A 54,869-nucleotide genomic window follows, 5' to 3' on the forward strand; every position below is an offset into this window, starting at 1 on the left:
CAGGACCTATGATCGACAGTGTCGACCCCGTCGAGGTTGCATCGATCTCGATCCCGCTGGCGTCGGCCGTCCTGGGGCTGGTCATCGGCTACCAGGCCTACCGGGGATTTCGCCGCAACGATAGCACCTCGATGCGATACCTCTCGATCGGCCTGATCCTGCTGACAGCCGTGTCGTTCTCACTGGCTGCCTTCGGGGGGCTGTTTCTTCGCCTGGAGATCCTCCCGGAATCCGTCGCGACACCGATACGTCTCGTTGCCAGGGTCTCGCAGTTCACCGGGCTTGCCTTCATTACCTACTCGCTGTATCGGCGTCCCTGACTCGGCTGGGGCTCGTGGTGATCTCTTGGTCGGTATCACGTCATTCCAGTTTACAACGGTCGCTTGGATAGCCGTCGAGTGACGCCATACAAACTAGCCAGCGCGCTGCACGGGGGCCGCAATAGCGCAACAGACGGCGGGCACTTTCAGGGCGTTGCTCATGACGGCGGCACCGTCAGTCGATCTTCCAGCAGCGATCAGCTGTGGATGCCCATCGCTTCGATCTGCTCCTGATAGCGGTTCCGGATCGTGACTTCCGTCACCTGGGCGACGTCGGCAACCTCCCGTTGAGTCTTCTTCTCGTTGCAAAGCAGCGAGGCGGCGTAGATCGCGGCGGCCGCATAGCCGGTCGGGGACTTGCCCGACAGCAGCCCCTTCTCGGCGGTGGTCTCGATGATCTCGTTGGCCTTGCTCTGGACTTCCTCGCTCAGTTCGAGTTCCGAACAGAACCGGGGGACGTACTTCTTGGGGTCGACGGGCTCCATCTCGAGGCCGAGTTCCTGGGAGATGTACCGATAGGTACGGCCGATCTCCTTGCGTTCGACGCGGGAGACTTCGCTTATCTCCTCCAAGCTCCGGGGGATGCCTTCCTTCCGACAGGCAGCGTACAGCGCCGAGGTCGCGACCCCTTCGATCGATCGGCCACGGATGAGGTCGTCGTCCAGCGCCCGTCGATAGATGACCGAGGCGACCTCCCGTACGGACCGGGGAACGCCAAGCGCCGACGCCATCCGGTCGATCTCGCTCAGGGCGAACTGGAGGTTGCGCTCGCCCGCGTCCTTCGTCCGGATGCGTTCCTGCCACTTTCGCAGGCGGTGCATCTGGCTGCGCTTCTTACTGGAGATCGAACGCCCGTAGGCGTCCTTGTCCTTCCAGTCGATGGTCGTGGTCAGCCCCTTGTCGTGCATCGTCTGGGTCGTCGGCGCGCCCACGCGGGACTTCTCCTGCCGTTCCTGGTGGTTGAACGCCCGCCACTCGGGACCGGGGTCGATGTTCCCCTCCTCGACGACCAGTCCACAGTCCTCACAGATCAACTCGCCCCGGTCCGCGTCCTTCACCAGGCTATCGGATCCGCACTCCGGACACTCCTCCACCCCCTCTTGTTCGTCGGTTTCGGTCTCGGACTCGCGCTCGCGCTCCCGCTGGCGGGTAGACCGTGTCATCGCACTTATATAGTAGCAGTGTAATCCCACTTAAGGCTTTGGCATACTTTCAGTCACCTACCAGGTAGGGCAATCCGCCGTCGGTTGTTCGGCGTCGATCGCCCCGCTATCCCCTATCATTGATCATGTCGCTGTCCGATTGACTGGTCCTCACCTGGGGCGATCGGATCCTTCCAGCCCGGAGCGTGGCCCCGGGTCGACGCGGTCACTCCCCACGTACACCGCGATAGAGCACGTAGGCGACGAACGCCGTCACGTACGCGATCGCGAGCGCTTTGGCGACCCCGGAGAGGAAGCGTGTGCGTGTGGTTTCGAGGACTGCGATCAGGAGAATCACGACGGGGCCAGTCAGCAACAGTCCGTCGTAGATGCGATCGTCGGCCCCGGACTCGAGGACAGCCGAGACGAACGGCAGCGCCGAGAGCTTCATTGATACATCCCTCCGCGACTCAACAGCGTCCGGGCCGCGACCAGGACCGGGATGATCTCCAGGCGACCGATCCACATGTGGCCGAGGAAGGATATTTTGCCGAGGGTTGGGAGCGATTCGGGCCCGGTAATGCCCGAGGAGAGGCCGACGTTACCCTGGGCGCTGGCGACCTCGAAGAACGCGTTCGCCAGTGAGAACTCCTCTGCGGGTAAGATGACCAGCAGCAGAACCGTCCCGACGACGAGAAACGTCGTCCAGAGGACGGCGATGATCGCCGCCTCGACGAACTCCCGGTTTGCCTCCGCCTCGGTGAGTCGGCGGTCGTCGATGTCGAGCCGACGGACGGCGCTGTCGGGGTAGAAGACGTCGCCGATCTGATAGCGGATCCCCTTGATCAGGGTCAGCCCGCGGATGAGCTTGATTCCGCCGACGGTTGAGCCGGCTGCGCCGCCGACGAACATGCCGAAGGCGACGAGCAACTGGGCCTGGGCCGGCCACGCGCCGAGGGCGACGTTCGTCGCGTCGACGGCCGTCTGAAACCCGGTACAGGTCGCCGCCGAGACGAACTGAAAGCCCCCGTAGCGCAGTGCGGACAGGGGGGAGTCGTAGGGGCCGACGTAGAGGAACGCCCACAGCAGCGCCGACCCCAGACTCATGTAGATGAACACCCACCGGGTCTGGAGATCCTCGTAGATGTTCCGGAGGTCCCCCTGCAGGATGAGGTAGTGGACGGGAAAGGCGATCGATCCGAGCAGCATGATCGGGATCAACACGGCGTCGATGAGGGCACTGTCGTAGGTCGCGATCGAGTTGTCGGTGATCGAGAACCCGCCCGTGGCGAGGCCGGTCATCGCGTGGTTGATCGCCCCCCAGATCGGCATCCCGGCCGCGAACAGCGCGAGGATCGAAACGAACGTGAAGAGGATGAAGATCCACCAGATCGTCCGGACCGTCGAGACGATGCTCGGGTGGATCTTCTCCGAACGCGCCTCGCTCTCGTAGAGTGTGAGCGACCCCGATCCGGGGCGAGCCAGGATCGCCGTGGTGAGGACGATCACGCCCACGCCGCCGATCCACTCGCTGAACGTCCGCCACCACTGCAGCGTCCGCGGGAGCACTGCTTCGTCGTCGGTCATCGTCAGCCCGGTCCCGGTGAAGCCGCTCATGCTCTCGAAGACGGCGTTCAGGGGGTCCCGGAAGGCCGACAGCGTCGGCGTCCCCTCCAGTCCCGTCGGGAGGCCGAGGTGGACGCCCCAGGCGACCAGCAGGAACGGGACCGACCCGAAGACGCCCACGAACAGCCACCCCGTTGCGGCGACGACCATGCCGTGCAGCCGCGAGGGCGAGTCGGCCTCGGCAAAGCGGCGATGGAGCCCGTAGCCGACGGCCAGCGGGACGAGCGCCGAGACGCCGAAGGCGAGCGCGCCGAACCACTCGCCCCAGACGAGCGGGACGACGATCGAGACGATCATCAGGCCGCCGAGTGCTTCGAGGATCCGCCCCACGTCGCGTCCGATCGTCGCTGTTGTTCCGTTCATGGCTGTGTCCTCGCGGTGGTCGTGTCGATACCCGCCCACCGGACTGTGCTCGCCCAGTCACTCTCTCGTCCGGTACTCATGTGTGTTACTCGTCGTTGCGGTCCTCGTAATGGCCAAAGATGTCGGTGATCGCCGGTTCGGCACCGACGGCGGAGTAGACGGTCAGGAGATCGCCCGCGTGGATGGTCGTGTTCCCGCGCGGCGTGATCGGCTCGCTGGCCCCCTCGCGTTCGATCGCGACGACGAGGACGTCATCAGAGAGCAGGTCCTCGTCGGCGGTCTCCTGGAGAGTCTTCCCCGCGACAGGTGCGTTGTCAGTGACGGTGATCTCGAAGACTTCGGCGTCCTCGCCGATCCGCATGTAATCGACGATCGCCGGTCGTGCGACCGCACGGTAGAGGTACTCGGCGATGAGTTCCTGGGGGTTCTCCATCGTATTGACGCCGATCTGCTTGAAGAGGCTCATGTGCTCGGGGTTGTGGACCACCGAGAGGATCGCCGGAATGTCGTACTCCTTGGCGAGCAGACAGACCATGATGTTGGTCGCGTCTCGATCGGTCGTCGAGACGATCGCGTCGGCCTGTGCGGCTCCGGCGTCCTCGAGCGTGGCGTTCTTGGTCGCGTCGGCTTCCAGAACGAGACAGTCGAAGCGGTCGGCCGCTCGGTTGGCCCGTTCGGTGTTGTGCTCGATGACGACGACCTCGTTGCCCGATCGCGTCGCGATGTCGATCAGCGGCGTGCCGATGTCGCCCGCGCCGACAATGATGATGTACATGCGTTATCAGCCCTCCAATCGTTTGATGAGTGCGTCCCGTATGGACATTGGTGAACGCTCCGATCCGCGCGCCACCACGACCGTTCGATCGAGTTCCGCTCCGAGCTGCTCGGGCAGCGACCCGAACAGCGCCTGGGTGACGGCGCTTTCTCTGGTCGCGCCGACGCAGATCGTATCGTACGCGGTGGCCGCTTCGAGGATCGCTTCCTCGGTGTCTGCATCGACGACGACTCGCGTTTCGTAGGCCGTCTCGGTCACCGATGCGCGCTCGATGACGTTCTCGATGAGTGCCTCGCCGGTTTCGACGGGCTCGGCCGCGTCTCCCTCGTCTTCGGCCGGCGGTTGGACGTTCACCAACGTCAGAGATGCGTTCTCCGTGGCGGCGACGTACTCGGCGGCTCGACGTGTGGCGACCGGCGCGTGTGGTCCCTCTCCCACCAGGACCATGACGTCCTCGCACTCGTCGGGTTCGGGGCCGCGTTTGACGAGCGTGACGTCACACGACGCGTGGCCGACGATGGGGTCGATCGTCGATCCGAGCACGTGTTCGCGACGACTGCGCCGCCCCGTCCAGCCGAGCAGTACCTGGTCGGCGTTCTCCTCCTCGACGACGTTCAGCACCGCCGACGCGGCGTCGCGGCCGACGATCGCCCGCGTCCGCAGGCCGACGTCGAGGTCGGCCGCCACGTCGCGGGCGGCCGCCAGCAGTTCCCGCTGGCGGTCGACGCGTTCCTCCTCGAAGGTGAGGTCCTGGGCGAGGGAGGTCTGGTCGGGCACTTCGATGACGTTGACGGCGACGATCTCGGCCTCCCCGTCGTGAGCGTGAGCACTCGCCGCGGCCTTCCGGAGCAGATCGCGCTCAGTGTCGGGATTCGCCACCGAGACGACGACCCGGTAGACGTCGTCGCTGTCCGCGGCGGTCGCTGTCTCGGGCGCGATCGCCTCGCCGACGAGGCTCATCGCCGGTGCGCGCTCGCGAGCGTACAGATAGTACCAGGCGACGCCAAAGGCGATCAGGACAATCCCGATCGTCCCGACGACCGTCAACTGGAACGGGAACGTCAGGCTCAGACCGGCGGTCGCAAGCGTGTACGGGACCACATTCGTGGACATCTGGACCAGCACGCCGAGACAGGCCGCCGCCCCGAGGATGGGGACGACGGGGTACAGCACCGACGGGATCCGGAACGACGGGTCGTAGGCGTCGGGGTTCGCCCGCCGGAGGACGACGACGGCGACGTGGACAAGCGAGTAGGTCACCAGGTACATGAAACTCGCTACCTCGGCGAGCGTACCGATGCCGACGCCGACGGCGATGAGAACCAGGGTGATGATTCCGGTCACCGTTATCGCGCGATACGGCGTCCGGAAGCGGTCGTGGACCTCGTTGAGCCAGTCGACCAGGATCTTGTCCCGGCCCATCGCGAAGTTGACCCGGGCTGCCGAGAGGATCGACGCGTTCGCGCTGGATATCGTCGCCAGGACGGCTCCGAGGATCATGACGGTGCCGCCAGCCGCGGCGAGCAACGACGGCGACACCCCGGGGACAACGGACGCGAACCCGGGCAGGATATCCTCGGCGACGATCTTGACCGGGACCTCGGAGTCCGCCAGCACGTCGAGCGGGATCGTCCCGGTCGAGACGAACATGACGCCGACGTAGAGGATGGTCGGCGTGACGACGGCGGCGATCATCGCCAGCGGGAGGTTTCGGCTCGGGTTCTTGATCTCCTCGGCGCTCGTCGCGATCACCTCGAAGCCGATGAACGAGACGTAGACCGTCCCGACCGTGGCGGCCACCGCCGGCCAGCCCTCGGGGTTGAACTCGCCGATCGTCGGACCGCTGAGCAACCCCAGCGAGAGGAACCCGACGATCAACACAACCAGTGTGATGACGATGACGTTCTGGAGGTCGCCGGTCTCCTTGACGCCGTAGTAGTTGACGCCCGTCAGGAGGGCGGCCATCCCCAGCGCGGCGACGGTCTTGCCGATGCCGGTCATCTCGGCGAGGATGTCGACGTGTGGCGTCAACAGAGGCAGGAGGTACTGCCCGAACCCGAGCATGTAGAACGCGCTCGCGAAGGTCAACCCGGCCCACATCCCCCAGCCGACGATGCTGCCGAAGAAGGGGCCAAGCGCCCGGTTGACGTAGTAGTAGCTCCCGCCGGCCTTGGGCATCCCCGTGGCGAGTTCCGACAGCGAGAGGGCGGCGAGCAGCGAGACGACACCGCCCAGGGCAAAGGAGACCATCGCCGCCGGTCCCGCCGCCTCTGCGGCGATGCTCGGCAGCACGAAGATGCCCGCGCCGATCATCGTCCCGAGGCCGATGGTGTAGGCCTCCAGAAAGCCGAGGTCGCGGGCCAGTTCCTGTTCGCTCCCGCTCATCGGCTGGTCCCTCCTCGATACGGACTGGTCGCGTCTGCAGTTGTCTCGACGATCATTCGTCTGGTTGTTCCGGCAGTGCGATCACCGGTCGGTCCGACTCCGTGATCAGTCTGAGTGCGGTGTCCCCCGACAGGAACTGCGTGAGTCGCCCCCCGCCACGCGGGTGGAACGCGATGGCGGTCGCCTCGCGGTCGGTGGCGACCTCGAATACCCCCTCGACTACGTCGGTGTGATACGTGAGCTCCGTGTTTGCGTCCGGGATCACCTCCCGAAACGCCTCGAAAGCTTCCTCGGCTCGCTGCTCGGCCTGTTCGAGCGGGATCGTGTCCAGTGACCCGCCCCCCTTCTCGACGACGTGGACTGCAGTCACCTTCTCGACGGCGTAGGCCTGGAGTGCCGTCGCCGTGGCGTGGGCGTCCTCGGCGTCGTCGACCGGCACGACGAGGTGGCCCGTCAGTGACTCGGGCATGGATCAGTGCCCCCGGTTCGACGATCGGTCGACCCGTGCTGTCCGCGCTGTCACGGTAGATGGGGCGATCATACCCGGACCCACAGACTGGACCGGCTAATAAATGACGGAGTCCCAAATCACCGCCTCGATCGCTGGACGTTTCGCCAGTGCGTGCGGTGGGGACCGCGTCGGTCGAGTGTTTCATGCTGTCTGGTCTTCGTAATGGCCAAAGACGTCCGTGAGTTCCGGGTCGGCCCCGCGTGCCGAGTACACCGTCAACAGATCGTTCGGCCGGATCCGGACGTTCCCGCGGGGCGTCAGTGGCCTGTCCTCCCCTTCACGGTCGATGGCGACGATCAGCGTATCCTCGGGGAGGATGTCACCCTCTCCTGCTTCAGTGAGTGTCTTCCCGGCAATGGGTGCGTTCTCGGTGACGGCGATCTCGAACACCTCGGCGTCCTCGCCGATACGCATGTAATCGACGATCGCCGGCCGTGCGACCGACCGGTAGAGGTACTCGGCGATGAGTTGCTGGGGGTTCTCGATGGTGTTCACCCCGATCTGCTCGAAGAGGCTCATGTGCTCGGGGTTGTGCACGACCGAGAGGATCGACGGCACCTCGTACTCCGTGGCGAGCAGACAGACCATGACGTTGGTCGCGTCCCGGTCGGTCGTCGAGACCACGGCGTCGGCCTGCTCGACGCCGGCCTCTTCTAAGGTGTTGTTGGTCGTCGCGTCCGCCTCGAGGACGAGACAGTCGAAGCGATCGGCCGCCCGGTTGGCCCGTTCGGCGTTGCGCTCGATGACGACGACCTCGTTGCCTGATCGCGTTGCGATGTCGATCAGTGGCGTCCCGATGTCTCCCGCACCGACGATGATGACGTACATAGCTCCTATTCAGTATGTTCACTCAGCTAGATCGGCCGATACCGACGCTCTCAAACCGGCACGTTCGCTCACGCCTCGCTCACCTCTCGATCGGGAAGGACGACGACCGGCACGTCGCTCTCGTGGACGAGGTTGTGGGTCACGTCGCCCGAGAGGAGTTGCTTCCATCGACTACCGCCCCGCGGCGTGAACACGATTGCGCTCGCCGCGACGTCGTCCGCCGTCTCGACGAGCGTCCCCGCGACGTCGGTCCCGTAGCGGATCTCCGTTTCGAGGGTGGCGTCGACCCCGTCGAGTCCCTCGGTGACGATCCCGAACATTGCCTCGGCGTCCGTCTCGCGCTGTTCGATCGAGGCCTTGTCGAGTGCGCCGTCGGCCTTCTCGATGACGTGGACCGCGATTACTGTTCGATCCGGTGCGTCGATGTATGGCGCGAGTGCGGCCGCCGTCGCCGCCGCGTCGTCGCGACTCGCGACCGGAACCACCACGCGCCCGAGGAGCGACTCGTCCACGTCAGGTCTCCTCCTCGTCGAAGACGCGGCCGAGATAGTGCCACTTGTATTTGCCCTCGTCGTCGACGTGTGGTTCCCACTGGACCATGTATGCGAAGGGGCCACGTGCCGCGCCCGTTTCGTCCGGCCGCTCGACGACGACGGTCGTGTACGGTCCTTCGTCTTCCATTCGGACGAGTTCCTCGTTGTCCCGGGCTTCGATGACCGCCGTTAGCGGTGGGCGGTCCTCGAGGCACTGACGAGCGTACGTGACGACCCCCCGCAGCAACTCGTCGTCACTCGTGTCGAGTGCCTCCACGACCGCCTCGTCGAGTTCGACCTCCTCGCCGACGAACGTCTCGCCCGTCTCCAGGGGCACCTCCTCGTTCAGTGGTGGATGTGCTTCGAGACGTGCCTGGGCGTCGTGGACGATCTCTCGAAGCTGCCGGTCGCTACTGTCGTCGAGCGCCGCCTGGACGTCCTCGGGGACGTCCGGCGACTCGTCGTCTGGCTGGGTCATGGGTGGTGGCCGTGTCCGCCGATCACTGTCTACCTGCCGCTAGATTATCGAAAAGGTATATATCCACGGATTCTGTTTTCGATACGAAAATGAATGCCGTGTATGGACAAACTCCGAAAATAGTAGCGGATAGATTATATTTCGAGTGGACGGGTTCGTCAGCCACTGATATATCGGGAGGTAATTATGCGGGACGGTCGTAGCGCGCGCATGGACCATCGCCTCGACGAGATCGACAAGCGCATCCTCTACTATCTGGCGGCGGACGCCCGGAACACGGCGGCCCCGGAGATCGCCGAGGAGATGGAGGTGACGGCGGCGACGATCCGCAACCGGATCCGCCAGCTCGAGACGGAGGGGATCCTGCGGGGGTATCTCGCGGACATCGACTACAAAGCCATCGAGGGGCACGTCACCTACGAGTTCCGGTGTACGGCTCCGATCCCGGATCGCGATCACCTCGCACAGGCAGCCCTGGACATCTCGGGCGTCGTTGCCGCCAGGGAGTTGATGGCCGGGACGACGAATCTCACGATCACGGTCGTCGGGACCGATACGGACGACATCGGGCGGATCGCGGCCGAACTGTCGGATCTCGGACTGACGATCGAGGACGAGAGTGTCATCGAGGAGCAGTACTTCCGGCCCTACGATCCGTTCGGTCCCGAGGACGCCCCGAAGGGGCCGTCGCTGACGGACTTCATGGGGCTTGCCGGCGGCGCGGAGGTCGTCGAATTCACGGTCTCGGAGGGGGCCGAGATCGCCGACCGAACCATCGAGGACGCCGTCGAGTCGGACTTGCTGGCCGACGAAATGTTGGTGGTCGGCATCGAACGCGACGGGGACGTCCTCACGCCGAAAGGCGAGACGGTCATTCGGGCAGGCGACGTCGTCTCGCTGTTTTCGAAGACTGGGCTGGAGACGGACGCGCTGACGGTGTTCGGGGCCCAGTAAGCTCGATCGGCCTGACAGTGTTCGGGACGCAGTGAGCGACTGCGCAACGGCGACGGGCAACCCCGGTCCGTTTCCGTGTCGTGTTCATCGATCACGACCAAGAGTACGCTTCATAGCCGGCGTCGGAGTTCCGGAGGAAAACACACTTCCCGGACGGGGGGGTAGTTGGCGACAATGATGGAGGGGCCCGGATGCGCGTGATCGTTGTCGGTGCCGGCGAAGTCGGGTCGAGCATCGCCGCTAGCCTGGCCGACGAACACGAAGTCGTCGTGGTCGACGTCGACGGTGATCGCGTCGAGGCGCTGACCTACGATCTGGACGTGCTTGCGATCGAGGGCGACGGGGCGGCCATTGAGACGTTACAGGAGGGCGGTCTGGCGGCCGCCGAACTGTTGATCGCCGTCACGGACGACGACGAGACCAACATCGTCTCCTGTGGGACCGCAAAGACCCTCGACGACGTCACGACCATCGCCCGCGTTCGCAATACCAAGTACTTAGACACCTGGGAGAACGCCGAGGGGGCGCTCGGCGTCGACGTCATGGTCGGGACGAACCTGCTGACGGCCCGGAAGATCGCCAGTATCATCGGCCTCCCGGCCGCCAGGGACGTCGACAGTTTCGCTGACGGCACCATCCAGATGGCCGAGTTCGAACTCGCCGCGGGGAGTCCCGTCGCCGGACAGACCGTCGCCGAGGCCGACCGATTCGACGATCTCACCTTCGCGGCGATCATCTGTCCCGACGACGAGGCGGATTGTGAGGAGATCGTCATCCCGCGCGGTGACACTCGACTGTCGGCTGGCGACGAAGTCATCGTGATCGGGACCGACGAGGCGGTGACGGCGTTCAGCCACGCCGTCGCGCCGGACGACGACTACCACGACGTGTTGCTCGTCGGCGGGAGTTCGGTGGGTTACCAGACCGCACGGCTCCTCGAACAACGCGGTATTCGGGCCAAGCTGATCGAACGCGACCCCGAACGGGCGCAGTTCCTCGCCGAGTCGCTGCCGAAGACGACGGTCCTCGAAGCGGATGCTACCGATCGGGACTTCCTGGAGAGCGAGAACATCGATGCGGTCGACGTCGTCGTCACGACCCTAGAGTCCGACGAGGCGAACCTGCTTGCCGGGCTGTTCGCCAAGCGGTTGGGTGCCGACCGGGCGATCGCCGTCGTCGAGGAGGGGTCGTACGTCGACCTGTTCGAAACTGTCGGCATCGACGTGGCCGTCCAGCCCCGCGAGGTGGCTGCCGAGGAGATCACGCGGTTCACGCGCGAGGAACACGCCGAGAACGTGGCGATCATCGAGAGCGACCGCGCGGAAGTCATCGAGATCGAGATCGACGACGAGAGTGTCTTTTGCGACCGGACCATCCAGTCGGCCGCCGCAGACTTGCCCGGCGGCGTCGTCGTGGGTGCGATCGTCCGCGACGGCGAGTTCGTCCGGCCACGGGGAGACACGGTCGTCCACGCAGGCGATCACGTCGTCTTCTTCGTCGAAGCCACTGCCCTCGAAGAGACACTCGCCAAAATATGAACGGCCACCTTCGGGTCGACTGGCGGGCCAGCCTCTCGCTGACGGGCCGGGTGCTGTTGTACCTGGCGGTCCCACTCCTGTTGCCGCTGGTGACGGCCCTGCTCTATGGCGAAGGCTGGATGCCGTTTCTGGCGACCATCGTCGTGACGACGCTGCTCGGATACGGCCTCTCCCAACTCGACGACGACCGGGACATCGGTGCACGCGAGGGCTTTCTGATGGTCGCGTCGACGTGGCTCGCGGTCGCACTCGTCGGGACGCTCCCGTATCTGCTCGCGGAGCACGGCACGGCGTCGACGCTTAGCTGGCCCCACGTCCCGAACGCGCTGTTCGAGTCGATGAGCGGCTTCACGACGACCGGGGCGACGGTCATGAAGAACATCGGCGTCGAGCACCACTCCCACGCGCTCCTGATCTGGCGACAGCTCACCCAGTGGCTCGGCGGGATGGGGATCGTCGTGCTCGCGGTGGCGATCCTGCCCGAACTCTCGGTCGGTGGGGCACAGTTGATGGACGCCGAAGCGCCCGGCCCCGGCATCGAGAAGCTCACGCCGCGGATCGCCGAGACGGCCCGGGTACTGTGGATCGCCTACTTCGCCTTTACCGTCCTCGAAATGGCGCTTTTGTACGGCCTCCATCTCGCCGGCTTCGCCAAGGAGATGACGCTGTTCAACGCGATCTCGCATGGCCTGACGACGCTGCCGACCGGCGGGTTCTCGCCGGAGGCCTACTCGATCGAGGTGTTCTCGGCGGCCGTCCAGTGGGCGATCATCCCGTTCATGGTCGTCGCCGGAACGAACTTCGCGCTGTTCTGGGGGCTGGTCCGGGGCGACCCACGGTCGCTGCTGGCAGACGAGGAGTTCCGCTTTTACACCGGCGCGATGGCGTCTCTGACCGCCGTCGTCACGGTGGTGCTCTTCGTGGGGTCGAGCCTCCCCGGTACTGTCGGTCTTGCGGGCGTCGAGCAGTCACTTCGGCACGGCCTCTTCCAGGTGGTCTCGATCGTCACCACCACGGGGTACGCAAGTTTCGACTTCAACGGCTGGTCGATGACCGCCCAGTATCTGCTGCTCTTTGGGATGTTCCTCGGCGGCTCGGCAGGATCGACCGGCGGCGCGATCAAGATGGTCCGGTGGCTGGTGATCGCCAAGTCGATCAAGCGGGAACTGTTCACGACGGTCCATCCCGAGGCCGTCAAGCCCGTCCGACTCGGTGGCCGGGCGCTCGACGAGTCGGCGATCCGGGGGATCCACGCCTTCACGCTGCTGTACATTGCGCTGTTCTTCCTCAGCGTCGTCGTCCTCATGCTCGACGCCGGGCGGATCGGCATGGAACTGCAAGTCCTCGATGGCATGAGCGCGATCGCGGCGACCATCGGCAACGTCGGGCCGGGATTCGGCGCTGTCGGGCCGATGGAGAACTACCTCTCGTTCCCCTGGACCTCGAAATTCCTGATGGTCTTTCTGATGTGGATCGGCCGACTGGAGATCTTCCCCGTGCTCGTGCTGCTGACGCGGGCCTACTGGCGGTCCTAACGCCGGCCTCGTCTGTTTTTGGGATCGCGCTCCGTCGCGACCCGGTCGACCGACTGTCACCGACCGGAAAGCCCTAACCGCTCGCCCGGATAGCCCCCCCCAATGCCGGTCATCGAGTGCGACCCGGCGGCCGCCCGCGAACGGCTGGAAGCCGCGGGCATCGCCGTCGAGTCGGGCAACACCGATCACGAGCGCTGGCGGGCCGAGTCCGATGGAGCGACCGCCGTCGCCTACGACGGGAAAGTCGTCGTGCAGGGCAGCGATCCCGGGAAACTGACCGCGGTCCTGACCGACGAGGGCGGGCGCGCGCACGTCTACGTCGACGGGGCCTCGCGTGGCAACCCCGGCCCGGCGGCCATCGGCTGGGTGATTCTCACCGGCGACGGCGGCATCGTCACCGAGGGGGGCAAACGCATCGGCTCGACGACCAACAACCGCGCGGAGTACGAGGCGCTGATTCACGCGCTGGAAATCGCCGCCGACTACGGCTTCGATTCCGTCGAAGTCCGCAGTGACTCCGAACTGGCCGTCCGCCAGGTTCGCGGTGAGTGGGACACCAACGATCCCGACCTCCGCGAGCGCCGCGTCCGGGTGCGGGAACTGTTTCGCGAATTCGACGACTGGTCGATCGAACACGTCCCCCGGGAGATCAACGAGCGCGCCGATTCACTCGCCAACGAGGCGTTCGAGGATGGGTAAGGAGGCGTTCGAGGATGGCTGAGGGAGATTCGACAGACAGCGATACGACAGCCGGTGACCTCCCGGCCGACGTGATCGAGACAGTCGAGCGACTCACCCGCCACGCGCGTCGCGCCGACGAGGAACGCGCCACGGGGCTTCGGGACCGCCGTGACGAACTGCTGGCCGACCACGGCTTCGAGGCGCGCATCCGCTCGGAACGCGACGGCGACGTGCTGGTGTGTTATCCGACGGAATGGCTCGACGACGGGGAGGTCGTGCTCGATCGGATCGACGACCGTTCGCGCGCGGTCGAGCGCCCGCTCGACCCCGAAACCGACGCGGACTGGGAGACCGTCGACGCCGACAACCGCGCTGTCGTCGACGCGGTTGCGGAACGCCACGGCTCGGTCCGCGCCGCGAACGTGGCGGCGTTCGCCGACTTCATGAGCAACCATCACGCACTGCGGATCGCCGACGCGACCGCCGATCACGTCGCCGAGTTTCGTGCGGAATACTTCCCGCGCAACGCCTTCCCCGACGACGAGCAGCGTGCGGTCCTCACGGAGTCACTCGAACACGCGTTCGAAGTCGTCGACGGCGAGTGTCCGTCGATCGACCGCGAGGCCAACGGCTATGACGTGTGAAAAAAGTCAACGCGAACTGCGCTGACGGACCGCGAATACTGTTCGGGACCTCAGGCCGCGTCTTCGAGCAGCTCTCGGATGTCGTCGGCGCGCGATTCCTCGGTGACCATCTTGCCGAACTCCCAGGCCAGTTGTTCGAGGAGGACTTCGTAGCCCTTCTCGGTGACGCTGTATTCGTTAGTTCGCTTGTCGAGCTCGCTCTTCTCGACGAGTTCCATCTCGACGAGGTCGTCGAGGTTCGGGTACAGCCGGCCGTGGTTGACGTCGGAGTCGTAGTACGTTTCGAGCTCGCGCTTGACGGCGAGGCCGTAGCGCGCTTCCTCGGCCAGGATGACCAGGATGTTCTGCTGGAACGCACTGAGTTCTCGGGCAATGCTTGGAGGCGCGACTTCGGTTTGTGCCTCTGACATAACTAAAGGAATGTCATCCGGACATTTAACCTTTGTTACCTGTGGTCGGAGCGGCACGAATCTTTTCATCACTCTCTAAGAACGGTTCTGATTCGGTTAGCGCTCTTCTAACGACTGCTTTCTGTGAGTCCTCTTCTGAAAATACTGTTCCGAAGGGGTGGCACATGGCACCGAGGGACGATTTGCCGATCCGATAAATATCAAGATTGATATTCGGGTTGTCTTCGGGCTGGAACTCCCGACTCGAAAGGTCTTTTTGGTGGCCCCCGCCAGAGTCAGGTGATGGTAAACCTCTTCGAAGCCCTCGAAGCGGGGCCGAACCCGCCCGAGGAGATCTACGCGGTCGTAGAGTGCCTCAAAGGCGAGCGCAACAAGTACGAGTACGACAAGGGCCTGCCGGGCGTCGTGTTGGATCGCGTCCTCCACAGCAACGTCCACTACCCCAGCGACTACGGGTTCATCCCGCAGTCCCATTACGACGACGACGATCCGCTGGACGTCCTCGTGCTCGTCGAGGACCAGACGTTCCCGGGCTGTGTCATCGAGGCCCGCCCGGTCGCGCTGATGCAGATGGATGACGACGGCGAACAGGACGACAAGGTCATCGCCGTCCCCACCGAGGACCCCCGCTACGACCACATCGAGGATCTCGATGACATCCCCCAGCAGACCCTCGACGAGATCGACGAGTTCTTCGCGACCTACAAGAACTTGGAGGAAGGCAAGGAAGTCGAGACGCTGGGCTGGGAGGACGCGGCCGCCGCCAAAGACGCCATCGAGCACTCCCGCGAGCTCTACGAGGAGAAGATCGCCGAGTAACGCAGTCACAGCTACGATTCCCGCCGGTTATACCCCGCCACCGCGCCCATGCGGTATAATTATGGGTAATTATTTGCGTGTCCCGGCCCTGTTTTCGAGTGTGATGGCAACCGAACGCCAAGCGGTCGGGATCGCTCACTACACCGTCGTCCCGGAGAACTTCAAACCGGCCGATTCAGCCCCCATGCCGGCCGAGCGTTCGGCCGATCGGGGCGACTGACGGTGCAAGCCTTGCCGCCGTCGCGGTTAGCCGTCGGCCTCGGCCCCTAGAAGAACCTTCTTGTGTCAGACCACAGTATCGCGAGATATGGGTCTATTCGATCGGATACGCGGCGACGACGATCCGCGAGTCGCCTTTTTCGGCATCGATGGCGTCCCGTATAGCCTGATCGCCGAACACGACGAGGAGTTCGAGCACCTGCACGCACTCGCAACGGAGGGCGCGGGCGGGGCGATCGACAGTATCGTGCCGCCGGAATCGTCGGCCTGCTGGCCGTCGCTGACGACTGGCGTCAACCCCGGCGAAACCGGCGTCTACGGCTTCCAGGACCGGGAAGTCGGCTCTGCGGAGACGTACGTCCCGATGGGGCGTGACGTCCAGGCCACGCGGCTCTGGGATCGCGTCCAGTCGGCTGGCCGGGACGCAACGGTGCTGAACGTCCCCGTCACGTTCCCGCCACAGCGTGACGTCCAGCGGATGGTTTCGGGTTTTCTCTCCCCGGGCGTCGAGGAGGCCGCCTACCCGGATGAACTACGGGATACCCTGGAGGAGTTGGAGTACCGGATCGATGTCAACGCCAAACTCGGCCACGACGACGACAAGAGCGACTTCCTCGCGGACGCCCACGAGACCCTCGAAAAACGCTTCGAGGCGTTCAAACATTACATCGAGGCCGACGACTGGGACCTGTTTTTCGGCGTCTTCATGACGACCGACCGGGTCAACCACTTCCTGTTCAAACACTACGAGGAGGACGGCGAGTACAAGGAAGAATTCCTCGAGTTCTATCGGACGGTCGATCAGTACCTGGGTGAGCTCCGCGAGTTGCTGGATGACGACGTGACGATGATGGTCGCCAGCGATCACGGGTTTACCACACTCGATTACGAGGTTCACCTCAACGAGTGGCTGGAGCAGGAGGGATGGCTCACGTTCGACACTGACGACCACGAGGAGCTTGCTGACCTCGACGAATCGACGAAGGCGTACTCGCTGATTCCCGGTCGGTTCTACATCAACCTGGAGGAGCGAGAAGCCAACGGCGGCGTCCCCGAGGAGGATTACGAGGACGTCCGGGCCGACCTCAAAGCGAAGCTACAAGCCCTCGAGGGGCCGGACGGGAATCCGGTCGCCGACCGGGTCGTCACCAAGGAGGACGCGTTCCGGGGCGACCACGACGACATCGCGCCGGATCTGGTCGTGATCCCGAACCACGGCTTCGACCTGAAGGCCGGGTTCAAGGGGAGCGAGTCGGTCTTCGGCACCGGCCCGCGCAACGGGATGCACAGCTTCGACAACGCCAGTTTGCTGATCGAAGACGACGACGCGACCGTCTCGGGCGCTGACCTGTACGACGTCGCCCCGACGATCCTCTCGCTCATGGACGTCGAGTACGATCGTACCGACTTCGACGGGTCGAGCCTGGTCTGAAGCGCCGTCCCGCACCTTTTTGCGCCGACACCCCCTACCCCCGCATGGATGGATCTGGATCTGGACCCGGACCTGGGCGAGTCGCTGTCGGCCGAGGCCGAGCAGCGCGGTTTCGCGACGACCGAGGCGTACGTCCACTGGCTGCTCGAACACCGCCAGTCGGTTCTGCAGCCGCCTGGTGAACGCATCGAGGCGCGCCTCGAACAGCTAGAGGGCCGCATCGAGTCGTTGACGCTGGCGCTGGAAGACGCCGGCGTCGAGCAGTCACCGGTGGCTACCAGTTCCGAGCCCGCGGCCTGGTTCGATGCGTCCCGGGAGACCGACACGTGGGACGACACAAGCAGTGGCGCGGCTACCGACACGGCGACGGGGACGCCCGGGACTGAGCCGACGCCCCAGGAACCCGATGCCGATGCCCCCGACGACGCCGCGGACCAAACCGGCTTCGCGTTCGGCGACGAAGCGGACGCCGAGGCGGCGACCGACGAGTCCGTCTCGGAGTTCGCGTATTCGGACGACCTCGAACCGCCCGGTGAGTCGACTGCGGAAGCTCCGGAACCGGCCTCGGAGCCCGAGGACGGGGCCGACGACGACGAGATCGCCGACGCCATCGCGGACATCGACATCGACGAGGAGGAGGCGACGGACACCGAAAGTGCGGAGGCAGAGCGCGCGAACGAACCCGATAACGAGTAGCGGTCGGGACGACTGTTTTTAAAAGAGGTTTTCGAGATCGTCGTTCTGGAAGTCCGCTGTCGGCTCGGCCTGTTGGTCGGCGGCCTGTTCGTAGGCTTCGGCGGCCCGGTCGAGAAACGCCTGGAGCCGTTTCGAGCGCTCGACGCCCCCGAGCAACACCAGCGCGGCGAGCCGGTCGCTATCGAGCGGGAAGTCACCGCCGCGAACTTCGAGGCTGCCGGTCTCGTCTTCGAGCCAGCTTCGGGCGCGCTCGACGCCCTTCCGGGAAATGCGATCCGGTTCGCCCGCGATCACGAGCAGTGCTGTCTCGGCCTTGACGGCGTTCGGGAGGCTGGTTCCGGTCAGGAGGGCGTTGCGGGCCAGGCTCGTGATCGTGTTGATGTTTTCGGCGCTGTCCTCGCTGGCCGCGGCGCTCGCGTAGCCGAGTGCCGCGATGCCGCCCGGCCGGAGCGTATTGATGACTTCGCTGGAGTCGACGACGCTCTCGCCGACCCCGTCGATGACTTCACCGGAAGCGAGCAGCAAGCCGATGCGCTGGGCGATCTGGCGGTTGATCGTCTCGAAGCCTTCCTCGACGCTCTCGTCGGCGCTCTGCCAGGCGTCGTTGTCGACCAAAAGCGTCGCGTCGGCCTCGCGAGCGACGGTCTTCAGCGACCGACCGGCGTTGGCCTGGTAGATCGACCCCTCGCTGCGGCCGGGCAGCACGCCGAGGACGTAGACGGGGATGTCGTAGATCCGCTTGAGTTCCTTCGCCAGGACGGGTGCGCCGCCGCTCCCGGTACCCCCGCCCAGTCCGGCGACGACGAAGATACCCTCCGCCTGGGAGGTGATCCGGCCGTCGAGACCGTCGAGGACTTCCGTGGCCTCGCTCTGCATGATCTCCGCGCCGAGTTCGTTGTCGCCGCCGACCCCGTGGCCCTTGACCCGGTCCTGGCCGATCAACATCGTGTCGATCTCCAGGGGTTGGAGGTCCGCCCGGGCGGTGTTCACCGCGAGCGCGGCCCGGATCGCGTCAAATCCCATCTCGTAATCGTAAGTAGCCAGTGCCTGCGTGAGTTTTCCCCCGGCCTGGCCGAGACCAATCAGGACGACCTTCATACTCCAGGGTTGGCCTACCGACTATTCAAACCTTGTGACAGTTCGGCGATGGTCGTGTCATCAGTGCCCGCGCGCAAAACTACCGGTGGCGACGCCTCCTTGTAGGGCCCAACCCTACCGGGCCCTATGCTCGCAGCTGTGGACGTTGACGGCCACGATGCGCCGTCACTCCGTCGTGCGTACGAGGCGGTCGTCACGGACGCCGTCGAAACGGTCGGGGAACACGCCGTCGTCGAAGGGACTGCGCTCGACGGCGACACTGTCAGCGCACTCGCCGACGAGGACGCCGAATCGCCGACGCTCACTCTCGCGGAAGCGGCCGCTATCGTGGCTCTCTCCACGGACCGTGACGCCGACGCCATCGCCGCCGAGGCGCGCGATCGGCTGTTGCTCGAACTGTCGAGCGCCGTTCTCGATGTGGACGCGCTCGCCCAGGGGCTCGATGGCGACGCGACTCCCAAGGAACTCCAGGCAAAGATGGAGGGACGCCATCCGATGAACCTCGCGGAGTACGCCGAGATTCGGGTCTTCGTCGCGGGGGAACGGTGACCCGCGTCGCCATTCTGGGGTGTGGCTACGTCGGGTGTGAACTCGCCCGCCAACTCGGCGAGGCCGGCCATCACGTCGTCGGCGTTCGCCGGTCGGATGCGGGACTCGCGGCGGTCGAAGAAGCCGGGGCTGAACCTGTCCGGGCCGACGTCACGGACGCCGATTCCCTGGAATCGGTCCCGGACGCCGAGTGGGTGGTCTTCGCCGCGAGCGCCGGCGGCCGTGACGCCGACGCCGCCCGCGAGACCTACGTCGAGGGCCTTCGGACGGCGATCGATCACTTCGCCGGTCGGGACAACGCGCCCGATCGGTTCGTCTACACGTCGAGTACGGGCGTCTACGGCGACCACGACGGCGAGTGGGTCGACGAGGAGACCCCCCTCGACCCCGGCGACGAGCGGACCGAAATCCTGGCCGAGGCCGAACGGCTGGCCCGTGAGCGCCCGCCGGCGGGCATCGACGGGACGGTCGCCCGCTTTGGCGGGTTGTACGGCCCGGATCGCTACCGCTTACAGCGATACCTCGACGGCCCGGTCACGGCCGGCGTGCTCAACATGGTCCATCGCGACGACGCCGCCGGCGCGGTCCGGTTCCTGCTCTCTACCGACCGCGGCCGTGGCGAACTCGTCAACGTCGTCGACGACGAACCGGTAGAGAAGTGGGGATTCGCCGACTGGCTGGCCGAACAGTGTGACGTCGAGTTCCCGCCGAAACAGACGGTCGAACAACGACTCGCCGACGTCGACCGGGCGTCGACCCGCCGGCGAATCCGCTCGAGCAAACGCGTCAGCAACGACCGACTCCGGGCGGACGGCTACGAGTTTGCGTTCCCGACCTATCGCGAGGGCTATCGCGCGGCGATCGATCGCTATCGGGCCGAGGACGGGGGATCCTGAGCGCCCCTTCCCCTCGAACGACGCACTCGCCACAGACTGCCACCCAGCGGATCGCTGCCGGCTGTGCCGTCGGTTATGTCGGGTTTCTACCGTCCGCATTTGTTTTGACCCTTCTCTAAACGATCTCTCGTGTGTTTGCCGAACCTTCTTAACAGATCGGAGAGACAGTCTCCGGTATGTCGGTCCCGGGCCCCGCTGCTGGCGCGGTCGGACAGGTGGGTGTGGAAGAGTTCCTCGACCGCGTGACAGCCGATCCATTGCTCGCCGCGGCAGTGATCGTTGCCGTCCTCCTCGTGCTCATCGGTCTTGCCCTGATTGTCCGCAGAGTTCGGCGATCCCCCGGGCAACGCCTCCGTCGAATCCTGGCGGACCACGATCGGGTGAGCGTCCTGATGCATCCAAATCCCGATCCTGACGCGATGGCGGCCGCCCAGGGCGTCGCGGAACTCGCGTCGGCCGTCGATACCGAAGCCGTCCTCCAGCACGCGGGCCAGATTCGCCACCAGGAGAACCGCGCGTTCGAGACCGTCCTCGATCTCGACCTCGAACAGATCGAGACAGCCGGCGATATCGACGCCGATCCGATCGTCCTCGTCGACCACAACGAAGCGCGTGGGTTCCCCGGTGCGGACGGGATCGAACCCGTCGCCGTCATCGACCATCATCCCGGTGACGGCACCGGGACGGTGTTCACCGACATCCGGCCGGAGTACGGGGCCTGTGCGACGATCGTCGCCGAGTATTTCGAGGAACAGGGTATCGAGCCGGGTGATCCCGACGCGGAGGAGTCAAGCGACGGTTGTACGCTCCCGACGGCGGCGGCCACGGGACTGCTCTATGGCATCCAGGCGGACACGAACCATCTGACGAAAGGCTGTTCGCCCGCCGAGTTCGGTGCCGCATCGTACCTCTATGCGGGGATCGACGAGGAGGCACTCGACCGGATTGCCAACCCGGAAGTCGACACCGAGGTGCTCGAAGTCAAAGCCCGGGCGATCACCGCACGGGACGTTCGTGGTGCCTTTGCGTGTAGCGACGTCGGGACGATCTCGAACGTCGACGCAATTCCGCAGGCGGCCGACGAACTCCTGCGACTGGAAGGTGTGACGGCGATCGTCGTCTTTGGCGAAGTCGAGGACACGCTTCACCTCTCGGGGCGTTCGCGTGACGATCGCGTTCACATGGGCAAGGCCCTGCAGGCGGCTGTCGAGGACATTCCCATGGCCGAGGCCGGCGGGCACGCCCGAATGGGCGGGGGCCAGATCAGCGTCGAGCACATGAACGGCCTCGGGCCGGGCGAGGGCGTGACGCGGGCGGACGTCCAGGAGCGACTGTTCGAGGCGATGACAGGCGACCGGCAGTGACACGATCCGCTGGAACAGATCCGCTCAGTGGCTGTAAATCATCTCTCTGGGGGTATGACTGGCTTAGCCGACCTGCTTCCACTCGCGGCCACACCCCGGACAGACGCGAACCGAAACGACTTCGTCGGGGTCGTTTTCGGTCGCCAACTCCTCCTCGCATTCGACACATTGTAACCGCTCGTAGGTGTCTTTCTCCAGATCCCCGGATCGCAGCCCCTTCCTGACAGATTCCATACGAAGACGTATGCGACCATGTGACAAAAAGCCCGCGCTCGTCACCGGTGGCGGGTGAGCCGGCGAAACCGGCGGTTGTCAGTCCCTTTTTTGACCTGCCGGCCGGAGACCTACTGAATGGAGTACGTTCAAGAACGGATCGCCACCCTCCACGATTTCGATGGGGCGACCCCGCCAGCCCCGACTGACCGCGCCGTCGTGATCGTCCCGATGACCGCGCGCGATCACGCCAGTCTGGCCGCCGAACGCGTGCTCTCGACGCTCGAAACCGTCGATCCGGGGCAGGTGATCGTCGCCCTTCGGGCCGACACGGACCGGGTCGGCGAGATCGCGGGGTGGCTGTCGTCGTTCGATCTGTCGCTGGAAGTACTGTGGTGTAGTGCCCCCGCTGTCGAGACGGCGCTCGCGGACGCGGGCCTCGACGGGCGTCACGGGAAGGGCCGTGACGTCTGGCTCGCGCTCGGACTCGCCGCCGAGCGCGGTGAGTACGTCGTCGTCCACGATGCCGATACGGAGAACTATGCACCTACCCACGTCCCCCGGTTGCTCTTCCCGCTGTCGCGGGGCTTTGTGTTCTCGAAGGCGTACTACGCCCGCGTCGAGAACGACCGACTGTACGGTCGCCTCTTTCGGCTGTTTTACGTGCCGTTGCTCCGCGCGCTCGCCGATGCCCACGACGTGCCGGTCGTCGAATATCTCGGGGCCTTCCGGTACGCGCTCGCGGGGGAGTTCGCGGCGACGAGCGGGCTGGTCCGGCAACTCCGGCCACCACGCGGCTGGGGGCTCGAAGTCGGCACGCTCGGCGATGCCTTCGAGGTAGCCGGGTTCGCAAATACCGCACAGGTCGATCTCGGCATGCACGAACACGACCACCGGGCTGTCGGCGGGTCGGACGGGCTGGGCGATATGGCCCGTGAAGTCGCCGCGACGCTCTTTCGGACGCTGGAAGGAAACGGTGTTCATCCCGACTACGCGTCGCTGGGAGACCGCTACCGGACGGCGGCGCGGACGGCCGTCGACCAGTACGCCGCCGATGCCGCGTTCAACGGCCTCACCTACGAACGGGCGAACGAACGCACGCAGATCGAGGCGTACGCGTCGGCGATCGAGCCGCCCGTCGATGACGACCGACTGCCGGCCTGGGCGGACGCGGCACTCGAGCCGGACCGAATCGCGACACTCGCAAGCGAATCGCTTGCGGACCATCGCCGTTGATCCCGTCGACAGGCCTCCCGGGCCCGTACCCGTCGGGCTAAAGGGGGATGGGATCCCACAACCGGGTATGGACTTCTCAGCGGACGACCTGGCCGGGGTCGTCGACCTGTTCGGGGCGCTCCCGCCGGCGACGCTCCGGGACGCCCTCGCGGAACTCGCGTTCAAGCAGGGCGACCACCGGGACCCCTCCGAGTTCGACGCTGTCGTCGACGCTGCCATCGAGTCGTATCACCTGCTCGAACTCCCCGGCGACCAGCCGCTGGTCGTGGTCGGCCCCGTCGCGTTTCCAACGTTGCCCGAGGGAGCCCGTGATCTGCCACACATTCTGGATGTCCCCGACCGATCGATCGATCCCGAACGGCGCGGGACCGCCGCCGAACGCCGGTTTCGGAGCGATGCCGGCCAGGCCGTCGCGGCGGACGATCACGACCGCATCGAGACACTTCTGGACGTGAGTTACGAACTCGAAGCCTGGGGGCCGGTCGACCTCGAAGCGACCCGCGAACGGCTCGACGATGCCCTCGAAGGTACCGATTCGGGGTGAGCGACGAGCGAATTAAGAGTCGTGACCGCGTTCGTTCCCGTATGGATCTCGGCCCGGTTGCTGACCACGATCCCACCGGCGTGGCTGCTCCACGCGAAGCGGCGGTGCTGGTCGGGGTCGTCGAGACGCGCGCTGGACCGCAGTTGCTTTTCACCCAGCGAGCCGACCATCTCGACGACCATCCCGGCCAGATGAGCTTTCCGGGCGGGGGCTACGAGCCGGCGGACGCTGATCTCGCGGAGACGGCACGCAGAGAGGCAGACGAGGAAGTCGGGCTCGAACCGACCGAAGTGTCGCTCGTTGGCCGACTCGACGACATCCGAACTATCAGTGAGTATTCGATCCGGCCGTTCGTGGGCCGTATTCCGGATCGACCGTACGAGCCTACTGACGACGAAGTCGCCGAGATCGCGATCCTCCCGGTGGATGCGCTGACCGATCTCGACAACTACGAGACGGAATGTCGTGAGCATCCGGAACACGGCTCAATTCAGCTCCACTATTTCCACGTCAACGGCTACACCGTCTGGGGGGCGACCGCCCGCATCCTCCGACAGTTTCTCGAACTCACGACCGAGTGGCGAGTGCCACAGACGTTGGACTGTCGGCCCGAGGCGAACTCCTCGACGTGATCAGCGCGGGGGCCGCCGGCCGATTGCTGTTCGGGGCGTCGATCACAGCGGTACAGCGCGGAAGCCCACCCCTTTAGGGGTGGGAGGAAGCGCGTACGCTCAGTGGAACAACCCACGAGGACGACAGAGCCGACTCCCCAACGCTGGCACAGAATATATAAACAAATCGTCCGCACGTGAGAGTGCGATGGAGGTCAAACGCACCGTTCCCGTCAAACTCGACGTGCCCGCGGAGCGGCGCGAGGACCTCCATCAGACGATCCAGCAGTTCAACACTGCCGCCAACTACACCATCGACCACGGCAGAGACGACGGCGACCTGATTCTCAACAAGTCCACAATCCACGACGAAGTGTACTACGACTTGCGGGACGAGACCGACCTGCCCGCGAACCTCGTGGTACGCGCCTACTCGAAGGCCGTCGAAGCGATGAAAAGCACCGTCACGGAGTGGGAGAAGGGCAACAGCCGCCCACTCCCCTCGTTCGATGAACCCTCAGCCGTCTACGACAAACGCACGCTGACGATCAAGGACGAGTACGCCACGCTCTCGACGGTCGACGGCCGCGTCGAAGCCGACTTCGTACTCGGTGAGTACCAGCGGTCGTACCTCGAAGACGACGACTACGAGAAGCGGATGGGGACGCTCCACTACCGTCCCGACGAGGATACGTTCTACCTCCACATCGTCATTCAGAAGGAGGTAGACCAGCGTGACGGCGACCGCGTTCTCGGCGTGGATCTGAATCTGAAGAACGTCGCCGTGACCAGCACGGGACGGTTCTTCGACGGTGGTGAACTGCTGTGGGGGCAGAACCACTACTTCCGCGTGCGACGAAGCCTTCAGGACAAAGGCACCCGTTCCGCTCGGCAGGCCTTGCGGCGACTGTCGGGACGGGAAAACCGCTTCGTCCTGGATCGCCTGCACAACATCTCGCGTGGAATCGTGGAGGAAGCCCTGTGCCACGACTGTTCGTACGTCGCCGTCGAAGACCTGACCCACATCCGCGATCGAATGGACGCCCACAACGAGCGCCTGAAGCGGCAGATGCACAACTGGGCGTTCCGCGAACTTCAAGGGCAAATCGAATACAAGGCCGCCGAGTACGGCATTCGCGTCGAGTCTGTCAACCCTGCCTTTTCCTCCCAAACCTGCTCGAAGTGCGGCCACCAATCCAGCACGAACCGCGACAGCGAGACGGGCTGGTTCGCGTGCAACGAGTGTGGGTACGAGGTAGACGGTGACTACAACGCGGCGAAGAACGTCGGCCTCAGATTGGTAGCTTTACCATCGGGCAAACGTCCCGATGGGTTGGGCAACGGTCAGCTTGCCCTGAAGTCGGGGACGGTGACCGTGAGCGACGTGTCCAACGTCCACTCCAGCTTGGAGTTTGAACGGGAGTCCACCGACAAGCCCACCGCTTCAGCGGTGGGTAGCTGACTCGCTGTCGTCGCTCTCGGTGGTTCCGTCGCTTTCGTCAGTCACGTCGACCGTCGTGCCGTCGTCGCTCTTGGGAACTCGAACCTGAAGCGTGCCGTTTTCGGCGAGTGTCGCCGACGTGTCTTCGCCGTCGATCGCCGCGTCCGGCGGGAGTTGAACGTGTCCGTCGAGGGTCAATCCACGGCCCGGGAACAGCATTTCGAAGCCCTCACGTGGCTCGCGGAACCGGTCGAGTCGCACTTCGACAGTCCGGCCCGACAACTGGACCTGCACGTCGCTGCTTGTCGCGTCCGGGGCGTCGAAGACCGCAAGATAGGCATCGTCGCTCTCCAAGAGGTCGACGGGGAGGGGTGTTCGTTCCTGGGCCTTGCCGACCGCACGGCCGACGTTTTCGAGGACTGTCTCGCCGATCTCTTCGGTGAACTCGCGGAGCTGATTCATGTCCCCTATTTTGGTCGGCGTCTCCTTAGCCGTTGTGCCCGGGGTGAGACGACAGAAATCCGCCGGCAGCGATATCGGTCGTGGTGCCAGCGGTTCCCGTGCGTTCAACCGAGGGCTGATCGACTTTTGCAGCTACTGTGGTGTCGATCCGTCTTCCGGTCGCTCGGTGCCAAAGAGCGCGGAGATCGAAGCGATACCGACACCGTATGGCACACAGATCCAAAAGAGGACCGTGTACGTGTTGAACTCGCCGGTGACGGAGGCGATCGCCCCGGCGAGCAACGCGATACCCCCGAGGGCGAGAATACCGAACCGCTCCAACAGCGTCCCGTCCCCCTCATCGGTTGGCTGAGGGGGCGATCCTTCGTCACGTTCGTCGGTTGACTGCAACGCCGGTTCTTCCTCGGCTCCGCCCATCGGCATGCGAATGAATATGGCGCCCGCCAGGGCACCGAGCACGGCGATGGCTGCCGCCGGTGGCAGTTCGAGCACCGACAGGTCGAGTATCGCCGGTCTGATGTCCTCGCCCCAGAGACCGACTCCGAGTACTGCCGACGGCAACAACACGTAGCCGACCAGTTTTGGAACTAACCGTCGATCCAGGCGTGTTGTATCCATGTGTGACCTCTTCTCTCGCCGGACAAAAACAGTTTGTCCCACCATTCGCTGGCTACCGGGCCGCGATCTGATCATTCGGCGGGCTATCGCTCCCGGCTGGGGAAGCCGGTGACCGTGATGGGGCCAGGGGCCACGATGGCGGTAGAGACACGGTTTTACGCTTCCGGCGGGTATCCAATTCCGATGACTGACCCCGCGGCTCTCACTGTCACGATCGTCGATGGCTACGTCGACGAACCGGCACACTTCGGGGTGCCACCATACATCTCCACGTATCCTCGCTACGTCGCCGGCGCGCTGGTCGATGCAGGCGTTCCCCACGAGTCGATCACCTATCACACGATCGACGGTCTCCGCGAGGAAAATTGCCGCTGGCAGGCGGTCGAAGAAGCCGATCTGACGGTCTACGTCGGCGGGATGACCGTCCCCGGTAACTACGTCGGCGGGACGCCGGCCGAACCCGACGAAGTTCGGCGGATCGCCTGGACGGCCGACGGGACGACCATTTTGGGCGGCCCGGTCCGGTTCGGTGTCGGTGACGAAAACGAGGGGGCGAGCGAACCCGAACGCGACGATCTGGACTTCGACTTTCTGGCCGGTGCGGACATCGAGGCGGCCGTTTTCGATCTCGTCGAGAATGGCCTGGAAGGATTCGAGCCCCGCTATCGCACGATGGCCGAATCCTCACGCTGGGCGCGTGAGGGGGCGTTTATCGTCGAACAGCATCCCAACCACCCCGAGTATCTCATCTGCGAGATCGAGACCGGGCGCGGGTGTGCCTACCGGTGTTCGTTCTGTACCGAACCGCTCTATGGCGACGCTTCCTTCCGGGAACCGAACGCGATCATCAGCGAGGTCGACGCACTTTCCGACCACGGGGTCGTGAACTTTCGGCTTGGCCGGCAGGCCGACATCCTCGCGTACGGCGGCGACGGCGAAGCCCCGAACCCAGACGCCCTCCGGAAGTTGTACGGTGGCATCCGCGAGGTCGCGCCCGATCTGGAGACGCTGCATCTCGACAATATGAACCCGATCACGGTCGTGAAGTGGCCTGAAAAGGCCCGCGAGGGTATCCGGATCATCGCCGAGCACAACACGCCCGGCGACACCGCGGCCTTCGGCGTCGAGTCGGCCGATCCCGCCGTACAAAGTGACAACAACCTCAACGTCACCGCCGACGAGGCCTTCGAAGCGGTCCGGATCGTCAACGAGGAAGGGGGGTTTCGACCGGGAGCACGGAGCGAAGCGCCCGGAACCGGGCCGTCGACGGCTGCAGACGCCCGCGGCCTGCCGAAGCTCCTGCCCGGGATCAACTTCGTCCACGGGTTGAAAGGCGAGACAGCGGAGACGTTCGAACACAACAAGCGGTTCCTCGAGCGGATTCTCGACGAGGGACTCATGATCCGGCGGGTCAACATTCGCCAGGTCATGGCGTTCCCGGGGACCGAGATGGACGAGACGGGTGCCGAGATCGCGCAGGACCACAGTGAGTTATTCCAGCAGTACAAACGCGAGGTCCGCGAGGAGATCGACAACCCCATGCTCCAGCGGGTCGCACCCCCGGGGACGGTTCTCGAAGACGTGCATCTCGAATACCACCAGGACGGCAAGACCTTCGGCCGGCAGTTGGGAACCTACCCCCTGCTCGTTGGCATTCCGGGCGAACGCCCGCTCGGGAAGACGATCGACGTGGCGATCACCGACCACGGGTATCGCTCTGTGACGGGTGTGCCCCACCCACTCGACCTCAACGCGGCGTCGATGGACGAACTCCAGGCGTTGCCCGGGATCGGGTCACAGACTGCGGGGAACATCATCGTCGGACGGCCCTACGACGCACCGCCGGCCATCGAGGGTGTCGACTTCGAGGCGTTCACCACGATCGGACGTGAGTCGCCGCGTTAGCCTGCCTACTCCTCGAAGAACACGAGCGTGAGCACCACGATGACCGCCATCAGCCCGGCAAGCAGGAAGTAGCCTTCGTCGAAGTAACCCCGTTCGGCGATCACACCGAACAGGACGGGTCCCGCTGCGCCCAGCGTCGCCGCCGTGGTCCGAACGACGCCCAGTCCGGTCCCGCGGGCTGCATCCGAAAACGCCTCCGAGAGGAACGATTGCGTGATCGCCCCCGAGCCAAGCATCGTGCTCACGAGGGCCGTGATCACGACGATCGCCGCGAGGCTGTCGACGACCGGGAGCAATCCCAGTCCGATGATCGGCCCGATGAAGACGGCGACCAGCGATCGGCGCGGCCCGATCCGATCGTAGGCGGCACCCGCGGCCGGCTTTACGACGACGCCGAAGGCAAAAAACAGGCTAAAGAGGAGCCCGGCGGTCGTCTCCGAGAGTGGTTTCTGCTCGGCGAGATACGTCGGATAGAGCCCGGTGAACGACTGCCAGACGAGGATGTACAGAAAGAGGATAAAGGCGAAAAAGAGGATGTTGCCCTCCCGGAGGTCGGCGAGCAGTTCCCGCAGGGTTTCGCCGGCAGACGCCTCGCTGGGCTCCGTCGAGCCGGTCTGGCCCGGGAGGACGACCACGAGAACCAGCGAGGCAACGACCAGGCCCGGGACCATCATGCCGAGGCCCGCCTGCCAGGCGACCGCGGCGGCCACCGCGCCGGCGAGCGGGGGAAAGACTGTCTGTCCGAGGTCGCCCGTCGCCATCGTCACGCCGAGCGCGCTGCCGATCCGGTCCGGGTACATGTCGGTGAGGATCGTGATCCGCGCGATCGGATACAGCGACTGCCCGACGCCGACGAGGGCAGTGGCGGCGAAGAGGATACCGGCCGTCGGGGCGGCCACGACCAGCGAGACGCCCAGGGCGGCGACCAGCGTCCCGGCGGCCATCACGCTTCGCTCGCTGAAGCGATCCGCGAGCATGCCGCTGGGCAGTTGCCCGAGCGCGGAGCCCAGCCAGAGGACCGTCACCAGCAACCCGGCGACCGAAAGCGGGAGGCCGAAGTCGTCCCGGAGGGTCGGCAGGAGGACGGGATAGATCATCCGTGTCCCGAGCAGCAACCCCCACGTGCCCGCAATGGCTCCGAGTGGGGGGCCTCTGCCCTCGCTCCAGAGTATCTTTGCCTCCCGGCCGATCGACATGAGCGGGTTCATCGCGACGCCATCACCTGTCGCTCGTTCACGGCTTTTCCGTCGGGCGTCGTCGTACCTGTGTGTTCTGTTTCCGCGCCGGCGAGTCCGTGTGTCACGAACACACGGGCGGCCGGTCGTGATCGCCATGGACCACGCCCTGGACCGGTCGTGGGTAACAGAAGGTTCTTGGTAACTCGCGGCCGTGTATGTATCAATGAATCGGGCAGTCGAGGTCAGCGTCGTGCTCCCCGCGTACGACGAGGCCGAGACCATCGAGGGGACCGTCAGCGCGACGCTCGATCGGCTGGCGGCGTTTCTCCCCGCGGGCTCCTTCGAGGTGATCGTCGCCGAGGACGGGTGTTCCGATCGCACACCCGAGATCGCGGCGCGACTGGCGCGTGAGGACGACCGGATTCGGCACGTCCACAGCGACGAACGCCTCGGTCGCGGCGGTGCGCTGGAGTACGCCTTCCGACAGGCCGACGGTGACACACTCGTCTACTTCGATACCGATCTGGCGACGGACATGGCCCACCTCGAAAAACTGGTCGAGAGCGTCCGAACGGCGGGCTACGACGTAGCGACGGGCTCGCGGATGCTCCCGGACAGCGACGCCGACCGGCCGGCCAAACGCGGCGTGCCGAGCCGGGGATACAACGCCCTCGTTCGGTTGGTCCTCCGATCTGACCTGGCTGATCACCAGTGTGGCTTCAAAGCCTTCAGTCGGGAGGCGTTCGAGGAACTGGCCAACGCAGTCGAGGACGACCACTGGTTCTGGGACACGGAGATGCTCGTCCGCGCCCAGCGCCGCGGACTTGACGTGAATGAGTTTCCCGTCGACTGGACGCCGAAAGGCGACTCGAAGGTCGATCTCGTCCGGGACGTCCTGGGGATGGGGGGCCAGATCCTCCGGACGTTCTGGCAGCTTTCCGTAAGCCCACGGATCACCCGCACTCGGAGTATGGTCGCCGCGAGCGGCCTGATCATGCTCGCGCTCGCGCTTATGACGGTGTATCTCGATCCCTCCGCCGATGTTCTCGAAGAGATGCAACGTGGTGACCCCATGTTGATCGGGACCGCCGCGCTCGTGTATCTCAGTTCCTGGCCGCTTCGGGGCTATCGGTATCGGGACATTCTTGCCGAGTTGGGCTATGATTCCGATGTCGGGTTTCTGACGGGTGCGGTCTTCATCAGCCAGACCGGCAACCTCGTGTTTCCGGCGCGACTCGGTGACGGCGTCCGGGCGTACGTCATGAAGGCCCGCCGGTCGGTCCCCTATTCATCGGGGTTTGCCTCCCTCGCCGTCGAGCGTGTCTTTGATCTTCTGACGATTGCGGCCCTTGCCGGCGTCGTGCTCGTCGGATTTGCAGCGTTTGATCCCTCGGCACTTGCGGATCTCATTGCGGCGCTGACTAGCGGACGCGAGAGTGGACGGCGGGGCGTGGTGGTGGCGGCCGCTGTGGGCCTTCTCGCGATCGGCGTGACTGCGTTGACCGTCCTGACGGCCCGTTCGGATCGGAATCTCGTTCGGGGGACGCTCGATAGACTCAGCGACGACGCCTACGCCGGGTACGTCGCCGGTGTCATCGAGGACTTTACCGGTGACGTCCAGACTGTCGCCGCGAACCCGACCGCGTTCGGCCGTGTTGCCGCCTCAAGTGTCCTCATCTGGACGATCGATGTCGTGACCGCGATTGTCGTTTTCGCTGCCTTCGACGTCCCATCCTCTTTGGGGATGCTCGTTGTCGTGAGTTTCTTCGCAGTCAGTGTCGGCAATCTTGCGAAGGTTCTCCCGCTGTCGCCCGGCGGTATCGGGCTCTATGAGGGTGTTTTCTCGGTCTTCGTCCTCGCCTTTATCCCGACAGTCACCTGGGAACTCGCACTCGCGGTCGCAGTCGTGGATCACGCCGTCAAGAATATCGTTACGGTTGCCGGTGGATCTGTCTCAATGGCCTGGCTCAACGTCTCGCTGACGACGGCCGTCGAGGAGAGTGCCGACGCCGAGGACAGCATCGACGCGGTCGCGGCGCAAGACTGAATCCGGTGGCCCTGGCCGAGGCCGACGGGCCAGGGCCGGGAGTGATGACCCGGGGGGGACATGATCGCCACTGTCGACCGACTCGCCACCCCCGCCCACTCATTTATTCGTTCCGGTGACTCTTCCCTGAGAGCTACTATCATGTACTTTAATGGCTGTGTGAACCGTCACCAAATACCGGCTTCGACCGCTCGGGCGCCAGGAATCCGTCGACCACCGAAACACTTTAATAAGTTTCGGACTAACCCCTGTTCACCGAACGACTACCCGGGTTTTTCCGGCGACGTGCCCGGCTAGCTTCCGCCTTCAGACCCATGAGCGAGACAAACACCAGAACCCGACTCGATCAGTCGACGAACGTAGCTGAAGACGAAGAGGAGACCGAAGATGTCAACTGCCCCGAGTGTGGCGGGAACCTCATCTCCGACACCGAACGCGGCGAGACCGTCTGCCAGGGCTGTGGACTCGTCGTCGAAGAGGACGAGATCGATCCCGGTCCCGAATGGCGTGCTTTCGACGCCAAGGAGAAGGACCAGAAGTCCCGCGTCGGTGCGCCGACGACGAACATGATGCACGACAAGGGGCTGTCGACCAACATCGACTGGCGCGACAAGGACGCCTACGGAAACTCGCTGGGCTCCCGGCAGCGCGAGAAGATGCAGCGCCTCCGGAAGTGGAACGAGCGCTTCCGGACGCGTGACTCCAAGGAGCGCAACCTCAAGCAGGCACTCGGCGAGATCGACCGGATGGCCTCGGCGCTTGGGCTCCCGGAGAACGTCCGGGAGACCGCGTCGGTCATCTATCGGCGGGCGCTCGACGAGGATCTGCTTCCCGGTCGATCGATCGAGGGCGTTTCGACGGCCTCGGTGTACGCCGCCGCCCGCCAGGCCGGTGTCCCGCGGAGCCTCGACGAACTCACCGACGTCTCCCGGGTCGAGAAAGACGAGATCGCCCGCACGTATCGCTACGTCGTCCGGGAACTCGGCCTCGAAGTCCGCCCCGCCGATCCCGAGAGCTACGTGCCCCGATTCACCTCGGATCTCGAACTCTCAGAGGAGGCCGAACGGCGTGCGCGGGAACTGCTCGCCAACGCCAAAGAGGAGGGCGTTCACTCCGGAAAGAGCCCCGTCGGGCTCGCCGCGGCCGCGATCTACGCCGCCTCGCTGTTGACCAACGAGAAGACCACCCAGGCTGCCGTCAGCGAGGTTGCGGACATCTCCGAAGTCACGATCCGGAACCGCTATCACGAACTGCTGGAAGCCGAGCAGTCGATCCCGGCCGCCTGATTTTTCGCCGTCGCCGATCAGCCGCTTCGCCCGACTGCCGACCGCGAGGGCTATCAGACCTGATAACCGAAGAGTCACGTTTAATCCGCCGGCCACACCGAACTACAGTATATGGCTTCAGAATCAGAGGGTCAACTGGACTCGGCTGCCGAGGCCGGTGGCTCGGCCTCGACAGCGGAGATCGGCGACGCGATCGACGAACTGCTGCGGACATCCGAGAACGTCTCCCGGAGTTCCCAGCAGATCAGCGAACTCGCACACGAACAGTCCGAGAACATGCAGGAGGTCGCCGGCGAGGTCTCGAACCTCTCGGCGACGGTCGAGGAAGTCGCCTCCAGCGCCAACGAAGTCAAGGCCGTCAGCCAGCAGGCCAGCCAACTCGCCGATCAGGGGCGGGACGTGGCCGACGACGCCATCGACGCCATGGAAGGTGTCGACGAGGCCAACGAGGAGGTCTCGACCGATGTCGAACAGTTGCGCGATCGCATCGACGAGATCGACGAGATCGTCGAGGTCATCAACGACATCGCCGACCAGACCAACATGCTCGCACTGAACGCGTCGATCGAGGCCGCGCGTGCCGGTGAAGCAGGCGAAGGGTTCGCCGTCGTCGCCGACGAGGTCAAGAGTCTCGCCGAGGAGTCCCAGCAGAACGCCACCGAAATCGAAGAGATGGTCGCCGACATCAAGGCCGAGACCGACTCGACCGTCGAGAGCATCGGTGAGGCCAACGACCAGGTCGAGGAAGGGATCGAACAGGTCGACGAGACGGTCGATATCCTCAAGAAGATCGACCAGGCCGTCACCGAGGCCGCCGAAGGGGCCCAGGAGGTCGCCGAGGCGACCGACGACCAGGCTGCAAGCACCGAGGAGGTCGCCTCGATGGTCGATCGGACCGCCGAGACCGCCGAGGAAGTCGCCGACGAGATCGAGGATATCGCCGCCGCCAACGAACAGCAGGCGGCGAAGGTCAACGAACTCGAATCGCTGCTCGACCACAGCTGAAGCCGTTTCGCACCGTTGGTGGACTCTTTCCGTGCACCTCCCGGTTGTTTCCCTGCCCCCCGGATCACAACCCACGTTAGGCTCCGGGTCGAGGCACGAGTATGAAAACCGACCACGCCGTGGTGACGGACGACGCCCGTACACTGGCGTTGCCCGCGGATTCGGTCGACCTCGTGGTCACCTCGCCGCCCTACCCCATGATCGAGATGTGGGACGACATCTTTGCCGCGCTCGACCCCGCAATCGGCGACGCGCTCGACGCAGACGACGGCCAGCGCGCCTTCGAGGCGATGCACGACGTGCTCGATACTGTCTGGGCACAACTCGATCGCGTCCTCGTCGACGGTGGGATCGCCGCGATCAACGTCGGCGACGCCACGCGAACGCTCGACCGATTCCGGCAGTACCCAAACGCCGGCGAGATCACTCGCCGGATGGTCGATTACGGGTTCGATCCGCTCCCCGATATCGTCTGGCGCAAGCCAGCCAATAGCGGCGCGAAGTTCATGGGCTCGGGGATGGTGCCGCCTAACGCCTACCCCACGCTCGAACACGAGTCGATCCTGCTCTTTCGAAACGGCCCACGCCGGTCGTTTCCGCCGGGTGACCAAACCCGTTACGAGAGCGCTTATTTCTGGGAGGAGCGCAACCGATGGTTCTCGGATCTCTGGGAGATAACCGGCACGGCCCAGGGTCTCGACGCCGGACTCCGCGAACGTTCGGGGGCGTTCCCTGTCGAGGTTCCCCTTCGTTTGATCCGGATGTTCTCAGTTTACGGCGACACCGTCCTCGATCCCTTCTGGGGGACCGGCACGACGACGCTCGCGGCGATGCTCGCCGGCCGGGAGTCCGTGGGCTACGAACGCGACGCCGACCTCCGGGCGGCCTTCGACGACCGCATCGAGGGCCTGCCCGACCGGTCCCGCCAGCGGGCGACCCGACGGCTCGAGCGACACCGCGAGTGGGTCAACGAGCGCCAGGACTCGGGCGAGGACCTGGGCTACGAGAACGACCACTACGACACGCCGGTCCGGACGAAACAGGAGCGCCAGCTCCGGCTGTACGCCGTCGAGTCGGTCGCGGAGACGGCGGAGGGGTATTCGGTGAGGCACACGCCGATCGAGAACCTGGAGTAAGCGCAACGACCAGACCGCTTCTCAACCGTCGGGTGCGGGCATGTACTGATGGAGCGATTCGATGGCTTCCCGGACGAGCGACTGTGACAGCAACCCCTGCTGGTCGTCCAGGTCACGCTCTTTGATCGTGGTCACGTACCAGGGTGAGATGTACGCTCGCGTTTTCGATCCACCCTGGATCCACGCGTCGTCAGGGACGGGGATCCCTTCCGGATGTTGCTGGGTCGTCATGCCGACGACGATAGATTCGACGCTTCCGAACGGATGAGACGAGTCACTGACGATCAGCCACGGACGGTACGCCGGATCGGATTTGTGTGGTGCTGGCCCCCACCAGACTTCCCCCTGCACGTAGCTCATTGTCCACTCACTCGTCGTCCGAATCGACGCCGGGGCCCCACTCGTCGGGATCCTCTGCACCGAGCCGATCCGAGGCTGCTCGCGCGGTCGACATCGCACTCAGCGTCTTCTCGACATCGGCCTCCTCGGTGATCGCCCAGTAATCGCCCCGGTGTCGGACGAGCCCACGCTCCTCGAGACGGGAGAGGACGACCCCGACGCTCCCCCGCTTGACGTCGGTCGCCTCGTGGATCTCCTTCGGCGTGTACGCCTGCTCCGGGGACGACGCCAGAAACGAAAGGATCGCCTCCGCGTTTGTCGGTCCGCCGGCCCGGAGTTCTCCGGGTGGACTCTCCTCGAACCGTTTGATGTTGATCGGCATACCGTAACGTACGTAATCGATTGTAATAGCTGTAATGGTGGCGACGGTGGCGTGTCTCCCGTGGTCCGGTCGGTCCTGCTAACTTGTTGCCGGCGACGTTCGCTGATTTGGATCAGCGGACCATCTCAGCGCTGTCCGAGGCGGGGTGCTTTTGCCCCGCGGCCACCGACGCCCGGTATGCACTTCGACTCGTTCCGCCTGGCGGCCGCGACGGCTGACCTCGGCGAGGAACCGGCCGCCCGCGAGCACGCCGATCTGGTCGAGTTCCGGATGGACATGGCCGGAGAGCCGCTCACACAACTCTCGAACTACGACGGCGAGCTGCCGCTGCTCGTGACCAATCGCCCCGAGTGGGAGGGTGGCGAGGCCGCGGACGCCGGTCGCCTCGCCGCGCTCGAAGCGGCCGTCACCGACGACGCCGTCGCGGCCGTCGACGTCGAACTCGCGACCGCGCGTGAGGGTGACGCCGACGCATTGATCGAGACCGCCCGTGAGCACGAGGTTCGCGTGATCGTCTCCACGCACGACTTCGAGGCGACGCCGCCGATGGGCGACCTTCAGGAGATGTTGCGTGAAGCTGCGCAATTCGGCGACGTGGGCAAACTCGCCGTCACCGCCGAGACGCCCGACGACGTGCTGGACCTGCTGGTGGCGACGCGGGCGGCCACCGTCGAAGGCCACACCGTGGCGACGATGGCGATGGGCGAGGCCGGCCGCCACTCCCGGGCGGTCGCCCCGCTGTATGGCTCCCGGATCGGCTACGCGCCGGTCGACCCCGACGCGGCGACCGCCCCTGGGCAGTACGATCTCGCGACGCTCGCCGATCTCGTCGCCGAACTCGATAGCCAGTGAGTGCCACGAGAGGGCTTAGTCAGGTTTACGTCCGGTCGACCATACAGTCAAGGCAGTGACTGAGACTGCGTCGGCAAGGCGCCCGTGGCTGGCGATCGCGCTGTCGGTGGTATTCCCGGGATTGGGCCACGTCTACCTGCGGGAGTGGATCCGGACGGGGCTGTGGCTCGTCCTCCTGTTCGCCACCGCCTGGCTGGTGATCCCGCCGGAGATCATCCCTCAGGAGACCTCCTACGACGCGATCATGCAGGCCAGCCGGAACATCCCCCGAAACGCGTCCCTGCTGATCGTCGGCCTTCGCGTTCTCAACGTGATCGACGCGTACGTCCTCGCGCGCCAGAGTACCCGTGAGGAGGCCATCGAGTCCGGCCGGCAGTGTCCCGAATGTGGCCACGATCTGGCCGACGAAGACGACGACCTCACGTTCTGCCCGTGGTGTGCGACGGAACTCCAAGACACGGACGAGGCGGAATCGGATTCGAACGCGGCGGAGCGCTCGGATGCGGATATCGAGAGATAGGTCCGGTCCCGCCGGAGAGACGACCAACGCCAAGAGACGGAGAATCGCTATTTCTCGATGATGCTCTCCTCGACGGCCTCGCCGAAGTGCCGGGCCGTGTCCTCGTGGTAGACCAGCACCTCGTCGCCGACTTCCAGGTCCGTCACGGCGATCCGGCCGTCCGGCGTGGCGACCTTGATCGTCTCGGCGTTCTGCAGTAGCGTCTCGATCCGGTCGCCCCCCGCTGTTTCGGCCTGAATCCGGAACATCGGGCGCTTCTCGATCTTCGCCCGACCGACGATCGCCTCGCGGGTATTGCCATCCCGATCGACGACCTGTACCTCGTCGCCGCTCGCGAGTTCCGAGAGGTACGTCGTTTCGCCACCCGGCGTCCGGGCGTAGGCATGGACCGCGCCGGCGTTGACCCGGAAGGGCCGGGAGGCGACGTACGGCGACTCGGCGGTCTCGGCGTGGACGAAAAAGAGGCCACGGGCCATCGAGCCCACCAGCATCCCCTCGTCGTGATCCATGATCGATCCCGTATCCACACAGACCCGGTCGGCCGAGCCGGTCTGTTCGATCGCCGTGATCTCGGCGTACTCCAGGTCGAGGGTCTCCCGACCGACGGCGTCCCGCACCTCGACGGTTTCCCGAATTTCGTCGGGGTTGTCGGTGTCCAGCAGGACGGCGTCGGCACCGATCTCCAGGGTCTCGTACGCCGTCCGGGCGTCCTCGGCGGTCTGAACACCGGCGATCAGTTCCGTCTCCTCGCCGACCCGGGCGATGAGATTCTCTAAGGGAATGATCTGCCAGTCGTCGGCGACGACCATCGTGTAGTCGGCGGCCTCGGCGACTGCCTCGGCGAAGGCCTCGTAGTCCTCGTCGAAGATGCGGACGTATCCCCCGTTTGCCCCGCCGCTGCGGAGCGCCGAGAGATCGGCCGATCCCGAGAAATCAGAGGGGAGCCCGACCGTGCCGTCGCCCTCGCCGTCCTTGCCGACGATCACTGCGTCGGCGGTCGACTCGGCCGTCCCCTCGGCGTCCATGACGTGGACGTCGTCGCCGGCGAAGGCGGCGACGTTGATGTCTCCGAGCTCGCGGACGCGTTCGACGTCGTGTTCGTCGACGAGTACCCAGTCGACGCCGGCTTCGAGGCCGGCGGTGATGCGTCGCTTGCGCGCTTCCCAGTCGCCGACGGCGTCGTCGGCCTTGAGCCAGACGGAGCGTGTCATGTGTCCACGCTCGCTCCGGGCCGGCTTGAACGTGGCGGATTCGACGGTCCGGCTCGCTCGAACCTGTTTCAGGACAGTCTCCCGGCTGCAGACACGCTTTCAAGCGTCGACGCTGAGGCCGGCGGTTTCGACCGCTTCGTCGACCCTGGCATCGTCGTGAACGACCGCCGAGATGGCGCGAGTGATCGCCTCGGGATCTTCGTGCTGGAAGATCGACCGCCCCATCGAGATACCGGCCGCGCCCCCGTCAATCGCGCCGCGAACCATTTCCAGGGTCTCTTTGTCGGTTCCTTTCGAGCCACCCGCGATGACGACTGGCTTGGCCGATGCGGCGGCGACCCGTTCAAAGGAGTCCGCGTCGCCGCTGTAGGCCGTTTTGATCACGTCGGCACCGACTTCCTCGGCGAGCCGAACGGCGTGAGCCAGGGAATCGGGATCCGACTCGTCGATGCCGTCGCCGCGGGCGTAGGCCATCGCGAGCACGGGCATCCCGAGACGATCGGCCTCGCTCGTCACTTCGGCGAGCTGGGTGAGCTGGTCGGGCTCGTATTCGCTGCCGACGTTGATATGAAAGGAGACGGCGTCGGCCCCGGCCCGAACGGCGTCCTCGACGGTTCCAGTCTTGCGTTTGTCTTCCTCGTCGGGACCGATCGTCGTCGAGCCGTTGAGATGGACGATGTAGCCCGCGCCGTTCAGGTTGCCGTGGACGCGGTCGGCGACGCCTTTCTGGGTCAGGACGGCGTCGGCCCCACCGCGCGTGATCCCTTCGACGGTCGATTCGAGATCTTCGAGCCCTGTTACAGGCCCCATCGTCAGGCCATGGTCCATCGGAACGACGAGATATCGGCCCCCTGTACCAATGCGTGTCAGGCGTGCGTCTTTCCCGGCAGTCATTGTGTGATGCTGTGGCAAGTGACGGTAATGGGCGTTCCGGTCCCGGCGTCCGCGAACGGCTATCGCGATTTATCTTTCAATACAACAAGATTTATTAGATGGCGTCTGACCACAGTACAACGTATGCATCGCGCAGTCCCCGCTGCCCTCCTGGTTGCCCTGATCGCCCTCGCGGGGTGTGGCATGCTCGGCGACAGTCAGCCGCCGAGCGACGACCGCGCCCTCGAAGTCAGAAACGAGACGGTCGACGCCCTCGCCGACGTTGATACGTATCGCATGTCGATGGACGTTGGCGTCTCGGCGTCCGCCGAAGGGCGGTCGGTGTCGATCTCCGCTGGCGGCGACGGCGTCGTCAACCGGACGAGCCAGCTAATGCGGATGAAAACCACTGTCGAGGATCGGAGCACGACCAGCTATCTCGACAGTCGGACCGCCTACACGAAGTGTCCCAGCCCGCCGACCGGGTGGGGCGTCGAGAACCAGTCGACCGACGCCGAGTGGCTAACGTTGACGCCGCTGGGCCGACAGGTCGAGATATTCAACCGGACGAACGTTTACTGGGACGGGACGGCGACGATCGACGGACACGATACCGCGGTCATCGTCGCGTACCCAACCCAGAAGACACTCTCCTCGCTCCCCGGCGAGAGCCAGACCGACCTCACGAACACGGACGGAAACATCGAGAACATCACCGCCAAGCTGTGGGTCGATCAGGAGACGGCCCAGCCCGTCCGATCGCTGCTGCAACTCAAGATATCGGGGAATGGCGGGGAGGCCACGGCAAACGTAATGCTCGACTATGAGGAGTACGGCGAGGCGATCGACGTTCATATTCCCAAGATCGTTGGCGAGACGTGGTCTGGCGGCTGTCCCGGCGCGTGATCGGCTGTCTGTTCGATCCCACAGACACTGTCCGAACTCGTTCAGTCGCTCGATTCCGCCGTGGGCACTCCGCGGAGTGCCCCCTCTTTGAGTTCCCGGGCCTTCGCTTCGAGCCGATCAGCAACCGCTTCGGTCGACTCACCGCTTTCGGCCCCTTCGGCCACGATGTCGACCAGGGCGCTCCCGACGATGATCCCGTCAGCACCGGCCGAGACGATCCGTTCGGCGTGCTCGCCGGTTTTGATGCCGAAGCCGACGGCCTTCGGGACGTCCCATTCCCGGAGGCGTGCGAGACTCTCGTCGGTCTGATCGCTGACGTCCTCGCGCGCGCCGGTCGTCCCGAGTCGCGCCTGGACGTAGACGTACCCCGAGACCTGCTCCATGATGGTTTCGAGGCGGTCGCCGCGGGTCGTCGGCGCGACGATGAAGACCAGATCCAGCCCGTATTCGTCGCAGGCATCCCGCAACGGGTCGGCTTCCTCGGCCGGCAGGTCCGGGACGACCAGTCCCGCGATGCCCGCCTCGGCGGCCCGTTCGACGAACGGTCGGGGCCCTGACTCACTACCGTATTGATAAATCAGGTTGTAGTAGGTCATACAGACCAGCGGGATCTCGACGTCCAACTCCTCGACGAACGAAAAGAAACGATCGGGCGTCATCCCGCCTTCCAGCGACCGGACGATCGCGTTCTGGATCGTCGGCCCCTCGGCGATCGGTTCCGAGAACGGCAGGCCGAGTTCGATGATGTCGGCCCCGCCGCGTTCTAAGGCCTCGATATATTCCAGGGAAGCCTCGTACTCCGGATCGCCAGCCACCAGATACGGGATGAACGCCGGTTCGCCCGCCTCGAAGACGGCCCCGATCTCGCTGTTTGCGGTCATTCTCCGGCCTCCTGGAGGACGGTCGACGCGGTCTCGACATCGAGATCATGCGCTTTGGTCTCCTCGACGACGGTCTCTAAGTCCTTGTCACCGCGCCCGGAGACGTTGACGATGGTCACGTCGCCGACAGCGTCGGGATTCTCCTCAAGATACCCGAAAGCGTGAGCGGTTTCCAGGGCGGGAATGACGCCTTCGAGCCGGGAGACGCGGTGGAACGATTCGAGCGCGACCTCGTCGTCAACGTTGACTGCATCGACGCGCCCCTCGTCGACGAGATAGGCGAGCTCCGGGCCGACGCCCGAGTAGTCAAGCCCCGCCGAGACGCTATGGGACTCCATGATCTGGCCGTCCTCGTCCTGGAGAAGCTTCGTGCGTGCGCCGTGGAGGACACCCTCTTCACCGGTCGACAGGGTGGCGGAGTTGGGTGCGACGCCAGCTTCTTCGTCGACTTCAAGCGAGGACCCGCCGGCCTCGACGGCGATCAGGTCGACGTCCTCCTTGTCTCTGAATTCGTGGAACGCACCCATCGTGTTCGACCCGCCGCCCGCACACGCGACGATCGAATCGGGGGCGTCGCCGGTCTTCGCGAGGATCTGCTCGTGGGCCTCGTCGCCGATGACCGACTGGAAGTCCCGGACCATTTCGGGGAACGGGTCCGGGCCGACGATCGACCCGATGACGTAGTGGGTGTCCTCGACGTTTGTCGCCCAGTCGCGCATCGTCTCGCTGATGGCCTCCTTCAGGGTCCCGCGGCCGGTCGTGACGGGGGTGACTGTCGCGCCGTTGAGTTCCATCCGGAAGACGTTGGGGCGCTGGCGTTCGATGTCGGTTTCGCCCATGAAGATTTCACAGGGCATATCGAGGTGGGCGGCGGCCATCGCGGTCGCCGTGCCGTGCTGGCCCGCGCCGGTCTCGGCGATGATCCGCTCCTTGCCCATGTACTTCGCGAGCAGGACCTGCCCGAGGGCGTTGTTGAGTTTGTGTGCCCCGCCGTGGAGCAAGTCCTCGCGCTTGAGGTAGACCTCGGTGTCGTAGCGCTCGCTCAGCTGGTCGGCCCGCTGCAGCGGCGTGGGCCGGCCGCCGAAGTCCGCGAGATGGGCACGGAGTTCGTTCATGAACCCGTCCTCGTTTTCGAGCACGTAGCGTTCGTAGGCGTCCCGAAGCTCCTCGATGGCGGGCATTAGTGCCTCAGGGACGTACTGACCCCCGTAGCCGCCGAATTGTCCGTTCGTGTCGTCTGTGGTCATTGATCGTCAGCTCCGTCAGTTGTCATTGGTTGTGTGTCTCCGTCGGTGTGGTAAGTGCTTGCGTGTTCGTCGCCACGTCGCCGTCCATGATCGCCGAGCCGATCAACAGCCCATCGGCACCGGCCGCGCGCATCCGCTGGACGTCCGCCGGCGTCTCGATCCCACTCTCGGCGATCAGCGTCACGTCGTCGGGAACTGCGGGCGCGACCGACTCGAACGTTTCGAGGTCGACGACGAGTTTTGCCAGGTCGCGGTTGTTCACGCCGATGATCTCCGCGCCGGCGTCGACCGCGGCCGCGACTTCCGATCGGGCGTGTGCCTCGACGAGGACCTGGAACCCGCGGTCGCGCGCGGCGTCGAGCAGGTCTTCGAGGTCGTCCGTGCCGTCCTCCTCGAGAAACCGGACGATGAGAAGGACGAGATCGGCTTCGACCACGTCGAGTTGAGCCTCGTGGAGGATGAAGTCCTTCCGGAGGACGGGCACGTCGACGGCGTCCCGGACGCGCCGCAACGTTTCGGGCGACCCCCCGAAGTGCTCGGGTTCGGTCAGCACCGACAGTGCCGCCGCCCCGTTCTCGACCATGGCCGTTGCGAGCTCGACCGGATCGCCGTCGTGTCGGCCCTCTGTGGTCGGACTCGTTGGCTTGACCTCCGTGATCGTCGGCACCCGACCGTCGCGCTCGGCGCGATCGAACGCGTCAGCGAGGGACCGCGGCGTCACGTCCACCGTACCCGACGCGCCGCCACGATCTCTCGCTGCCGAGAGGATCGATCGCACGTCAGGCGCTATTTCATCACTGGCGTCCATTACCGTACACTAACGTACAGACATGGACATAAGGCTTGCGACATTCCGGTCACTATCGCTTGTTGATTGGCGAGCGGGGACTGAGAGCCCCAGTCAGAAGGTGTAGCCGTCGTCGGGATCGTCGTCGTGGAGGGCGGGATCTTGCTGGTCCTCGACCGTCTGTGAGAAGAAGTCGTCTTCGGCGGCGACTTCCGGTTCGTCCTCGCCCGTGTCGTACGCGGAGACGCCCATCGTCAGCAACTCCTCGACGGCCTGATCGCGGTTGACGAACTCGCCTTGCTCGACGAGGCGGTTGATGTCGTTCTCGATTCGATCGGGCAGTGAGATCGAAACCTTCGGCATATCAGGGGCTCAGAATCGCGGCCGGATTAATCTATCCCTCGTCGGGACGCCTCCAGCCCTCCCGGCCGAACCGACCTTCGATGACCACCTCGACGGATTCACTAGCACACGACAGCCTCAGCGTGCCGGGTTCGGCGCGCCGCTCGCCACGTTCCAGTATGACGCCCGACGCTGCCGGATCGACCTCGAACGTCACTTCGGTGCGCTCGCCGGCCGCTAGCTCGACCCGCTGGAACCCGACCAGTTCCCGGACGGGCGTCACCCGGGAACTGAACTCGTCGGTTCCATAGAGGTGCAGCGTCGTCGATCCCCCTCGGTCGCTGACGTTTTCGACCGCGATGGTCGCCGTGAGACTTCCCTCCGGGCCGACCCGCTCCGTCGACACCGACAGCTCGCCAGTCTCGAAGGCCGCGTAACTCAGGCCGTGGCCGAATGGAAACAGCGGCTCGTATGTCTCGGGATGCTCCGGCGGGCGGGGGTTTTCCTCGCGCGGGCTCCCCTCGATGGGATGGGGGTGTGGGCGGTAGTCGAAATGGGTCGGCAGGTGCCCGGTCGACCGCGGGATTGAGACCGGCAGCGACCCGCCGGGGTCCGCGTCGCCGAAGAGCACGTCGGCGACTGCGTTCCCGCCCTCTGAGCCGGGCAGGTAGGCGAACAGGATCGCCGGCACGTGTTCGGCCGTCCACTCCATAGCGAGCGGGCGGCCGGCGACGAAGACGGCGACGGTCGGCGTCCCGGTTTCTCGGACCGCCCCGAGCAACTCCCGCTGTGCCTCGGGGAGTTCGAGTTGCGAGCGCGTCGGGAACTCGCCGCGGTCGGTCTCGCTACGGTGGAACTCGTGACGGTAGCCCGTTTCGCCGACGACGACCACGGCGGCCTCGCTCGCGTCTGCTGCTTCGCGCGCAGCGTCAAGGTCGACGGTCTCGGTCATCGACGCGCCCTGTTCGCACCGGACCGTCGTTTCGGCTGGAACGGCCCGTTCGATCCCCGCACGAATGGTCGTCCCCGGTGGCTCGGGCTCGGAGATGGTGCTCCAGCCACCGAACTGGTTGCGGAGGTTGTCGGCGTTCGGGCCGAGGACAGCGATCGAGTCGAGACTTGTATCGAGCGGGAGCACGTCGTCTTCGTTCCGGAGCAACGTCATCGACTCGCGGGCGGCCTCGCGAGCGACGGCGCGGTGGTCGTCGGTTCCGACCTGCTCGACCCGGTCCTCGTTGACGTACGGGTCCTCGAAGAGCCCCAGCCGGAACTTCGCTTCGAGGACGCGCCGGACGCTCTCGTCGATTCGCGCCGCTGAGAGATCTCCGGATTCGAGGAGATCGAGCACGCGCTCGGCGTGTTCGACCCCGCCGACGCTCGCGACGTCGACGCCGGCGGTCGTCGCCTGCCAGACGGCTTCGTCCATCGAGCGGGCGGTCCGGTGGTCGTGATGGAGCATGTTGATGCCGTTCCAGTCCGAGACGACGTACCCATCGAAATCCAGTTCTCCCCGGAGCCAGCCTTCCAGATACTCCGTCGAGCCGTGGACGGGATACCCGTTGAGTTCGTTGTACGCGGGCATGATCGAGCCCGCGCCGGCGTCGATCGCAGCCTCGAACGGCGGTCGGAACACCCGCCGGAGGGTGTATTCGGAGACGTCGACCGGCGAGCCGTCCTCGCCCCGGACCGGATCGCTGTAGGCCGGGAAGTGCTTTGGCGTCGCGATCACGTTCCCTTCGTCGCCGATGGCGTCGCCTTGATACCCCCTGACGGCTGCCGCGCTCATCGACGCGCAGAGGGAGGGACTCTCGCCGAAGGTCTCGTAGATGCGGCCCCAGCGGGCCTCACGCCCCACGTCGGCGACCGGATTGAGGTTCTGGTGTGCGCCGGTCGCGGCGACTTCGGTCGCGGTGACGCCCGCCGCGGCTTCGACGAGGGCGGGATCGCGGGTTGCGGCCATGCCGAGGTTATGTGGGAAGACGGTGGTGCCCTTCACGAACCCGTGGCCGTGGTCGGCGTCGACGTAGAACAGTACCGGGATACCGAGTCTGGTGTTCTCGATGGCTTCCCGCTGGAGCGCATTCGCGACCTCGACGCACTCCGCTGGGGTCTCCCAGGGGGAGCCGCCGTGACCGAACGGCGAGACCGCGCCGAGGTGGTGCTCGGTGACAGCCTCGGCGATGCCCGAGACGGTTTCACGACCTGGTCGGAGTGTCGGGGCCGTGCCGACGAGCTGGCCGACTTTCTCCGCGGGCGTCATGCGCGAAAGGAGATCCCCGACGCGGGCTTCGGTAGATCGATTCGGATCTTTGTAAGGCGGGCGTTCGCGCTTCGACGAATCTTCGTCCGGTGGTCGGTTCTCATCCATGGCCCGGCCTTCACTCGCCGGGCCGTTAACCCTTCGACCCGGGGGTGGTCAGGCGTCGGCCGGTCATCCACCGATCGTTCTCACTGTTTTAGGCTAGCCAAAACACATAAGACTGACCGGTCTCCTACGGGGAGACAATGCCACGATCAGACGCTGACGCCGATCGCGAGGCGTCGACGGCGGTTCAGTCCTTCCAATCGTCGCCCGACCGGACAGTTTTCACCGAAGAGGGCAATCCCGACGGCTGGATCGCGACCGATCTGACAGTCGATCCCACGCCGTAGCGGCCCCGAACGTTTTAGCGCCCGCCCGTCTTATGCGGCGGTCGTGAGTACTGTACCCGAGCGAAGCGAGATCGACGAGGAGTACAAGTGGGATCTGGCGTCGCTGTATGCCGATACCGACGAGTGGGAGACTGCTTTCAAGGAGGCCGAAGAACTGACCGAGACCGTCGCGAGTTACGAGGGGGGCGCGACCGAGGACGCCCAGACGCTACTATCGGTGCTTGAAGATTACGAAGCGCTGATGCGCACCGTTTCGAACGTTGTCTCCTACGCCCGGATGCGACAGGACGAGGATACCCGCGACGACGACGCGAAGGCTCTCTTTGCCCGCGCGCGATCGCTGTCGGCCGACGCCTCAAGCGCCGCGAGCTTTCTCGACCCCGAGATCCAGGATCTCGACCGCGCGGATGTCGAGGCGATGATCGAGGCCGAGCCCGACCTCGAGGAGTACGACCACTACTTCGACGACGTGTTGCGGATGAAACCGCACACCCGCTCGACGGAGGTCGAGTCTCTCCTGGCGGATCTGAGCGAAGTCACCGGCGCGGCCGGGGACGTCTACGACATGCTGACGAACGCTGATATGTCGTTCCCGACGGTGGAGGATTCCCAGGGAGAAGCCGTCGAGATCACGCTCAACAACTTCACGACGCTCCAGAAGCGCCAAGACCGGCAGTTCCGCCGCGAGGTCTACGAGGGGTTTTACGACGAGTGGGAAGACGTGCGCAACGCCGTCGGGTCGGCCTACAAGAACGCGGTCAAGACTGACTCGAAGATCGCCCAGGCGCGCAATTACGAGACGGCACGCGAGGCTGCCCTCGACGGGCCGAACGTCCCGACCGACGTCTACGACACGCTCGTGGAGACAGTCCGTGAGAACCTCGATCCGCTCCACCGCCACGCCGAACTCAAGCGCGAGCACACCGACGGCGACGAGCTGGCGATGTGGGATCTGTACGTCCCGCTGACCGAGACCGAGAGTCCCGAGATCGAGTACGAACAGGCCAGCGAGTACGTCGTCGACGCGGTCGCGCCCCTGGGGGAGGACTACCAGAACCGGGTCGCCGAGGGACTCGACTCCCGGTGGGTCGACGTCTACGAGACCCGCGGCAAGCAATCGGGGGCCTACTCCGGGGGAACCTACGATTCCCAGCCGTTCATCCTGATGAACTATCAGGACGATGTCGAGTCGATGTACACCCTGGCCCACGAACTCGGCCACTCGTTGCATTCGGAGTACACCAGCGAGGCCCAGCCCTACGTCTATTCGGGCTATGAGATCTTCGTCGCCGAGGTCGCCTCCACCGTCAACGAGGCTTTGCTGACCCGGCACCTGCTTGACACTGTCGAGGATGATCGACTCCGTCGGCACGTGCTAGATACGTATCTCGAACGCTTCCGGTCGACGCTGTATCGCCAGACCATGTTCGCGGAGTTCGAACACCGCGCCCACGAGATGAGTGAGGCCGGCGAGCCACTAACGCCCGATCGCCTGGATGACCTCTATGGCGAACTCAAGAGTGACTACTACGCGCCGGGTGAGATCGACGACCGGATCGTCCGCGAGTGGATGCGCATCCCCCATTTCTATCGTGCCTTTTACGTCTATCAGTATGCGACGGGGATTTCCGCGGCTGTCGCGATCGCCCAGTCCATCGCCGAGGAGGGACAACCGGCGGCCGAGCGCTATCGGACGTTCCTCGAAAGCGGATCGAGCGAATACCCACTCGAACTCCTCCAGACGGCCGGCGTCGACATGACGACGGCCGACCCGATCGAGGATGCCATCGCCGAGTACGACGACGCGCTCGATCGGATGGCCGACCTGCTGTAAGCGGGACGTGATAGCATCCGGCACGCAAACCCCGCGACCCAAAGGCACTTTTTCTCGGACGGAGTAAGTATAGGTGTCAGATGTCCCGCAGTCCCTCGCTGCCGGATCGCCCGACGCTCGATCTCGATCCCGAGATGTCGCCGTCCGAACGACTCGCAGCGCTCGAGGAACACTACGCGAAGGTCGTTGCCGTCAACGACCAGCTCCAGGCAAAGCTTGAGGGGGCCTACGAGAAACAACGCTCGCTCGCCGACGACGTAGACTCTCTCGAACGAGAGAACCAGGCGTTGAAGACTGCCTCGCTCTACATCGCGACGGCCGAAGAGATCACCGACGACGGCGTGATCGTCAGACAGCACGGCAACAATCAGGAAGTCCTGACGGAGCTACCGTCGGGACTCGCCGGGGACGTCGAACCCGGCGACCGCGTCGCGATCAACGACTCGTTCAACGTCAAAGCGACCCTGGAGGCCGAGACCGACGCCCGAGCGCAGGCGATGCAGATCGATGGGAGTCCGGACGTCTCCTACGACGACATCGGCGGGCTCGACGAACAGCTACGGGAAGTCCGGGAAGCCGTCGAAGAACCGCTCCTCAACGCCGAACAGTTCCGCGAGGTCGGGATCGACCCGCCGAGCGGCGTCCTGCTGCACGGTCCGCCGGGGACGGGCAAGACGATGCTCGCCAAAGCCGTCGCCAACCAGACCGACGCCACCTTCATCAAGATGGCCGGCTCCGAACTCGTCCGGAAGTTCATCGGCGAGGGCGCGAAACTCGTGCGTGACCTGTTCGAACTCGCCGAGGAACGCGAACCGGCGATCATCTTCATCGACGAGATCGACGCACTCGCGGCCAAACGGACCGACAGCAAGACCTCCGGTGACGCCGAGGTCCAGCGGACGATGATGCAACTCTTGAGCGAGATGGATGGCTTCGACGATCGCGGCGAGATCCGGATCATCGCCGCGACCAACCGCTTCGACATGCTCGATCGGGCTATCCTTCGACCTGGTCGCTTCGACCGCCTCATCGAAGTGCCCGAACCCGACATCGAGGGCCGTGAACGCATTCTGGAGATCCACACTCGCGACATGAACCTCGCCGATTCGGTCGATCTCGGCGACATCGCCGGCGAGACCGAAGGCATGACCGGCGCGGAACTCGAAAGTCTCACCACCGAGGCCGGGATGTTCGCGATCCGGGACAGCCGGACCGAAGTTACTGAAGCTGACTTCACCGACGCCATCGAGAAGATCGAGGAAGCCGAGGAGGACAGCGTCGGGACGCCTGTGATGTTCTACTGAGCAGAGGGCTGGTACTGTCTTGCTCGTCGGTACAAGCGGATCGGTCCGACCGAACGCACGTGTCGTTGTCGTCGATGAGTCCCGACGTTATTTTTCGGCGATCCACTCGCGAGCTTCGTCCATGTCGTCGGTCATCGCACTCTCGTCGTCCACGTCCTCCATCCCCTCGTAGAACTCTTCCATGTCCATCTCGGAGATGACGCTATCCCGGTGGACCGTCACGGAGTGCTCGATACCCGCCTCGAAGATCTTCGGCATCCATTCCTCCTGGAGCCACTCCGTTTCCTCCTCGTTGTGGGCTTTGATTCCGCGCGTGTTCACGATCAGTTTCCGGGCGTCGTGCTCTTTGATGTATTCGAGTAGATCCATGGCACCGCTCTTGAACCGCTCTCCTGTCGAATACTCGTCCCAGTAGAACACGACTGCGTCGATATCGTCGTCGTAGACTACCGTGTACAGGTCCGTCTCTCTGCGATCGCGCTCTGACATGTGAACCGGTTACGTTCTATCCCTTATGAATTCGGCCACCCAAATATCGATCGTGAGAAATAGACGGTGTTCGGGCGGTGGCAATGTGCCGTGACGACGGCCGGCGTGGGCTCACGGGCTCGCTGGGTCCTGGCGAGTGGCTGTCCGACGGGAAGAACGCCCTTTTACCCGCCGACCATCTATCCTGGGCTAATGAGCCATCCCTTCGAGACCCTCCCGACGACTCCCACGTCGGAGGAACTCATCGACCAGGCGTTCTCGCGGGCCGCCCGGGCCGGCCGGGCCAAGTCCGGCCACGACGCCCAGCAGTCGATGCTCCAGACCGCGGCGAACGTCCTCTCGGACAACCTCGAGAACGTCGTCACCCAATGGCCCGACTTCGACGACCTCGACCCGTTCTATCGTGGGCTTGCCGACGCCGAACACGGGGTCGACGAGTTGCGCCAGCATCTCTCGGAAGTGACGTGGGCGAGTCGCAAGACCAGCGACATCCGTGACGAGTATCAGTCCCGGCTTCGGGGCGTCGACGTCGACGGCGCGCGCAAACTCCGCAAGCAAGCGTTCGCCCGCCTGGCCGACATCACCCGTCAGGTGGACGAGAACCTTGCGGCGCTGGCCGACGCCAGGCAGGCCCTCCGAAAACTACCGGACATCAAACCCGACGAACCCGTCATCGTCATCGCGGGCTACCCCAACGTCGGGAAGTCCTCGTTCGTCAACAGCGTGACGCGGGCCGACAACGAGATCGCTGCCTATCCGTTCACGACGACCCAGATTCACGTCGGCCATATCGAGCGCGATCACATCCGGTATCAACTGGTGGATACGCCCGGACTCCTCGATCGCCCGCCGGCGGAGCGCAACGCGATCGAAGCCCAGGCCGTGAGCGCGCTCGAACACCTCGCGGATGCCGTCATCGTGATGGTCGACGCCAGCGGCGAGTGTGGCTTCCCGATCGACGTCCAACTCGAACTCAGAGACGACATCGCTTCCCGGTTCGGCGACGCGCCCGTATTGACGGTCTGTAACAAGGCCGACCGCTCGCGGGACGTCGAGGCCGACCACTACATGAGCGTCACCGAGGACGACAACGTCGAGGGTGTCCTCGACGCGGTGATCGACGCTGTCGGGTACGAACCCGAGCTTCCCTTCGAAGAATAGACTCGTTCTTTCCGATCGCCTCAGGCGCTGGTCGCGTTGTAGACGACCTGGACGGAGGCCGAAACGTCGACGGGGCCGCGCTCGATCGTGGTCGAGGCTGCACCGCCTACAGCGTCGGCGGCCGTCATGGTTTCCTCGACGCGGTAGGGGCTGACGCTGACGTCACTGGCACTGATCGAGGACGCACCGACGACCTGGAGATCACCACTGGTTGCGAGAGTGTCGGCGTCCGTGCGAGCACGATCCATCGCCTTTTGGAGGGCGTCCTGACGGAGCTCGTGGCGTCGCTCCTCTGAGAGCGTAAAGGAGACGCCGTCGACGCGGTTGGCACCGCTGTCGATGGCAGTGTCGATCACGTCGCCGACACGCTCGGTATCATCGAGCGTGACTTCGAGCGTGTGGACGGCACGGTATTCAGTCGTCCCTTCGGTCTCGGGGCGTTCGCGTACTTCGCCAATATCGTAGTATCCCGTCTCGATCTGGTCCTCGGAGACGTTCAGCTCTGTCAGCGCCGAGCGCACGGCGGTGACGTTCTCGGCAACCTGCGTACGGGCAGTCTGGGCGTCCTCGGCGGTCGCGACGACGCCGAGCCGGAGGACGGCCTGATCCGGTTGGGCCGAAACCTCCGCTGATCCGGCGACGTCGATCTGCTTGGCCGGCTGGTCGGTCTGTGCTGCGGGCGTGATTGCTGTCGCAGCGCCCACCGCAGCGAGCAGTAGTACCGCCACGGCGGCCACCAGGAGGGTCGATCTGTTGAGTTTCATTACAGGTGATCCCACACCCGGAGATCATATAGTCCAATCGAACGTTCAAACGCTCGTTTGAGCGGTCCGGCCCCCTCCGATCGGCCTCAGCCGGCGGCGACTTCGGTGGCCACGTATCGCAACTCGGTAGTCACGTCCCGGTCGAGACTCGCGTCGAGACGGCTGTCGAGCCGTTCGCCGAGCGCCGGCGGTGACTCGCCGGGCGGCACGCCGACCGTGACGATCACCCGCTCGGGCTGCTGGAAGAACAGCCCACCGGTCCGTTCGGTCGAGATCGAGTGGACCGTCGACCCCGGCGTCTCTTCGACCACTTCCCGGACTGCCTCGTCGATCTGGCCGTCGACAGTGGCTCGCGTGTACGTGTCGTAGGTCACCCCGCCCAGAAAGACCGACAGGACAGCGATCGCAGCCACGAGTGCGAGGACGCGCTTGAGCGTGCTTGAGCGGGCGTCGTCCTCACGAAACCAGTGGGTCGGCCGGTAGCCCAGGTACCAAAGCACCGCCAGCGCGGCCAGGTTGATCGAAAGGACGTTCACCAGCGTCAGGATGCCCGATCCGAGGCTGACGGCGGGCAGCCCCCACGCGATGCCGATGCCGACCGTCGCGGCGGGCGGGATCAACGCGACGGCGATCATGACGCCGACCAGGGCCGTCGAGACGCCCGTCGAGAGGCTGACGACGCCCGCCACACCGGCACCCAGCGCGACGACCAGCGAGAGGAAATCCGGGAGGAGTCGCTCGCGGACGGCCGGAATCTCGGTCACGTCGAGTCCGGGTGGGACGAGAAACAGGTTCTTGACTACGAACGCGAACGCGGCCGCGCTCAGCACGGCCAGCCCCAGCCCCGCGATCTGCAGGCCGATGCCCCGCCGGAACAGCCCCTGGTCGTCGACGACGGTCCCGACGCTTGCGGCCATCGCGGGCCCGATCAGCGGCGCGATCACCATCGAGCCGACGATGACCGCCGGCGAGTCCAGCAGGAGGCCGGCGGTCGCGATCACGGCGGAGACGACCGTCAGGATGGCGTAACTCCAGGTCGCCGGCGCGAGGTCCGCGGCCTTGGACGTGAGTTCTTCCCGGGCGATGCGTTCCTCGCTTTTCTCCTCGGCGTAGCGATCCGTGAGTTCCTCGAACCGCCTCGAGATGACGGTGTTGGCTTCGACGACGACCGTGTAGGCCTGTTCGTCGATGCCCGCCTCCCGGAGTTTCTCCAGGACCGGTTCGACGGCGTTGGTCGGCAACGGGATGTACGCGACGGCGGTGTACTCCCGGCCGCTGGTCTCGTCGGTGAGGATGTACTCGACGTCGACATCTTCGAGCGCCGCCTCGATGGCCTCGAGCTTGCCAGCCGGAATTGTGACCTGGACGAGTCGCACGCCCGTAGGATCGTCGTCGGAGGCAATGAATGGTGGGGTCGCGCCGTGATCGGACTCGCTGTCTCGGCGGAAACGCAACCGGCAAGCCTCCCGGGCCGCGATGATCGTCTATGAGTGGAGCTACCGCGCCGCCGCTCGTGACGGACGTCGACGGGACACTGACCGACGACGAATTACGTCTCGATCCCCGGATGGGGACCGCCCTCCGGGAATGGGACGGCCCGGTCGTACTCGCGACGGGCAAGGTCCTCCCGTTTCCGATCGCACTCGCAAATTACCTCGGGCTTGAACGGACCGTCATCGCCGAGAACGGCGGCGTCACGTTCGTCGACGCGACCGACGAACTCGGCGTCCACGGCGACCGCGAGGCGGCCCAGGCTGTCGCCGACGCCTACGTCGAGGCCGGATACGACCTCGGATGGGGGCCGGCGGACCTGCCCAATCGGTGGCGCGAGACCGAAGTGATCGCCGCCCGTGACCAGCCGCTCGAACCGCTTCGGGACCTTGCGGCCGAGCACGGTCTGGAGGTCGTCGACACCCAGTACGCCTACCACGTCAAGTCCCCGACGATGACCAAGGGAAAGGGTCTGGAAACGGTCGCCGACGCGCTTGGGTACGAGCCGACCGAATTCGTCGCCGTGGGCGACTCGACCAACGACGTCTCGACCTTCGAGGCCGCCGGGACGGCCATCGCGGTCGCCAACGCCGACGACGCGGCCCTCGCGGCGGCCGACCACGTCACGGACGCGGAATTCGCCGATGGCTTTCTGGAGGCGCTGGATCGAGTCGACGCCGGCGAGTGGTGACTCCCTGCGATCATACGCTCCATTGTCATATATTCACAAACGCTCCTATCGGGGACGCTGCGCGGTGATTTCCGGGGAAGGTTTTTGGGGACACCACCGTTACCTGTTGGCATGACTCCCGACCGGGCCGTCCTCGAACGCGCGATCGAGCGCGGCGAGCGCGAGGGCGGCAGCGTCGAGTTCAAGGAACGCCTGACTCGCGATACGCACCTCGTCGACGGTCGCCTCGAAAGTCTGGCCGCCCAGCTTCGCCACCGCGTCCTCAGCGGCGACGGCGAGGCGACCTACGTTGTGGGGATCACCGACGACGGGAACCTGGCTGGTATCGACCCCGAGGCGTTCTCCGAATCGATGGACGTCCTCTCGCTGCTCGCCGACGAAGCCGGGGCGCACATCGAGGACGTCGAGACCTGGGGGGTCGACGGGGAGGGCAATGCCGTCCGTGGCCAGTCCGGCGAGCGCGGGATCGCCGGTGTGGCGACGATCCGGGAGGGCGCGGTCATGGACGACGACGAGCACATCGTTGTCGGGACCGCCGGCCACGTCGACCACGGCAAGAGCACCCTCGTCGGCTCGCTCGTAACGGGCCAGGCCGACGACGGCCAGGGCGGGACGCGCTCGTACATGGATATTCGCCCCCACGAGGTCGAGCGCGGCCTCTCCGC

The 54,869-nt window shown here is 65.1% G+C and carries 58 protein-coding genes (2 of these 58 only partly in view); 31 read left to right on the forward strand and 27 right to left on the reverse strand.

Features of this window, described 5'->3' with window-relative positions; all coding sequences use genetic code 11:
• Positions 1-12, forward strand: the 3' end of a protein-coding gene (locus HBNXHr_RS01905; protein WP_275738991.1) for a winged helix-turn-helix domain-containing protein. Its footprint begins 342 nt before the window's first position; 12 of the gene's 354 nt are visible here — the last part of the coding sequence; the start codon falls outside the window, past its left edge; the stop codon is at positions 10-12.
• Complete coding sequence (locus HBNXHr_RS01910; RefSeq protein ID WP_275738992.1) at positions 9-320, forward strand: hypothetical protein; 312 nt, start codon at positions 9-11, stop codon at positions 318-320. The genes HBNXHr_RS01905 and HBNXHr_RS01910 overlap by 4 nt, the downstream gene beginning before the upstream one ends.
• 197 nt (positions 321-517) lie before the next feature.
• On the opposite strand, the gene HBNXHr_RS01915 is transcribed toward HBNXHr_RS01910, so the two are convergent.
• From HBNXHr_RS01915 to HBNXHr_RS01955, 9 genes are all read right to left on the reverse strand, one after another.
• Entirely contained in the window at positions 518-1,483 is a 966-nt protein-coding gene (locus HBNXHr_RS01915; protein WP_008528372.1) for a transcription initiation factor IIB, read from the reverse strand.
• A gap of 205 nt (positions 1,484-1,688) precedes the next feature.
• Positions 1,689-1,913: a hypothetical protein gene (locus HBNXHr_RS01920; protein WP_275882941.1), complete on the reverse strand. Its 225-nt coding sequence runs from the start codon at positions 1,911-1,913 to the stop codon at positions 1,689-1,691.
• Positions 1,910-3,451 (reverse strand): TrkH family potassium uptake protein, encoded by a 1,542-nt coding sequence (locus HBNXHr_RS01925; protein ID WP_275882942.1) that lies wholly within the window; start codon positions 3,449-3,451, stop codon positions 1,910-1,912. The genes HBNXHr_RS01920 and HBNXHr_RS01925 overlap by 4 nt, the downstream gene beginning before the upstream one ends.
• An 85-nt stretch (positions 3,452-3,536) precedes the next feature.
• Positions 3,537-4,226 carry a TrkA family potassium uptake protein gene (locus HBNXHr_RS01930; RefSeq protein WP_275882943.1) on the reverse strand — a complete coding sequence of 230 codons (690 nt, stop codon included), beginning with the start codon at positions 4,224-4,226 and terminating at the stop codon, positions 3,537-3,539.
• Positions 4,227-4,232: 6 nt separating this feature from the next.
• Positions 4,233-6,611 carry an amino acid permease gene (locus HBNXHr_RS01935; protein WP_275882944.1) on the reverse strand — a complete coding sequence of 793 codons (2,379 nt, stop codon included), beginning with the start codon at positions 6,609-6,611 and terminating at the stop codon, positions 4,233-4,235.
• A 52-nt stretch (positions 6,612-6,663) separates the two neighbouring features.
• Positions 6,664-7,080 (reverse strand): universal stress protein, encoded by a 417-nt coding sequence (locus HBNXHr_RS01940; RefSeq protein ID WP_275882945.1) that lies wholly within the window; start codon positions 7,078-7,080, stop codon positions 6,664-6,666.
• Positions 7,081-7,263: 183 nt separating this feature from the next.
• Entirely contained in the window at positions 7,264-7,950 is a 687-nt protein-coding gene (locus tag HBNXHr_RS01945; RefSeq protein ID WP_275882946.1) for a TrkA family potassium uptake protein, read from the reverse strand.
• A gap of 68 nt (positions 7,951-8,018) precedes the next feature.
• Positions 8,019-8,462 carry a universal stress protein gene (locus HBNXHr_RS01950; protein ID WP_275882947.1) on the reverse strand — a complete coding sequence of 148 codons (444 nt, stop codon included), beginning with the start codon at positions 8,460-8,462 and terminating at the stop codon, positions 8,019-8,021.
• Between the two features lies 1 nt (position 8,463).
• Positions 8,464-8,961: a hypothetical protein gene (locus HBNXHr_RS01955; protein ID WP_275882948.1), complete on the reverse strand. Its 498-nt coding sequence runs from the start codon at positions 8,959-8,961 to the stop codon at positions 8,464-8,466.
• 210 nt (positions 8,962-9,171) lie between these two features.
• Here HBNXHr_RS01955 and HBNXHr_RS01960 point away from each other — a divergent pair, with 210 nt between their 5' ends.
• The 5 genes from HBNXHr_RS01960 (at position 9,172) to HBNXHr_RS01980 (ending at position 14,313) form a co-directional block, all read left to right on the forward strand.
• The gene (locus HBNXHr_RS01960) at positions 9,172-9,915 is read left to right on the forward strand and encodes a TrkA C-terminal domain-containing protein (RefSeq protein ID WP_275882949.1); all 744 of its coding nucleotides are present in this window, start codon (positions 9,172-9,174) and stop codon (positions 9,913-9,915) included.
• Positions 9,916-10,106: 191 nt separating this feature from the next.
• On the forward strand, positions 10,107-11,453 hold the full coding sequence (gene trkA / locus HBNXHr_RS01965; RefSeq protein WP_275882950.1) for a Trk system potassium transporter TrkA: 1,347 nt from the start codon (positions 10,107-10,109) through the stop codon (positions 11,451-11,453).
• Entirely contained in the window at positions 11,450-12,988 is a 1,539-nt protein-coding gene (locus HBNXHr_RS01970) for a TrkH family potassium uptake protein (RefSeq protein WP_275882951.1), read from the forward strand. Before trkA ends, HBNXHr_RS01970 begins: the two co-directional genes overlap by 4 nt.
• Before the next feature lie 102 nt (positions 12,989-13,090).
• Positions 13,091-13,687: a ribonuclease HI gene (rnhA, locus tag HBNXHr_RS01975; RefSeq protein ID WP_275882952.1), complete on the forward strand. Its 597-nt coding sequence runs from the start codon at positions 13,091-13,093 to the stop codon at positions 13,685-13,687.
• Between the two features lie 14 nt (positions 13,688-13,701).
• Positions 13,702-14,313, forward strand: coding sequence for a rnhA operon protein (locus tag HBNXHr_RS01980; RefSeq protein ID WP_275882953.1), 612 nt, complete (start codon positions 13,702-13,704; stop codon positions 14,311-14,313).
• A 50-nt stretch (positions 14,314-14,363) separates the two neighbouring features.
• Here the strand turns inward: HBNXHr_RS01980 and HBNXHr_RS01985 are convergent, their stop codons facing one another.
• Positions 14,364-14,723, reverse strand: a complete 360-nt coding sequence (locus HBNXHr_RS01985) for a helix-turn-helix transcriptional regulator (RefSeq protein ID WP_275882954.1) — start codon at positions 14,721-14,723, stop codon at positions 14,364-14,366.
• 282 nt (positions 14,724-15,005) lie between these two features.
• On the opposite strand from HBNXHr_RS01985, the gene HBNXHr_RS01990 reads away from it, so the two are divergent.
• The 3 genes from HBNXHr_RS01990 (at position 15,006) to HBNXHr_RS02000 (ending at position 17,889) form a co-directional block, all read left to right on the forward strand.
• The gene (locus tag HBNXHr_RS01990) at positions 15,006-15,542 is read left to right on the forward strand and encodes an inorganic diphosphatase (RefSeq protein ID WP_275882955.1); all 537 of its coding nucleotides are present in this window, start codon (positions 15,006-15,008) and stop codon (positions 15,540-15,542) included.
• Between the two features lie 307 nt (positions 15,543-15,849).
• Positions 15,850-17,193 (forward strand): alkaline phosphatase family protein, encoded by a 1,344-nt coding sequence (locus tag HBNXHr_RS01995; RefSeq protein ID WP_275882956.1) that lies wholly within the window; start codon positions 15,850-15,852, stop codon positions 17,191-17,193.
• 48 nt (positions 17,194-17,241) lie between these two features.
• Complete coding sequence (locus HBNXHr_RS02000; protein ID WP_275882957.1) at positions 17,242-17,889, forward strand: hypothetical protein; 648 nt, start codon at positions 17,242-17,244, stop codon at positions 17,887-17,889.
• Between the two features lie 18 nt (positions 17,890-17,907).
• Here HBNXHr_RS02000 and HBNXHr_RS02005 read toward each other — a convergent pair whose 3' ends face one another.
• Positions 17,908-18,987: a tubulin/FtsZ family protein gene (locus HBNXHr_RS02005; protein ID WP_275739008.1), complete on the reverse strand. Its 1,080-nt coding sequence runs from the start codon at positions 18,985-18,987 to the stop codon at positions 17,908-17,910.
• Positions 18,988-19,113: 126 nt separating this feature from the next.
• Between HBNXHr_RS02005 and HBNXHr_RS02010 the strand changes: the two genes are divergently transcribed.
• The 3 genes from HBNXHr_RS02010 to HBNXHr_RS02020 all read left to right on the forward strand — a co-directional run bounded on the left by HBNXHr_RS02010 (position 19,114) and on the right by HBNXHr_RS02020 (position 21,796).
• Positions 19,114-19,536, forward strand: a complete 423-nt coding sequence (locus HBNXHr_RS02010; protein WP_275882958.1) for a DUF5791 family protein — start codon at positions 19,114-19,116, stop codon at positions 19,534-19,536.
• Entirely contained in the window at positions 19,533-20,432 is a 900-nt protein-coding gene (locus HBNXHr_RS02015; protein ID WP_275882959.1) for an SDR family oxidoreductase, read from the forward strand. Before HBNXHr_RS02010 ends, HBNXHr_RS02015 begins: the two co-directional genes overlap by 4 nt.
• Positions 20,433-20,608: 176 nt before the next feature.
• Positions 20,609-21,796, forward strand: a complete 1,188-nt coding sequence (locus tag HBNXHr_RS02020) for a bifunctional oligoribonuclease/PAP phosphatase NrnA (RefSeq protein WP_275882960.1) — start codon at positions 20,609-20,611, stop codon at positions 21,794-21,796.
• 63 nt (positions 21,797-21,859) lie between these two features.
• Here the strand turns inward: HBNXHr_RS02020 and HBNXHr_RS02025 are convergent, their stop codons facing one another.
• Positions 21,860-22,030, reverse strand: a complete 171-nt coding sequence (locus HBNXHr_RS02025; RefSeq protein WP_275739012.1) for an HVO_0758 family zinc finger protein — start codon at positions 22,028-22,030, stop codon at positions 21,860-21,862.
• Between the two features lie 117 nt (positions 22,031-22,147).
• On the opposite strand from HBNXHr_RS02025, the gene HBNXHr_RS02030 reads away from it, so the two are divergent.
• The 4 genes from HBNXHr_RS02030 to HBNXHr_RS02045 all read left to right on the forward strand — a co-directional run bounded on the left by HBNXHr_RS02030 (position 22,148) and on the right by HBNXHr_RS02045 (position 25,862).
• Entirely contained in the window at positions 22,148-23,245 is a 1,098-nt protein-coding gene (locus HBNXHr_RS02030) for a glycosyl transferase family 2 (protein ID WP_275882961.1), read from the forward strand.
• A 67-nt stretch (positions 23,246-23,312) separates the two neighbouring features.
• Positions 23,313-23,789 (forward strand): hypothetical protein, encoded by a 477-nt coding sequence (locus HBNXHr_RS02035; RefSeq protein ID WP_275739014.1) that lies wholly within the window; start codon positions 23,313-23,315, stop codon positions 23,787-23,789.
• 41 nt (positions 23,790-23,830) lie between these two features.
• Complete coding sequence (locus tag HBNXHr_RS02040; protein ID WP_275739015.1) at positions 23,831-24,421, forward strand: CoA pyrophosphatase; 591 nt, start codon at positions 23,831-23,833, stop codon at positions 24,419-24,421.
• A 187-nt stretch (positions 24,422-24,608) separates the two neighbouring features.
• Positions 24,609-25,862, forward strand: coding sequence for a transposase (locus HBNXHr_RS02045; protein ID WP_275882962.1), 1,254 nt, complete (start codon positions 24,609-24,611; stop codon positions 25,860-25,862).
• Here HBNXHr_RS02045 and HBNXHr_RS02050 read toward each other — a convergent pair.
• Both HBNXHr_RS02050 and HBNXHr_RS02055 read right to left on the reverse strand, forming a co-directional pair.
• Positions 25,845-26,303 (reverse strand): Hsp20 family protein, encoded by a 459-nt coding sequence (locus HBNXHr_RS02050; protein ID WP_275882963.1) that lies wholly within the window; start codon positions 26,301-26,303, stop codon positions 25,845-25,847. The two genes, HBNXHr_RS02045 and HBNXHr_RS02050, sit on opposite strands and share 18 nt — an antisense overlap.
• 132 nt (positions 26,304-26,435) lie before the next feature.
• Positions 26,436-26,921: a hypothetical protein gene (locus tag HBNXHr_RS02055; protein ID WP_275882964.1), complete on the reverse strand. Its 486-nt coding sequence runs from the start codon at positions 26,919-26,921 to the stop codon at positions 26,436-26,438.
• Positions 26,922-27,104: 183 nt separating this feature from the next.
• Here HBNXHr_RS02055 and HBNXHr_RS02060 point away from each other — a divergent pair, with 183 nt between their 5' ends.
• Entirely contained in the window at positions 27,105-28,826 is a 1,722-nt protein-coding gene (locus HBNXHr_RS02060) for a radical SAM protein (RefSeq protein WP_275882965.1), read from the forward strand.
• A gap of 5 nt (positions 28,827-28,831) precedes the next feature.
• On the opposite strand, the gene HBNXHr_RS02065 is transcribed toward HBNXHr_RS02060, so the two are convergent.
• Positions 28,832-30,034, reverse strand: coding sequence for an MFS transporter (locus HBNXHr_RS02065; RefSeq protein WP_275882966.1), 1,203 nt, complete (start codon positions 30,032-30,034; stop codon positions 28,832-28,834).
• A 193-nt stretch (positions 30,035-30,227) separates the two neighbouring features.
• On the opposite strand from HBNXHr_RS02065, the gene HBNXHr_RS02070 reads away from it, so the two are divergent.
• From HBNXHr_RS02070 to HBNXHr_RS02085, 4 genes are all read left to right on the forward strand, one after another.
• Positions 30,228-32,051, forward strand: a complete 1,824-nt coding sequence (locus HBNXHr_RS02070; RefSeq protein WP_275882967.1) for a flippase-like domain-containing protein — start codon at positions 30,228-30,230, stop codon at positions 32,049-32,051.
• A gap of 314 nt (positions 32,052-32,365) precedes the next feature.
• Positions 32,366-33,337 carry a transcription initiation factor IIB gene (locus HBNXHr_RS02075; RefSeq protein ID WP_275739021.1) on the forward strand — a complete coding sequence of 324 codons (972 nt, stop codon included), beginning with the start codon at positions 32,366-32,368 and terminating at the stop codon, positions 33,335-33,337.
• Positions 33,338-33,448: 111 nt separating this feature from the next.
• Positions 33,449-34,342 (forward strand): methyl-accepting chemotaxis protein, encoded by an 894-nt coding sequence (locus HBNXHr_RS02080; RefSeq protein ID WP_275882968.1) that lies wholly within the window; start codon positions 33,449-33,451, stop codon positions 34,340-34,342.
• Positions 34,343-34,443: 101 nt separating this feature from the next.
• On the forward strand, positions 34,444-35,478 hold the full coding sequence (locus tag HBNXHr_RS02085) for a site-specific DNA-methyltransferase (RefSeq protein ID WP_275882969.1): 1,035 nt from the start codon (positions 34,444-34,446) through the stop codon (positions 35,476-35,478).
• Positions 35,479-35,499: 21 nt separating this feature from the next.
• On the opposite strand, the gene HBNXHr_RS02090 is transcribed toward HBNXHr_RS02085, so the two are convergent.
• A complete protein-coding gene (locus tag HBNXHr_RS02090) occupies positions 35,500-35,838 on the reverse strand; it encodes a hypothetical protein (protein ID WP_275882970.1) in 339 nt (112 codons plus the stop codon).
• A 7-nt stretch (positions 35,839-35,845) separates the two neighbouring features.
• On the reverse strand, positions 35,846-36,199 hold the full coding sequence (locus tag HBNXHr_RS02095) for a helix-turn-helix domain-containing protein (RefSeq protein WP_275739025.1): 354 nt from the start codon (positions 36,197-36,199) through the stop codon (positions 35,846-35,848).
• Positions 36,200-36,376: 177 nt separating this feature from the next.
• Between HBNXHr_RS02095 and HBNXHr_RS02100 the strand changes: the two genes are divergently transcribed.
• Both HBNXHr_RS02100 and HBNXHr_RS02105 read left to right on the forward strand, forming a co-directional pair.
• Positions 36,377-37,051 carry a type I 3-dehydroquinate dehydratase gene (locus HBNXHr_RS02100; RefSeq protein WP_275882971.1) on the forward strand — a complete coding sequence of 225 codons (675 nt, stop codon included), beginning with the start codon at positions 36,377-36,379 and terminating at the stop codon, positions 37,049-37,051.
• A 55-nt stretch (positions 37,052-37,106) separates the two neighbouring features.
• On the forward strand, positions 37,107-37,571 hold the full coding sequence (locus HBNXHr_RS02105) for a zinc ribbon domain-containing protein (RefSeq protein WP_275882972.1): 465 nt from the start codon (positions 37,107-37,109) through the stop codon (positions 37,569-37,571).
• Between the two features lie 47 nt (positions 37,572-37,618).
• Here the strand turns inward: HBNXHr_RS02105 and HBNXHr_RS02110 are convergent, their stop codons facing one another.
• Positions 37,619-38,782: a 3-dehydroquinate synthase II gene (locus HBNXHr_RS02110; protein ID WP_275882973.1), complete on the reverse strand. Its 1,164-nt coding sequence runs from the start codon at positions 38,780-38,782 to the stop codon at positions 37,619-37,621.
• Between the two features lie 99 nt (positions 38,783-38,881).
• Positions 38,882-39,676 (reverse strand): 2-amino-3,7-dideoxy-D-threo-hept-6-ulosonate synthase, encoded by a 795-nt coding sequence (locus tag HBNXHr_RS02115; RefSeq protein ID WP_275739029.1) that lies wholly within the window; start codon positions 39,674-39,676, stop codon positions 38,882-38,884.
• A gap of 123 nt (positions 39,677-39,799) precedes the next feature.
• On the opposite strand from HBNXHr_RS02115, the gene HBNXHr_RS02120 reads away from it, so the two are divergent.
• Positions 39,800-40,561 (forward strand): hypothetical protein, encoded by a 762-nt coding sequence (locus HBNXHr_RS02120; protein WP_275882974.1) that lies wholly within the window; start codon positions 39,800-39,802, stop codon positions 40,559-40,561.
• A 41-nt stretch (positions 40,562-40,602) separates the two neighbouring features.
• Here HBNXHr_RS02120 and trpA read toward each other — a convergent pair whose 3' ends face one another.
• From trpA to HBNXHr_RS02145, 5 genes are all read right to left on the reverse strand, one after another.
• Positions 40,603-41,442, reverse strand: coding sequence for a tryptophan synthase subunit alpha (trpA, locus tag HBNXHr_RS02125; RefSeq protein ID WP_275882975.1), 840 nt, complete (start codon positions 41,440-41,442; stop codon positions 40,603-40,605).
• Positions 41,439-42,689 (reverse strand): tryptophan synthase subunit beta, encoded by a 1,251-nt coding sequence (trpB, locus tag HBNXHr_RS02130; protein ID WP_275882976.1) that lies wholly within the window; start codon positions 42,687-42,689, stop codon positions 41,439-41,441. Before trpB ends, trpA begins: the two co-directional genes overlap by 4 nt.
• A gap of 22 nt (positions 42,690-42,711) precedes the next feature.
• The gene (gene trpC, locus HBNXHr_RS02135; RefSeq protein WP_275882977.1) at positions 42,712-43,497 is read right to left on the reverse strand and encodes an indole-3-glycerol phosphate synthase; all 786 of its coding nucleotides are present in this window, start codon (positions 43,495-43,497) and stop codon (positions 42,712-42,714) included.
• A gap of 93 nt (positions 43,498-43,590) precedes the next feature.
• Positions 43,591-43,839 (reverse strand): ribbon-helix-helix domain-containing protein, encoded by a 249-nt coding sequence (locus tag HBNXHr_RS02140; RefSeq protein ID WP_275739039.1) that lies wholly within the window; start codon positions 43,837-43,839, stop codon positions 43,591-43,593.
• 31 nt (positions 43,840-43,870) lie between these two features.
• Complete coding sequence (locus tag HBNXHr_RS02145) at positions 43,871-46,186, reverse strand: glycoside hydrolase family 3 N-terminal domain-containing protein (RefSeq protein WP_275882978.1); 2,316 nt, start codon at positions 46,184-46,186, stop codon at positions 43,871-43,873.
• 137 nt (positions 46,187-46,323) lie between these two features.
• Here HBNXHr_RS02145 and HBNXHr_RS02150 point away from each other — a divergent pair, with 137 nt between their 5' ends.
• The 3 genes from HBNXHr_RS02150 to HBNXHr_RS02160 all read left to right on the forward strand — a co-directional run bounded on the left by HBNXHr_RS02150 (position 46,324) and on the right by HBNXHr_RS02160 (position 49,608).
• On the forward strand, positions 46,324-46,470 hold the full coding sequence (locus tag HBNXHr_RS02150; protein WP_275739041.1) for a hypothetical protein: 147 nt from the start codon (positions 46,324-46,326) through the stop codon (positions 46,468-46,470).
• 43 nt (positions 46,471-46,513) lie between these two features.
• A complete protein-coding gene (pepF, locus tag HBNXHr_RS02155; RefSeq protein ID WP_275882979.1) occupies positions 46,514-48,304 on the forward strand; it encodes an oligoendopeptidase F in 1,791 nt (596 codons plus the stop codon).
• A gap of 80 nt (positions 48,305-48,384) precedes the next feature.
• Entirely contained in the window at positions 48,385-49,608 is a 1,224-nt protein-coding gene (locus tag HBNXHr_RS02160; RefSeq protein WP_275882980.1) for a proteasome-activating nucleotidase, read from the forward strand.
• Between the two features lie 87 nt (positions 49,609-49,695).
• Here the strand turns inward: HBNXHr_RS02160 and HBNXHr_RS02165 are convergent, their stop codons facing one another.
• Positions 49,696-50,097, reverse strand: a complete 402-nt coding sequence (locus tag HBNXHr_RS02165; protein ID WP_275882981.1) for a hypothetical protein — start codon at positions 50,095-50,097, stop codon at positions 49,696-49,698.
• A 192-nt stretch (positions 50,098-50,289) separates the two neighbouring features.
• Between HBNXHr_RS02165 and HBNXHr_RS02170 the strand changes: the two genes are divergently transcribed.
• Entirely contained in the window at positions 50,290-51,258 is a 969-nt protein-coding gene (locus HBNXHr_RS02170; RefSeq protein ID WP_275882982.1) for a GTPase, read from the forward strand.
• A 20-nt stretch (positions 51,259-51,278) separates the two neighbouring features.
• On the opposite strand, the gene HBNXHr_RS02175 is transcribed toward HBNXHr_RS02170, so the two are convergent.
• Complete coding sequence (locus tag HBNXHr_RS02175) at positions 51,279-52,022, reverse strand: SIMPL domain-containing protein (protein ID WP_275882983.1); 744 nt, start codon at positions 52,020-52,022, stop codon at positions 51,279-51,281.
• Positions 52,023-52,108: 86 nt separating this feature from the next.
• Positions 52,109-53,398, reverse strand: coding sequence for a TIGR00341 family protein (locus HBNXHr_RS02180; RefSeq protein WP_275882984.1), 1,290 nt, complete (start codon positions 53,396-53,398; stop codon positions 52,109-52,111).
• Positions 53,399-53,508: 110 nt separating this feature from the next.
• Here HBNXHr_RS02180 and HBNXHr_RS02185 point away from each other — a divergent pair, with 110 nt between their 5' ends.
• Both HBNXHr_RS02185 and HBNXHr_RS02190 read left to right on the forward strand, forming a co-directional pair.
• Entirely contained in the window at positions 53,509-54,204 is a 696-nt protein-coding gene (locus HBNXHr_RS02185) for a phosphoglycolate phosphatase (RefSeq protein ID WP_275882985.1), read from the forward strand.
• 111 nt (positions 54,205-54,315) lie between these two features.
• Positions 54,316-54,869: the beginning of a GTP-binding protein gene (locus HBNXHr_RS02190; protein WP_275882986.1), read on the forward strand. It continues 1,084 nt past the right edge of the window; the window shows 554 of its 1,638 coding nt (coding positions 1-554); the start codon lies at positions 54,316-54,318; the stop codon falls past the right edge of the window.

The organism is Halorhabdus sp. BNX81 (genome assembly GCF_029229925.1).
In the GTDB taxonomy this organism is placed as follows: domain Archaea; phylum Halobacteriota; class Halobacteria; order Halobacteriales; family Haloarculaceae; genus Halorhabdus.

What these genes read in the sequence shown, in the direction of transcription:
- HBNXHr_RS01915 (WP_008528372.1), bottom strand. Translation starts at nt 1,483, where the DNA reads ATGACACGGTCTACCCGCCAGCGGGAGCGCGAGCGCGAGTCCGAGACC.
- HBNXHr_RS02065 (WP_275882966.1), bottom strand. Translation starts at nt 30,034, where the DNA reads ATGAACCCGCTCATGTCGATCGGCCGGGAGGCAAAGATACTCTGGAGC.
- HBNXHr_RS01930 (WP_275882943.1), bottom strand. Translation starts at nt 4,226, where the DNA reads ATGTACATCATCATTGTCGGCGCGGGCGACATCGGCACGCCGCTGATC.
- HBNXHr_RS02070 (WP_275882967.1), top strand. Translation starts at nt 30,228, where the DNA reads ATGAATCGGGCAGTCGAGGTCAGCGTCGTGCTCCCCGCGTACGACGAG.
- HBNXHr_RS01970 (WP_275882951.1), top strand. Translation starts at nt 11,450, where the DNA reads ATGAACGGCCACCTTCGGGTCGACTGGCGGGCCAGCCTCTCGCTGACG.
- HBNXHr_RS02025 (WP_275739012.1), bottom strand. Translation starts at nt 22,030, where the DNA reads ATGGAATCTGTCAGGAAGGGGCTGCGATCCGGGGATCTGGAGAAAGAC.
- HBNXHr_RS01985 (WP_275882954.1), bottom strand. Translation starts at nt 14,723, where the DNA reads ATGTCAGAGGCACAAACCGAAGTCGCGCCTCCAAGCATTGCCCGAGAA.
- HBNXHr_RS02000 (WP_275882957.1), top strand. Translation starts at nt 17,242, where the DNA reads ATGGATCTGGATCTGGACCCGGACCTGGGCGAGTCGCTGTCGGCCGAG.
- HBNXHr_RS02045 (WP_275882962.1), top strand. Translation starts at nt 24,609, where the DNA reads ATGGAGGTCAAACGCACCGTTCCCGTCAAACTCGACGTGCCCGCGGAG.
- HBNXHr_RS01925 (WP_275882942.1), bottom strand. Translation starts at nt 3,451, where the DNA reads ATGAACGGAACAACAGCGACGATCGGACGCGACGTGGGGCGGATCCTC.
- HBNXHr_RS02175 (WP_275882983.1), bottom strand. Translation starts at nt 52,022, where the DNA reads ATGAAACTCAACAGATCGACCCTCCTGGTGGCCGCCGTGGCGGTACTA.
- HBNXHr_RS02185 (WP_275882985.1), top strand. Translation starts at nt 53,509, where the DNA reads ATGAGTGGAGCTACCGCGCCGCCGCTCGTGACGGACGTCGACGGGACA.
- HBNXHr_RS01995 (WP_275882956.1), top strand. Translation starts at nt 15,850, where the DNA reads ATGGGTCTATTCGATCGGATACGCGGCGACGACGATCCGCGAGTCGCC.
- trpC (WP_275882977.1), bottom strand. Translation starts at nt 43,497, where the DNA reads ATGGACGCCAGTGATGAAATAGCGCCTGACGTGCGATCGATCCTCTCG.
- HBNXHr_RS01940 (WP_275882945.1), bottom strand. Translation starts at nt 7,080, where the DNA reads ATGCCCGAGTCACTGACGGGCCACCTCGTCGTGCCGGTCGACGACGCC.
- HBNXHr_RS02010 (WP_275882958.1), top strand. Translation starts at nt 19,114, where the DNA reads ATGCTCGCAGCTGTGGACGTTGACGGCCACGATGCGCCGTCACTCCGT.
- HBNXHr_RS01945 (WP_275882946.1), bottom strand. Translation starts at nt 7,950, where the DNA reads ATGTACGTCATCATCGTCGGTGCGGGAGACATCGGGACGCCACTGATC.
- HBNXHr_RS02170 (WP_275882982.1), top strand. Translation starts at nt 50,290, where the DNA reads ATGAGCCATCCCTTCGAGACCCTCCCGACGACTCCCACGTCGGAGGAA.
- HBNXHr_RS01955 (WP_275882948.1), bottom strand. Translation starts at nt 8,961, where the DNA reads ATGACCCAGCCAGACGACGAGTCGCCGGACGTCCCCGAGGACGTCCAG.
- HBNXHr_RS02005 (WP_275739008.1), bottom strand. Translation starts at nt 18,987, where the DNA reads ATGAAGGTCGTCCTGATTGGTCTCGGCCAGGCCGGGGGAAAACTCACG.
- HBNXHr_RS02030 (WP_275882961.1), top strand. Translation starts at nt 22,148, where the DNA reads ATGGAGTACGTTCAAGAACGGATCGCCACCCTCCACGATTTCGATGGG.
- HBNXHr_RS02120 (WP_275882974.1), top strand. Translation starts at nt 39,800, where the DNA reads ATGCATCGCGCAGTCCCCGCTGCCCTCCTGGTTGCCCTGATCGCCCTC.
- HBNXHr_RS01920 (WP_275882941.1), bottom strand. Translation starts at nt 1,913, where the DNA reads ATGAAGCTCTCGGCGCTGCCGTTCGTCTCGGCTGTCCTCGAGTCCGGG.
- HBNXHr_RS02055 (WP_275882964.1), bottom strand. Translation starts at nt 26,921, where the DNA reads ATGGATACAACACGCCTGGATCGACGGTTAGTTCCAAAACTGGTCGGC.
- HBNXHr_RS02060 (WP_275882965.1), top strand. Translation starts at nt 27,105, where the DNA reads ATGACTGACCCCGCGGCTCTCACTGTCACGATCGTCGATGGCTACGTC.
- HBNXHr_RS02115 (WP_275739029.1), bottom strand. Translation starts at nt 39,676, where the DNA reads ATGACTGCCGGGAAAGACGCACGCCTGACACGCATTGGTACAGGGGGC.
- trkA (WP_275882950.1), top strand. Translation starts at nt 10,107, where the DNA reads ATGCGCGTGATCGTTGTCGGTGCCGGCGAAGTCGGGTCGAGCATCGCC.
- HBNXHr_RS02075 (WP_275739021.1), top strand. Translation starts at nt 32,366, where the DNA reads ATGAGCGAGACAAACACCAGAACCCGACTCGATCAGTCGACGAACGTA.
- rnhA (WP_275882952.1), top strand. Translation starts at nt 13,091, where the DNA reads ATGCCGGTCATCGAGTGCGACCCGGCGGCCGCCCGCGAACGGCTGGAA.
- HBNXHr_RS02050 (WP_275882963.1), bottom strand. Translation starts at nt 26,303, where the DNA reads ATGAATCAGCTCCGCGAGTTCACCGAAGAGATCGGCGAGACAGTCCTC.
- HBNXHr_RS02090 (WP_275882970.1), bottom strand. Translation starts at nt 35,838, where the DNA reads ATGAGCTACGTGCAGGGGGAAGTCTGGTGGGGGCCAGCACCACACAAA.
- HBNXHr_RS01980 (WP_275882953.1), top strand. Translation starts at nt 13,702, where the DNA reads ATGGCTGAGGGAGATTCGACAGACAGCGATACGACAGCCGGTGACCTC.
- HBNXHr_RS02035 (WP_275739014.1), top strand. Translation starts at nt 23,313, where the DNA reads ATGGACTTCTCAGCGGACGACCTGGCCGGGGTCGTCGACCTGTTCGGG.
- HBNXHr_RS02095 (WP_275739025.1), bottom strand. Translation starts at nt 36,199, where the DNA reads ATGCCGATCAACATCAAACGGTTCGAGGAGAGTCCACCCGGAGAACTC.
- HBNXHr_RS02145 (WP_275882978.1), bottom strand. Translation starts at nt 46,186, where the DNA reads ATGGATGAGAACCGACCACCGGACGAAGATTCGTCGAAGCGCGAACGC.
- HBNXHr_RS01990 (WP_275882955.1), top strand. Translation starts at nt 15,006, where the DNA reads ATGGTAAACCTCTTCGAAGCCCTCGAAGCGGGGCCGAACCCGCCCGAG.
- HBNXHr_RS02165 (WP_275882981.1), bottom strand. Translation starts at nt 50,097, where the DNA reads ATGTCAGAGCGCGATCGCAGAGAGACGGACCTGTACACGGTAGTCTAC.
- HBNXHr_RS01960 (WP_275882949.1), top strand. Translation starts at nt 9,172, where the DNA reads ATGGACCATCGCCTCGACGAGATCGACAAGCGCATCCTCTACTATCTG.
- trpB (WP_275882976.1), bottom strand. Translation starts at nt 42,689, where the DNA reads ATGACCACAGACGACACGAACGGACAATTCGGCGGCTACGGGGGTCAG.
- HBNXHr_RS01935 (WP_275882944.1), bottom strand. Translation starts at nt 6,611, where the DNA reads ATGAGCGGGAGCGAACAGGAACTGGCCCGCGACCTCGGCTTTCTGGAG.
- HBNXHr_RS02110 (WP_275882973.1), bottom strand. Translation starts at nt 38,782, where the DNA reads ATGACACGCTCCGTCTGGCTCAAGGCCGACGACGCCGTCGGCGACTGG.
- HBNXHr_RS02080 (WP_275882968.1), top strand. Translation starts at nt 33,449, where the DNA reads ATGGCTTCAGAATCAGAGGGTCAACTGGACTCGGCTGCCGAGGCCGGT.
- HBNXHr_RS02140 (WP_275739039.1), bottom strand. Translation starts at nt 43,839, where the DNA reads ATGCCGAAGGTTTCGATCTCACTGCCCGATCGAATCGAGAACGACATC.
- HBNXHr_RS02040 (WP_275739015.1), top strand. Translation starts at nt 23,831, where the DNA reads ATGGATCTCGGCCCGGTTGCTGACCACGATCCCACCGGCGTGGCTGCT.
- HBNXHr_RS02150 (WP_275739041.1), top strand. Translation starts at nt 46,324, where the DNA reads ATGCCACGATCAGACGCTGACGCCGATCGCGAGGCGTCGACGGCGGTT.
- HBNXHr_RS02160 (WP_275882980.1), top strand. Translation starts at nt 48,385, where the DNA reads ATGTCCCGCAGTCCCTCGCTGCCGGATCGCCCGACGCTCGATCTCGAT.
- HBNXHr_RS02020 (WP_275882960.1), top strand. Translation starts at nt 20,609, where the DNA reads ATGTCGGTCCCGGGCCCCGCTGCTGGCGCGGTCGGACAGGTGGGTGTG.
- HBNXHr_RS01910 (WP_275738992.1), top strand. Translation starts at nt 9, where the DNA reads ATGATCGACAGTGTCGACCCCGTCGAGGTTGCATCGATCTCGATCCCG.
- trpA (WP_275882975.1), bottom strand. Translation starts at nt 41,442, where the DNA reads ATGACCGCAAACAGCGAGATCGGGGCCGTCTTCGAGGCGGGCGAACCG.
- HBNXHr_RS02100 (WP_275882971.1), top strand. Translation starts at nt 36,377, where the DNA reads ATGCACTTCGACTCGTTCCGCCTGGCGGCCGCGACGGCTGACCTCGGC.
- HBNXHr_RS02085 (WP_275882969.1), top strand. Translation starts at nt 34,444, where the DNA reads ATGAAAACCGACCACGCCGTGGTGACGGACGACGCCCGTACACTGGCG.